This is a genomic window from Methanothermobacter sp. THM-1 (assembly GCF_009914355.1).
GTDB lineage: Archaea > Methanobacteriota > Methanobacteria > Methanobacteriales > Methanothermobacteraceae > Methanothermobacter > Methanothermobacter wolfei.
In genome coordinates this window covers 717,171-774,841 of record NZ_CP044013.1, presented here as the reverse complement: position 1 = coordinate 774,841, position 57,671 = coordinate 717,171, and the positions used below count along the sequence as shown (strand labels likewise).

General features: G+C 49.9%; 51 protein-coding genes and 1 pseudogene (2 of these 52 cut by a window edge). 17 read left to right on the top strand and 35 right to left on the bottom strand.

Translation table 11 applies throughout. From position 1 onward, the window contains the following. A protein-coding gene (locus FZP57_RS04120) for an ABC transporter ATP-binding protein (protein ID WP_074358908.1) crosses the window boundary here: on the top strand, nt 1-358 show its 3' end. It extends 695 nt beyond the left edge of the window; the window shows 358 of its 1,053 coding nt (coding positions 696-1,053); the start codon falls outside the window, past its left edge; its stop codon occupies nt 356-358. 132 nt (nt 359-490) lie between these two features. Here FZP57_RS04120 and FZP57_RS04115 read toward each other — a convergent pair whose 3' ends face one another. The 4 genes from FZP57_RS04115 to FZP57_RS04100 all read right to left on the bottom strand — a co-directional run bounded on the left by FZP57_RS04115 (nt 491) and on the right by FZP57_RS04100 (nt 3,985). Further along, on the bottom strand, nt 491-2,239 hold the full coding sequence (locus FZP57_RS04115; protein ID WP_074358907.1) for a thiamine pyrophosphate-dependent enzyme: 1,749 nt from the start codon (nt 2,237-2,239) through the stop codon (nt 491-493). A gap of 18 nt (nt 2,240-2,257) precedes the next feature. Beyond that, nucleotides 2,258-2,476, bottom strand: a complete 219-nt coding sequence (locus tag FZP57_RS04110) for a cytochrome b5 domain-containing protein (RefSeq protein WP_074358906.1) — start codon at nt 2,474-2,476, stop codon at nt 2,258-2,260. Nucleotides 2,477-2,524: 48 nt separating this feature from the next. Beyond that, complete coding sequence (dps, locus tag FZP57_RS04105; protein WP_191216529.1) at nt 2,525-3,076, bottom strand: DNA protection during starvation protein; 552 nt, start codon at nt 3,074-3,076, stop codon at nt 2,525-2,527. Nucleotides 3,077-3,205: 129 nt separating this feature from the next. Beyond that, entirely contained in the window at nt 3,206-3,985 is a 780-nt protein-coding gene (locus FZP57_RS04100; protein ID WP_115892346.1) for a ZIP family metal transporter, read from the bottom strand. Between the two features lie 87 nt (nt 3,986-4,072). Here FZP57_RS04100 and FZP57_RS04095 point away from each other — a divergent pair, with 87 nt between their 5' ends. From FZP57_RS04095 to FZP57_RS04085, 3 genes are all read left to right on the top strand, one after another. Then, nucleotides 4,073-6,877, top strand: coding sequence for an ATP-dependent DNA helicase (locus tag FZP57_RS04095; protein WP_340222460.1), 2,805 nt, complete (start codon nt 4,073-4,075; stop codon nt 6,875-6,877). Nucleotides 6,878-6,900: 23 nt separating this feature from the next. Further along, the gene (locus FZP57_RS04090; RefSeq protein ID WP_238337990.1) at nt 6,901-7,323 is read left to right on the top strand and encodes a YkvA family protein; all 423 of its coding nucleotides are present in this window, start codon (nt 6,901-6,903) and stop codon (nt 7,321-7,323) included. A 200-nt stretch (nt 7,324-7,523) separates the two neighbouring features. Next, nucleotides 7,524-7,940 carry a hypothetical protein gene (locus FZP57_RS04085; RefSeq protein ID WP_115892348.1) on the top strand — a complete coding sequence of 139 codons (417 nt, stop codon included), beginning with the start codon at nt 7,524-7,526 and terminating at the stop codon, nt 7,938-7,940. A gap of 4 nt (nt 7,941-7,944) precedes the next feature. Here the strand turns inward: FZP57_RS04085 and FZP57_RS04080 are convergent, their stop codons facing one another. From FZP57_RS04080 to FZP57_RS09720, 3 genes and pseudogenes are all read right to left on the bottom strand, one after another. Beyond that, the gene (locus FZP57_RS04080; RefSeq protein ID WP_191216528.1) at nt 7,945-8,877 is read right to left on the bottom strand and encodes a M48 family metallopeptidase; all 933 of its coding nucleotides are present in this window, start codon (nt 8,875-8,877) and stop codon (nt 7,945-7,947) included. Between the two features lie 4 nt (nt 8,878-8,881). Continuing rightward, nucleotides 8,882-9,406, bottom strand: coding sequence for a zinc ribbon domain-containing protein (locus FZP57_RS04075; protein WP_370518344.1), 525 nt, complete (start codon nt 9,404-9,406; stop codon nt 8,882-8,884). A gap of 75 nt (nt 9,407-9,481) precedes the next feature. Next, nucleotides 9,482-9,547 (bottom strand): annotated as a pseudogene (locus FZP57_RS09720) (hypothetical protein); the annotation flags it as partial. A 320-nt stretch (nt 9,548-9,867) separates the two neighbouring features. Here FZP57_RS09720 and FZP57_RS04070 point away from each other — a divergent pair. Further along, nucleotides 9,868-10,554, top strand: coding sequence for a DUF169 domain-containing protein (locus FZP57_RS04070; protein WP_191216526.1), 687 nt, complete (start codon nt 9,868-9,870; stop codon nt 10,552-10,554). Nucleotides 10,555-10,648: 94 nt separating this feature from the next. Then, nucleotides 10,649-12,349, top strand: a complete 1,701-nt coding sequence (locus FZP57_RS04065; protein WP_191216525.1) for a sensor histidine kinase — start codon at nt 10,649-10,651, stop codon at nt 12,347-12,349. A 67-nt stretch (nt 12,350-12,416) separates the two neighbouring features. On the opposite strand, the gene FZP57_RS04060 is transcribed toward FZP57_RS04065, so the two are convergent. Continuing rightward, nucleotides 12,417-12,842 carry a PepSY domain-containing protein gene (locus tag FZP57_RS04060; protein ID WP_191216524.1) on the bottom strand — a complete coding sequence of 142 codons (426 nt, stop codon included), beginning with the start codon at nt 12,840-12,842 and terminating at the stop codon, nt 12,417-12,419. Between the two features lie 531 nt (nt 12,843-13,373). On the opposite strand from FZP57_RS04060, the gene FZP57_RS04055 reads away from it, so the two are divergent. The 3 genes from FZP57_RS04055 to FZP57_RS04045 all read left to right on the top strand — a co-directional run bounded on the left by FZP57_RS04055 (nt 13,374) and on the right by FZP57_RS04045 (nt 16,531). Then, on the top strand, nt 13,374-14,240 hold the full coding sequence (locus FZP57_RS04055; protein ID WP_074358894.1) for a nuclease-related domain-containing protein: 867 nt from the start codon (nt 13,374-13,376) through the stop codon (nt 14,238-14,240). Between the two features lie 98 nt (nt 14,241-14,338). Further along, nucleotides 14,339-15,208: a DUF368 domain-containing protein gene (locus FZP57_RS04050; protein ID WP_074358893.1), complete on the top strand. Its 870-nt coding sequence runs from the start codon at nt 14,339-14,341 to the stop codon at nt 15,206-15,208. A 132-nt stretch (nt 15,209-15,340) separates the two neighbouring features. After that, nucleotides 15,341-16,531 carry a putative PEP-binding protein gene (locus tag FZP57_RS04045; RefSeq protein WP_238337989.1) on the top strand — a complete coding sequence of 397 codons (1,191 nt, stop codon included), beginning with the start codon at nt 15,341-15,343 and terminating at the stop codon, nt 16,529-16,531. A 33-nt stretch (nt 16,532-16,564) separates the two neighbouring features. On the opposite strand, the gene FZP57_RS04040 is transcribed toward FZP57_RS04045, so the two are convergent. From FZP57_RS04040 to uvrB, 15 genes are all read right to left on the bottom strand, one after another. Continuing rightward, on the bottom strand, nt 16,565-18,355 hold the full coding sequence (locus tag FZP57_RS04040; RefSeq protein WP_074358891.1) for a histidine kinase dimerization/phosphoacceptor domain -containing protein: 1,791 nt from the start codon (nt 18,353-18,355) through the stop codon (nt 16,565-16,567). Nucleotides 18,356-18,360: 5 nt separating this feature from the next. Continuing rightward, the gene (locus FZP57_RS04035) at nt 18,361-20,127 is read right to left on the bottom strand and encodes a PAS domain S-box protein (protein WP_074358890.1); all 1,767 of its coding nucleotides are present in this window, start codon (nt 20,125-20,127) and stop codon (nt 18,361-18,363) included. A 110-nt stretch (nt 20,128-20,237) separates the two neighbouring features. Continuing rightward, entirely contained in the window at nt 20,238-23,600 is a 3,363-nt protein-coding gene (locus FZP57_RS04030; RefSeq protein WP_191216522.1) for a cobaltochelatase subunit CobN, read from the bottom strand. A 181-nt stretch (nt 23,601-23,781) separates the two neighbouring features. Then, nucleotides 23,782-25,149, bottom strand: a complete 1,368-nt coding sequence (locus FZP57_RS04025; RefSeq protein ID WP_238338011.1) for an ABC transporter ATP-binding protein — start codon at nt 25,147-25,149, stop codon at nt 23,782-23,784. A gap of 12 nt (nt 25,150-25,161) precedes the next feature. Next, complete coding sequence (locus FZP57_RS04020; RefSeq protein WP_074358887.1) at nt 25,162-25,896, bottom strand: energy-coupling factor transporter transmembrane protein EcfT; 735 nt, start codon at nt 25,894-25,896, stop codon at nt 25,162-25,164. Between the two features lie 12 nt (nt 25,897-25,908). After that, nucleotides 25,909-26,460: a hypothetical protein gene (locus FZP57_RS04015; protein WP_191216521.1), complete on the bottom strand. Its 552-nt coding sequence runs from the start codon at nt 26,458-26,460 to the stop codon at nt 25,909-25,911. A 10-nt stretch (nt 26,461-26,470) separates the two neighbouring features. Then, on the bottom strand, nt 26,471-28,258 hold the full coding sequence (locus FZP57_RS04010) for a magnesium chelatase subunit D family protein (protein WP_191216520.1): 1,788 nt from the start codon (nt 28,256-28,258) through the stop codon (nt 26,471-26,473). A 197-nt stretch (nt 28,259-28,455) separates the two neighbouring features. Next, on the bottom strand, nt 28,456-29,544 hold the full coding sequence (locus FZP57_RS04005) for a glycosyltransferase family 4 protein (RefSeq protein ID WP_238337988.1): 1,089 nt from the start codon (nt 29,542-29,544) through the stop codon (nt 28,456-28,458). A 153-nt stretch (nt 29,545-29,697) separates the two neighbouring features. Further along, nucleotides 29,698-30,777, bottom strand: coding sequence for a DUF763 domain-containing protein (locus tag FZP57_RS04000; protein WP_074358885.1), 1,080 nt, complete (start codon nt 30,775-30,777; stop codon nt 29,698-29,700). Between the two features lie 103 nt (nt 30,778-30,880). Next, on the bottom strand, nt 30,881-31,714 hold the full coding sequence (locus FZP57_RS03995) for a methanogen output domain 1-containing protein (RefSeq protein WP_074358884.1): 834 nt from the start codon (nt 31,712-31,714) through the stop codon (nt 30,881-30,883). A 118-nt stretch (nt 31,715-31,832) separates the two neighbouring features. Then, a complete protein-coding gene (locus FZP57_RS03990; RefSeq protein ID WP_074358883.1) occupies nt 31,833-33,578 on the bottom strand; it encodes a histidine kinase dimerization/phosphoacceptor domain -containing protein in 1,746 nt (581 codons plus the stop codon). 25 nt (nt 33,579-33,603) lie between these two features. Continuing rightward, nucleotides 33,604-34,038, bottom strand: a complete 435-nt coding sequence (locus FZP57_RS03985; protein WP_074358882.1) for a response regulator — start codon at nt 34,036-34,038, stop codon at nt 33,604-33,606. Next, nucleotides 34,035-35,063 carry an ATP-binding protein gene (locus tag FZP57_RS03980; protein WP_191216519.1) on the bottom strand — a complete coding sequence of 343 codons (1,029 nt, stop codon included), beginning with the start codon at nt 35,061-35,063 and terminating at the stop codon, nt 34,035-34,037. The genes FZP57_RS03985 and FZP57_RS03980 overlap by 4 nt, the downstream gene beginning before the upstream one ends. 148 nt (nt 35,064-35,211) lie before the next feature. Then, entirely contained in the window at nt 35,212-38,079 is a 2,868-nt protein-coding gene (gene uvrA, locus FZP57_RS03975; RefSeq protein ID WP_074358881.1) for an excinuclease ABC subunit UvrA, read from the bottom strand. A 47-nt stretch (nt 38,080-38,126) separates the two neighbouring features. Then, nucleotides 38,127-40,070 (bottom strand): excinuclease ABC subunit UvrB, encoded by a 1,944-nt coding sequence (gene uvrB / locus FZP57_RS03970; RefSeq protein WP_074358880.1) that lies wholly within the window; start codon nt 40,068-40,070, stop codon nt 38,127-38,129. 180 nt (nt 40,071-40,250) lie between these two features. Between uvrB and uvrC the strand changes: the two genes are divergently transcribed. The 4 genes from uvrC to FZP57_RS03950 all read left to right on the top strand — a co-directional run bounded on the left by uvrC (nt 40,251) and on the right by FZP57_RS03950 (nt 44,638). Continuing rightward, a complete protein-coding gene (gene uvrC / locus FZP57_RS03965; protein WP_074358879.1) occupies nt 40,251-41,984 on the top strand; it encodes an excinuclease ABC subunit UvrC in 1,734 nt (577 codons plus the stop codon). Nucleotides 41,985-42,122: 138 nt separating this feature from the next. Continuing rightward, nucleotides 42,123-43,361 carry a methanogen output domain 1-containing protein gene (locus tag FZP57_RS03960; protein ID WP_191216517.1) on the top strand — a complete coding sequence of 413 codons (1,239 nt, stop codon included), beginning with the start codon at nt 42,123-42,125 and terminating at the stop codon, nt 43,359-43,361. 53 nt (nt 43,362-43,414) lie between these two features. Continuing rightward, a complete protein-coding gene (locus tag FZP57_RS03955; protein ID WP_238337987.1) occupies nt 43,415-44,134 on the top strand; it encodes an ATPase domain-containing protein in 720 nt (239 codons plus the stop codon). A 150-nt stretch (nt 44,135-44,284) separates the two neighbouring features. Continuing rightward, entirely contained in the window at nt 44,285-44,638 is a 354-nt protein-coding gene (locus FZP57_RS03950; protein ID WP_074358877.1) for a hypothetical protein, read from the top strand. A gap of 16 nt (nt 44,639-44,654) precedes the next feature. Here the strand turns inward: FZP57_RS03950 and FZP57_RS03945 are convergent, their stop codons facing one another. Both FZP57_RS03945 and FZP57_RS03940 read right to left on the bottom strand, forming a co-directional pair. Next, nucleotides 44,655-45,677, bottom strand: a complete 1,023-nt coding sequence (locus FZP57_RS03945; protein ID WP_074358876.1) for a M42 family metallopeptidase — start codon at nt 45,675-45,677, stop codon at nt 44,655-44,657. 14 nt (nt 45,678-45,691) lie between these two features. Continuing rightward, complete coding sequence (locus tag FZP57_RS03940; RefSeq protein WP_074358875.1) at nt 45,692-45,907, bottom strand: hypothetical protein; 216 nt, start codon at nt 45,905-45,907, stop codon at nt 45,692-45,694. Between the two features lie 228 nt (nt 45,908-46,135). On the opposite strand from FZP57_RS03940, the gene FZP57_RS03935 reads away from it, so the two are divergent. The 3 genes from FZP57_RS03935 (at nt 46,136) to FZP57_RS03925 (ending at nt 47,920) form a co-directional block, all read left to right on the top strand. Next, a complete protein-coding gene (locus FZP57_RS03935; protein ID WP_074358874.1) occupies nt 46,136-46,882 on the top strand; it encodes a 4-phosphopantoate--beta-alanine ligase in 747 nt (248 codons plus the stop codon). Nucleotides 46,883-46,957: 75 nt separating this feature from the next. Beyond that, nucleotides 46,958-47,503, top strand: a complete 546-nt coding sequence (locus tag FZP57_RS03930; protein WP_074358873.1) for an AAA family ATPase — start codon at nt 46,958-46,960, stop codon at nt 47,501-47,503. A 33-nt stretch (nt 47,504-47,536) separates the two neighbouring features. Continuing rightward, on the top strand, nt 47,537-47,920 hold the full coding sequence (locus FZP57_RS03925; protein ID WP_074358872.1) for an RNA-binding domain-containing protein: 384 nt from the start codon (nt 47,537-47,539) through the stop codon (nt 47,918-47,920). A gap of 121 nt (nt 47,921-48,041) precedes the next feature. On the opposite strand, the gene FZP57_RS03920 is transcribed toward FZP57_RS03925, so the two are convergent. The 7 genes from FZP57_RS03920 to FZP57_RS03890 form a co-directional block, all read right to left on the bottom strand. Further along, nucleotides 48,042-48,719: a TIGR00289 family protein gene (locus FZP57_RS03920; protein WP_074358871.1), complete on the bottom strand. Its 678-nt coding sequence runs from the start codon at nt 48,717-48,719 to the stop codon at nt 48,042-48,044. Between the two features lie 24 nt (nt 48,720-48,743). Beyond that, nucleotides 48,744-49,535, bottom strand: coding sequence for a hypothetical protein (locus FZP57_RS03915; protein ID WP_074358870.1), 792 nt, complete (start codon nt 49,533-49,535; stop codon nt 48,744-48,746). A gap of 112 nt (nt 49,536-49,647) precedes the next feature. Continuing rightward, entirely contained in the window at nt 49,648-50,052 is a 405-nt protein-coding gene (locus tag FZP57_RS03910; RefSeq protein ID WP_074358869.1) for a PepSY domain-containing protein, read from the bottom strand. A gap of 119 nt (nt 50,053-50,171) precedes the next feature. Further along, nucleotides 50,172-50,561, bottom strand: coding sequence for a hypothetical protein (locus FZP57_RS03905; RefSeq protein ID WP_191216516.1), 390 nt, complete (start codon nt 50,559-50,561; stop codon nt 50,172-50,174). A 10-nt stretch (nt 50,562-50,571) separates the two neighbouring features. Further along, nucleotides 50,572-51,465 carry a hypothetical protein gene (locus FZP57_RS03900; protein WP_238337986.1) on the bottom strand — a complete coding sequence of 298 codons (894 nt, stop codon included), beginning with the start codon at nt 51,463-51,465 and terminating at the stop codon, nt 50,572-50,574. 157 nt (nt 51,466-51,622) lie between these two features. Next, on the bottom strand, nt 51,623-53,692 hold the full coding sequence (locus tag FZP57_RS03895; protein WP_191216515.1) for a hypothetical protein: 2,070 nt from the start codon (nt 53,690-53,692) through the stop codon (nt 51,623-51,625). 6 nt (nt 53,693-53,698) lie between these two features. Then, nucleotides 53,699-54,580 (bottom strand): hypothetical protein, encoded by an 882-nt coding sequence (locus FZP57_RS03890; RefSeq protein WP_191216514.1) that lies wholly within the window; start codon nt 54,578-54,580, stop codon nt 53,699-53,701. A 94-nt stretch (nt 54,581-54,674) separates the two neighbouring features. Here FZP57_RS03890 and FZP57_RS03885 point away from each other — a divergent pair, with 94 nt between their 5' ends. Continuing rightward, nucleotides 54,675-55,064 (top strand): hypothetical protein, encoded by a 390-nt coding sequence (locus FZP57_RS03885; RefSeq protein ID WP_074358864.1) that lies wholly within the window; start codon nt 54,675-54,677, stop codon nt 55,062-55,064. Between the two features lie 61 nt (nt 55,065-55,125). Here the strand turns inward: FZP57_RS03885 and FZP57_RS03880 are convergent, their stop codons facing one another. The 3 genes in view from FZP57_RS03880 to FZP57_RS03870 are tightly spaced (at most 60 nt apart) and all read right to left on the bottom strand, a layout consistent with a single transcriptional unit that may run on beyond the window. Further along, the gene (locus FZP57_RS03880) at nt 55,126-56,022 is read right to left on the bottom strand and encodes a DUF2101 family protein (protein WP_238337985.1); all 897 of its coding nucleotides are present in this window, start codon (nt 56,020-56,022) and stop codon (nt 55,126-55,128) included. Nucleotides 56,023-56,031: 9 nt separating this feature from the next. Further along, entirely contained in the window at nt 56,032-56,463 is a 432-nt protein-coding gene (locus tag FZP57_RS03875; protein WP_191216513.1) for a class III signal peptide-containing protein, read from the bottom strand. Between the two features lie 60 nt (nt 56,464-56,523). Then, nucleotides 56,524-57,671 carry the 3' portion of an A24 family peptidase C-terminal domain-containing protein gene (locus tag FZP57_RS03870; RefSeq protein ID WP_191216512.1) on the bottom strand. 1 nt of this gene lie beyond the right edge of the window, so only the last 1,148 of its 1,149 coding nucleotides appear in the window; the start codon is cut by the window's right edge — 2 of its three bases fall inside, at nt 57,670-57,671; the stop codon is at nt 56,524-56,526.

Genomic DNA, 57,671 nt, shown 5'->3' with positions numbered 1-57,671 from the left:
CATAATTGAGGGGTATTCAAGGGTCCGTGAGGATCTCTCCGTGATAGAGTGTGATGGTGTAACCCTCTACTCATCAGAGCCCCGGGAGGGACGGGTCTATGCAACCATAAGGCCCGAGGATATAACCGTGTCATTCCAAAGGGTTGAGTCCAGTGCACTCAACCGGTTAAGGGGGAGGGTCACCGGTATCCGTGAGGCAGGATCCCTCTACCACATCCAGGTCATGTGCGGCGGTGAGGTCTTCACGGTTTACATGACAAGGAAGTCCTTCCATGATATGGGACTTCATAGGGGTTCAGATGTATGGATCGAGTTCAAGGCATCCGCCGTACATCTTATAGATGAAAAAGAAAGATGAGTCCCTCTGCAAGAATAATCCATCAGGACCTTCAGTGGCCAGTACTGGATGAAAATAGCATCCATAATCCGCCAGATGAATCCCCTCTTCAGGGATAACCACATCAGCCACTCAACATGCATGGCCATACTGCTAGATGAATCTCCTCGGGTCTGTCTTAATGTCCACGATAACCGGTTCATCCGCTGACAGGGCATCTGAAGTGGCATCTTCAAGTTCTGATGGATCATCAACCCCTATGCCCCTTCCTCCGCAGTTTTCTGCAAACCCTGCGAAGTCACAGTCCTGGAGCTCTGTCTGCCAGACAGGGTAACCTTCAACCCTCTGCTCCTGCATTATCATTGCAAGGTTACTGTTGTTGAGTATAAAGACCTTAACAGGGAGCTTGTATTTAACTGCAGTCAGAAACTCTGCCATCACCATTGAGAAACCACCATCACCTGTTATGCATACAACCTGCCTGTCAGGGAATTCTAACCGGGCTGCAAGGGCTGCTGGCAGCCCATAACCCATTGAACCAAGATAACCTGATAGGAGGAGCTTCTGGGTGCTCTTCATGATGAAGTTACGCCCGAACCACCAGACGTTCTCACCCACATCAAGGGATATGATGGCATCATCATCCACGGCCCTGTTAAGGACCTTAATGATGTACTGAGGCCTTAAAGGCTTAATCTCAGGGTCTGCCTCTGATTCAAGGAGCCTGAACCACTCTTCCTTAAGTCTTCCAAGCTCATCAAGGTACTCATCCCTCCTCTTCTCATAGACCAGGGGTATGAGTGCCGGGATAACCATAGAGGAGTTGCCTGTAAGTCCCGCCTCGACGGGGTGTCTTCTTGCAATCATGAGGGGATCGAAGTCAACCTGAACAGTCCTCTTTCCAGGTATCTGTGTGAGGTCAGAGTAGGATGCTCCTACAACTATGAGCAGATCAGATCTTCTAACGGCCTCAGATGCTGCAGCTGTCCCTATGCTTCCATGACATCCCATGTAGAGGGGGTGGTCATTATCCACGATTCCCTTGCCCCTGAAGGTGGCAACGATGGGTGCATCGATCTTCTCTGCAAGTTCAAGTATGCTCTCTGATGCCCCAAGGGCACCGAATCCTGCAATTATAACAGGGCGCATGGAGCCGTTAATAAGGTCAGCAGCCCTCCTGAGGTGGTATTCAGGTGGCAGTGAGACCCCCGGAGCTATACTCCCCCTGAACGGCCTTACCTCCTCCTGACATTCAAGGCTCTGAACATCCCGGGGGATATCGATATGTGACACCCCCCGCCTGATGATGGCGTGCCTTACCGCCTGCCTCACCACCTCAGGGGTGCCCTTGGGGCCTGTGAGTGTCATGTTGTAGACCGAAACTGATTCAAAGAGGGAGTGCTGGTCTATCTCCTGATTCGCCCCGGTACCTATCCTGTAAGTTTCAACCTGCCCTGTGACCGCAATAACGGGTGCCTTGTCAAGGGCCGCGTCCATGAGCCCTGTTGTAAGGTTTGATGCTCCTGGCCCTGCAACCGCCATGCAGACCGCAGGGTGGCCCGTGAGCTTCCCTATGGCTGATGCCATGAAGGCGGCTGAGGCTTCATGTCTCACCTGTATGTACCTGATGGACCTGTTCCTGCGGAGGGCGTCCACGAGGCCCAGGGTTGATGTTCCGGGTATCCCGAAGACGTATCTGACACCCCACTCAACCAGCTGGGCCACGAAGACGTCCGAAACTGTTTTATCAATCTTCTCATGGAACTCCGGATTCAGCCTCACGAAGGCCGACTTCAGGGCGTTGCATACCGGGCACCGCCAGTCCTCAGGAAGGGAGTCAAATTCACCCTCCCTTACCTCAGTGTATATATAGTTACAGACCGTGCACCTGAACTCCACCATCAAAGACACCTTCTATTCCTATCTGATTAAAGCCACAACAGGGAATCTTTCAAGGAGTTCGGGGCCGTGGGGCGCCATCTCAATGGCCTCTGTAAGGTCCTCACCTGCACGGTGGACCACCTGGTGCACCCCTCCCCTCCAGAGGAAACTCTCAGACACATCATGGACCCTTCCCCTGAAGGCGACGTAGGCGGGTCCTGATCTGCCGTTGAATCTCCGGAGCTCCCTGAGGATCATCCCAGGGAGTCTCTCCTCAATCTTTAAGTCTTCTTACCGGTCTCCTTTTTATTCAAGGAATTTCCTCACGAACGGTGATGTTTCTCCCTTTCTCATGAAGTGTCCTGATGGCCCTTCACCGAGGAACTCTGAGAACCATGATTCGTGCTGTATCTCCTCGTGGAGTATTGAGAGTGCAAGGTCATAGGTCCTGTGGTCCTTCCCGGCGGTGATGTTGCATATGTGGGTGTACTGTCTGACAGCGCACCTCTCTGCTGCCACCAGCACCTCAAGGATCTCCATTGTGTCATTGGTCTTAGCCGGCAGGTACGCCGGTGGGCATCCTGAGATGTCATGGAATTCCTTCATGTCCCCTGGAAGTTCACCGCCGAGTTCATATATCCTGGGCACAAGGGCCTCGAAGTGGTTCCTGTCCTCTATCCTTGCAGCCTCGGCGATCTCCTTGAGCCCCTCACCGTCAAGTCCAATCAGATTGGCCCTGAGTATGGTGTAATAATAGAAGGTTGTGAGCTCAGCAGCCGCGTTCTTAACAAGCAGTTCCACAAGTTCATCCACATCTATACCTGAATTTTCAACCATCTCACGGGTAACCCTGGCCATGATATCACCTGTGGAATATTATGTGAATCATATCTAATAAAATGTGAGATTCAAACACCTAATCCGAGTATTCATGAAAAAATTTTCAGTGAGAGGGGCCATTGGCTGAACTATGATGTATCATGAGGATCAGGTAAGTGCGAGGTCAAGTACCATCATGAGAACAAAGCCCATGAGGGCTGAGACCGTGGCAAGATCCGTGTTACCGCCGCTCTGGCACTCAGGTATCAGGTCCTCTATCACAACGAATATCATGGCCCCCGCTGCAAAGCCAAGGGCATAGGGCATTATCCCTGAGAAGGAGTAGACCATGAGGGCACCTCCAACCCCCCCAAGCACCTCAATGATACCGGATAACTGTCCATAGATGAAGCTCCTCCACCTGGAGAGCCCCTCACCCAGGAGGGGCAGTGATACCGCTGCTCCCTCCGGGAGGTTCTGTATACCTATACCCAGCGCCAGTGCAAGGGGAGCTGCAAGTCCACCGGTACTGGCAGCCGCACCGAAGGCAACACCGATAGCCAGCCCCTCAGGAAGGTTGTGTATCACAACTGCAAGGAGAAGGAGTCTGTTCCTCCGCCAGGTCGTTGGCAGACCTTCAGGGTCACAGCCGGGGTGAAGGTGAGGTATGATCCTGTCCATGGCTGATAGGAAGAGGCCGCCGGCAAGGAATCCGGCAGCCGGAGGAAACCAGGCATACACCCCGGTGGGTGAAAGTTCAATGGCAGGGACCAGGAGTGACCAGAAGCTCGCGGCGATCATTATACCGGCTGCAAAGCCAAGGGATGAGTCAAGGAGTTTTCTCTCACCCTGCAGCGGTAGAAAAACCAGGGCCGCCCCTGCAAGGGTCATGAGCCAGGTGAAGATGGTTGCAAGGAATGCATTGAAGACAGGGTTTCCAGGATCCATTGTGGATTCTATGTACAGACTCTTTAATAATTCCTTGTGTTCAGACCCTTTAATTCCGCTACAGGTTAATAAACAGACAAAACATTAATATTCCCATCAATCAAATCTATTCACACTGATATCACTCAGGGGTTCATCATAACGGGTTCACTCTGCAGGAAGGGCGAGGCATGTACAGAGAAGCAGAAGATGGCTGTTAAGAAGACGGAGGGGCCGCTGGTGGTTGTGGCGGGACCCGGGGCCGGGAAGACCCGTGTACTCGTTGAAAGGGTCGCCTACCTCGTCAAGAGAAGGGGTGTCAGCCCCGAGAACATACTCGTCATAACCTTCACAGAGAAGGCAGCCGGTGAACTGAAGGCGAGGCTCATAAACTGTGTGGGACTGGACGCCGAGCTCATGCAGATATCCACCATACACTCATTCTGCAGCAAGGTGCTGAGGGACCACCCGGAGGAACACGAACTTGGGGCGGGATTTGAGATCCTCGACGATGAATCCCAGCTCATTTTCCTCAGAACGGTGTTCTATAAAATAGGATTGAACCGCTACATGAAGATGGGGGAGGTGCACAGGGCCATCGAATTCTTCAACAGATGCACCGAAAACTGTATTGAACCTGAAGAGCTCATAGACGCCCTCCGGAGGAAATATCCTGACAGGGAAAAATACCAGGGCATCGCCGGGTGCTATGCCCGCTACCTTGAACTCCTCAGGGAGCAGAAGAAGATAGACTTCCCTGGCCTTGAAAAGGAGGTCTACCTCCTCCTTAACTCCAGCGAGAGGGTACTCGAATCCGTAAGGAAGAGGTACAGGTACATAATGATAGACGAGTACCAGGATACAAGCCCCATACAGGAGCTGATATTCAGGAAGATAGCAGGGAAAAACTCCAGCATCTGCGTGGTGGGGGATGAGGACCAGAGCATCTATGGCTTCAGGGGAGCCACACCAGAGAACTTCATAAGGTTCCGTGAAGAGTACGACGCAGAGGTGGTCACCCTGGAGGACAACTTCCGGTCCCGGGCAGGGATAGTCCTGACTGCAGACAGCTTCATGAGGGGCGAGAGACACTACGAGAAGACCATCAAACCGGTAAGGGACGGCGGGACCGACGTTGTTATACTGAAGAGCAGGGACGTTAACTCAGAGGCCAGGAACATAGTATCACTAATAAAGAAACTGAAAGCCACCGGCAAGATACCTGAATACGGATACGTCGCACTCCTCTTCAGGAGCGTCCGCAACCACGCAGATAAGGTCCTTGCAGAGCTCAGGAGGGAGGGCATACCCTACATAGTGCGTGGGGACGGCTCCTTCCTCAAAAGGTATGAGGTGAGGAGCATGCTCTACTTCCTCGCCTACGTGGACCCACCGGACTATGGAGGAAAATTCAGGAAGTGGGATGGCTGGTGGAACATATCCAGGTTCAGGGGCGAATTCCTGGACCTCACCGCTGAAACCCTCCGGGCCCTCGAGTCCCTTGACAGGAACTGCAGACTCTCGGACTTCACATCAAGGGGGGAACTCGAGGAAATCGGTGTACACGGGGAGGATGCAGAGAAGATCCTTGGCCTCAACAGGATACGCCATGAGGTTGGGGAGGGATCACTGACAGTTCTCAAGACATTCTACAGGATACTTGAGGTTACAGGGTACCTCAGGAGGCTCATAGAGGATGGGAGTGACAGTAGCAGAGCTAAAATATTCAACCTCGCAAAGTTAAGCTCACTGATAGATAGATACGAGGCCATAAAGCCCGGGGCAAGGATACAGGACCTTTTATGGTACCTCTACCTCCTACCCAGCCACCTCCACCACGACGAGGCAGCCCTGGAGGACCCGGCGTCGGTGAAGATCATGACGGTTCACCAGGCAAAGGGCCTCGAGTTTCCTGTTGTCTTCATCTGTTCGGTCATAAACGGCAGGTTCCCTGTTAAAAGGCGTAAGGGGAGGGACATCATACCCATACCCAGGGAACTCCTGCTATCACCCGGGGAGGTACCTGATGAGGACCGGCGCCTCTTCTACGTTGCAATGACCAGGGCCCAGGACGCCCTAATCATATCAACGGCCCCCCGTATCAACACCAGAAAGGTTGGAATATCGCCCTTCATCACAGACCTCAGGGAGAAGTGCGGCATCTACGAGTGTGACTGCACATCCGTCAGCAGATGCCTCACAAGGGAGTGGAGTGAGGAGCCCCTCAGGATCAACTTCTCGGCCCTCTTCACCTACGAGGAGTGCCCCTTCAGGTACATGCTCATATACCACTACGGCTTCGTCTACCCCGAGACCTTCATGCAGCGCTATGGGATCATACTGCACAGGTGCCTTGAGGAGCTCCACCTGGCCATGAAGAACTCGGAGGAGATAAACGGGGCCCTCATAAGGAGAATCGTTGAAAGGTGCTGGATACCCATGGGGAGAGACGATGATGTCAAAAAGAGGCGCCTTGAGAGGGACCTCCTCAACTACTACCACGACAGCCGGGACCACACAGATGAGGTCATATCGGTGGAGGAGCCCTTCTCCATACCCGATGATGACATAATAATCGAGGGAAGAACAGACCTGATAATCAGGACCCGGGATGGTGGACTGGAACTCGTTGACTTCAAGGCCCGTGAGCACGGCGGTGTTGAGAGGATGGCCCTTGAGTACCAGCTCCGGACCTATGAATACGCACTAAGGGAGAGGTACAGGTTCGACAGTCTCTCCGCCTATGCTATAAAGGACTCCATGAGGATATCCTTTGACTCCGACCCTGAATTCAGGGTTAAGGAGAGGATCGCTGAAACCGTCGCAAGGATAAGGGATGAATGCTTCGAGCCACGGAAGAACCCCTTCTGCAGCAGGTGCGTGTTCAGGACCTTCTGTGGTGTGGGGGACTGATTTCTATGGCGCAGGATGATAATATGAATATGGAATTCACAGACTTCTATGATATACTCCGCGAGAACCTCAACAGTTACCGGGGAGATTATGAGAGGATAGTTGACTACGCCCCTGACCTCTTCAGGCTACTATCAGACCTCCTGCAGAGCAGGGATATACAGAGAGAGGACCGGCTGATGATCTGCGCAGCCATGGGCTACCTTGTGGCCCCAAATGATATAATACCCGAGGAGATATTTGGCCCCCATGGCTACATAGATGACGTCTACCTCTGCTCCGTGGTCATTGATGAGCTTGCAGGCAGGATGGGCTACAGGTTCCTTGAGGAGTACTGGAGCGGCGACGAGGACCTCGAATCGGTGGTGGAGGAATGCATCTCCAGGACCTCTGAGATACTGGGTGATAAGAGGTCCAGTGTCCTTGAGTATACGGGTCTCAGATGAGCTGCACGTCCCCTCAGCTCTTTTAATCACATTCTCTCATGAACAATTTTATATATGAAGAGATACAGAGAATAATACACTAAATTAGGACGAGTTATTTTTGTAACTCAGGTTTTTATTTTATAACAGGCCCTTAAGTCCACTGGGTTATTCCTATAACTCATGTGGGGGGGATTTAAATCGTATCCAGAATTTTTAACATGAGGGCCCTGCTTTTCACATGCCTGATCCTCTTTATAATCCCTGGATCTGTATATGCATCTGATGGTCCGCCAGATGGCCCTGGACCGGTAACTGCACCCGGAACATACTACATGATAATAAGGGCGAGTGATGGTGTTAACATCGTCTATTCACTGATACTATTCACAATAAGAGCAGCTGTTCCACCTGGAGGGACCGGTGTAACCCCTGGAGGAGTATTCATAGAACAGATGAGTCTGTTAAGTGCCGGACCTGTTTCAGCAGGAGGAAGCATCGCTGAAAGCGTCACCAACATGACTGCCGTCCCTGGGGGACAGAAAAAGGTGGTTGATTACACCTGGCTCCTGGCAGGCCTCCTTGTATCGGTTCTTATTGCAGGTTTATACTCTGCAATCAGGAAAATGAATAAATGATGGTTCATCGGCACCATAACTTCGATCCGCACATTCCACAGAAGTTCTCATCACCATTGAGGGTTGTTCCACATTTGGGACATTTAAAAGCTGTTCCCGGCTCTCTGGTACGTCTCTCTATGATCTCACTGTATGTTCCTGATTCGATCCATTCAAGAATTTCTGATGCCCTCATAACGGTCCATGGATGGGTGTTATCCATTACAAGAAGCGCCTTTCCTACCTTATCAAGGCTGTCATAGTCATAATCCCTGAATTCCCTTGCCTGTTCAAGGAATGCATCCCTTTCAATCCTGTCAAAAAATTTTTTTGGAGCACCCGCCATTTTGATCAGGGCATTTATCACGGAATCTTCGTCCTGGCATGCCAGTAGCCCGGCCCGGTCAGCTGTAAACTCTGACATGCGCCACCAGTAGAGCAGAGCAAGTTGAAGCCCTGTACCTATAATTCCACCTATGCCCAGTGTTGCTGTTCCAAGGATGTCACCAATGATGGGTATAACCTCTGCCATTGTTTGGTAGAGCATATGCCCACTTTTTATATGTCCAACTTCATGACCCAGCACGTATCTGAGTTCATTGTCTGTTAGTAAGTCTATGGCGCCTGAAGTTAAGCCTATTATTGGGTTTTCCGATCCAGCTGTAAAACCGTTAATACTGTAATCCCATGAAATGTAGAGGTCGGGTATTTTTTTGACATGAAGAGTGTTGCACACGTCAACAAGAATGTCGTAAACTTCAGAAAAATTTCTTTCATTGACCTTTATGTAGCTTCCAGTATATTGCAAACGTAGGTACCTCTCCACGCCATGTTTGAGAAACTTACGTGTTAGGCTTTCAAGACCGGGTGTTCCCTCGAGGGCTTGAAGGGCCTTACGGTCAAGAGGATGCTCATATTCACTGGGATGGAGAAGTTCCAGTTTCTTTATCTCTCCCACATTATCATCTCCGGAATTTTTCAATGAACCTCAGCTTTCCTCCACACTCGCATGTCCCTGAAAAATCAGACAGATCATCCAGTGGTCTGACCCTGTAGTGAGCATTGCACCTATCACATACAAGATAAGTGCCACCGTCCTCCCTTGAGCCATTTCCACCAGGGTTCAGGAGTACGCTTCCTGCAGAATCAATAGCATTATCGACTGCACTGAAAAACTTTGACTCCAGCTCATGGAAATTCCTCTTTAAATCTTCAAAGTGGAGTTCAGTATCTCTACCACCATAATCTGTTCCCTGTTCCCTTCTTTTCGCTTCGAGGGCCTTTTTTATCTGGGCAGATGTTGGTCTATCAAATGATTCACCGCACTGGGTGCAGAATCTCTGGCCGGGAGTGAGCTTTGCACCGCAGCAGTAGCATTCATCAAAGCTCCGGGCTGTGACAGTACCTATCCTTTTTCCGCAGACCGTGCAGAAACGTGATGGAGGGGATAGCTCAGCACCACATTCAGGACATAAAACGCTATGCACATATCCGTCAGTACCCTTATCCCCAGGATCAGCAGGACCCTGTCTAATAGGGGCGCCGCAGCTGGTGCAGAACTTAAACCCGGGAGAAACCTCTTCACCACATTTCTGACAGCAAATACTATCTGTGGTTTCTCTGGACATTGAGACCTCCCCAAAAAATGTTTAACTCTAATTCATAATTTGCCTTTTAAATTATAAACCTTATCATTTCTGGTTCACTTATTAATTCAGATTCTCTTTTCTGCAGAAACCATATAACAATGAGAATATCCCTCTAATAACTAATCATGGAAATGAAAACAGTATTCATAGCTTAAACTAATGCCAGACTCTGAACCATCTGAATAGGATGTGGGGGTCCAGGTTTAAAGGCTTCACCTCAGCCAGATGCTCATAAAAATGAGGGTGTCCAGATAATAATTTATAATCCAGAATTAAATAATAAATCTGGAGGTGCTTTAATGGACTACACTCAGATAGGTGAAAGGTTCAGGGAACTTCTGAAGCTCGAGAATGAACCTGTGGCCATAAGGTGGTCAGTGAGGGAGCCACAGGACATCGAAAGGGAGGAAGGTAAATCGAGGTTCTGCAAGAAGCTTGAGAAGGCCATGAAGGGGGAGGTTTTCTATGCAACTGCAGATGAGGAGGAATGTATGGGGGGTGCAAGATACACAGGGTTAAGGGACGCGAAAGAGTTCCCGGCCAACATGAGAAGCGGGGCATTCCTCACGGTCATGGGAGTCTACCGGGACATACCTGCAGTCCAGCGCTCCTTGAGAAACAATCTTAACATTGAACCTGGCATATTCAGGGCCCTGATATTCGCACCACTCGGAAGGGCTGAATTTGAACCGGACGTCATATTCATAATCTGCAATGCCAGGCAGGCCATGGAGATACTCCACGCCAATGCCTACGATTCCGGTTCACATGGACTGGGGGCTGACTCAGGACCCATATGCAGTTCAATGGCTGCACTCCCATATCTCACAGGTAAGGTAACCTATGGCTTCGGCGACACAGGGTCAAGGAGGCACATGGAGATCAGGGACGAGGACGTCATGGTGAGCATACCAGCAGGCGACCTTCCAAGGATAGTCTCAAACCTCGAGGAGATGAGAACCAGGAGGTCCTTCAGGGAGGAGTGATGAAAACAGGGAACCCATCATTCCTGAACACAGAATCACAATTAACTTAATAGGTATGTGAATCCCACTGAAGACCATGGAGGGCGTGTGAGGAATGCTCAGGATTCTCCTCGTAAGGGACGCTGAAGTTGATGTCTCTGATCTCCCTGAGAAGCTCAGCTCCTCCGGAGTTGAGGTGACCGTCACTGACACCATTGAAGGAGCCGCCGAGGCCGACGCCGTACTGATATACACAACCCCTGATAGGGTCAGCTGGTGGGCTTCATGCGACATCAGGGTACCATTCATGTACCTCCTGGACCTTGATGAGAACGTTGTTGTAACCTGCCCCCATGGATTCCCTGAAAGGCCAGCGGGAACAGAGGAAATTAAGGCGTGTATGGACTTTATCATCAGGAGACTTGTTCTGGAGGAGGAACGCTACAGAGAACTATTTGAGAATATCAATACCTGTGTTGCAGTCTACGAGGCCGTGGATGATGGTGAGGATTTCATATTCACTGACTTCAACAGGGCCGCTGAGGAGACTGAGAGGATTAAGAGGGAGGATGTCCTTGGAAAAAGGGTGACTGAGGTGTTTCCAGGTGTGGAGGAGTTCGGACTCCTTGATGTCCTCAGGAGGGTATACAGGACAGGGAATCCTGAGCACTACCCCCTCACACAGTACCAGGACGAGAGAATAAGTGGATGGAGGGAAAACTTCGTGTACAGATTACCCTCAGGTGAGGTGGTAGCAGTTTATGAGGACCGCACAAAGGAAAAACATCTTCAAGAGGAACTCGAGGAGAAGGAAAAACTCTACAGGACCATATTCGAGAACACCGGGGCTGCGACCACCATAGTGGATGAGGACACCACCATAATCCTTGCCAACAGAGAATTTGAGAGACTGAGCGGCTACTCAGGGGATGAGATAGAGGGGAAGAAGAGCTGGACCGAGTTCGTTGTGGACGAGGACCTTGAAAGGATGACGGAGTATCATAAACTCCGAATAAGGGACCCGAGCCTCGCACCGAGGAGGTACACCTTCAGATTTCAAAACCGGCATGGTGAAGTCAGGCACATGCAGATGACCGCTGATATGATCCCAGGCACCATGAAAAGCGTGGCCCCCATGGTTGATATCACGGAGATCAAGGAGGCTGATGAGGAGCTCAGAAGATCCCTCCATGAGAAGGAGATCCTCCTAAAGGAGATCCATCACAGGGTCAAGAACAACCTCCAGATAATATCAAGCCTCCTGAACCTCCAGACCCTCAGTACAGAGGGTGTTGAGGTCCGTGACGTTCTGAGGGAAAGCCAGGGCCGTATAAAGGTCATGGCGATGATACATGAACACCTCTACCAGTCAGAGTCCCTGGCAAGGATCAACTTCCGGGCTTACATAGAGAGACTGGTGGAGGATATAGTCATCTCATACGGTGCCGGTGTGAGGACGAAGATTGAAGTAGATGATGTGGAATTCGATGTAGACACGGCAATACCCCTGGGGCTTATCATCAATGAGCTTGTGACAAACAGCGTCAAGTACGCCTTCCCTGCTGGTACCGGGACGGTTTGGGTTAAGGTCAGGTCCCTTGATGGTGAGGTTGCCGTGTCTGTGGCTGATGATGGTGTGGGCTTACCAGGGAATATTGACCCTGAGAGCACCGACACCCTGGGGCTTACGCTTGTCAGGATCCTCACCGAGCAGCTTGACGGGACCCTCACCATAAATAGAGATAATGGCACAGGGTTCAGGATAACAATCAGAAAACCTTCAGGAGAACATTTAACTGGTGAATCCATGGCATAGGGGTGCTCATGATATATCTGGAGACATAAAACCAATCAGTGGTATTAAATAGAATTTGAGTCTGAATTTAGCCATGTCCATAGAGTAGTTTTCCTGTGGTGGCATCTACATAAGCCCCGCCAATGGCCTGGCCATAGGTTTCACTGTCGGGGTCTTTATCATAGACTGTGACCAGATAGGCTGGTTTGCCCCTACAGGTTGTTAATGTGGCGCTGTAATGAAGTTTGCCATAGCCGGGGACGGTATTTTTTACTATTTTGATAGCTTGCTCTGGACTTATTAAATTCTGTTTTCTTCCGTGCTCTGGATTTGTATAATTTTGTTCTTTTTCCTTTGGTTCAGGAGCAGGTATATCTGGTGTGTTATTAGATTCTACTTTGATATTTCTGTCATTAGATTCTGTGTTAGGTTGGGTAAAGATGGATGTAGCAGCTATGACCGTAATTAAAATTAATAATATAATCACAACCCTCTTTAAAGTTTTCCTCTCCATATTAAAAGGGTACTGGGTTAGTGTTATATTAAGGTTATGACTCCCTGCAGTGGTGAAAAACTGTTTTTTCCTATAGTTTTCATTGGGGTCGCAGTCCTTTTAGGGATGGTTTCGGGGTAGTCCCAACACACCTCCCACCCGCTGACATTCGTTATATTGATGTATAGCGAAGGTGCCGTGCTGAAGATCTTATTTTTATACACCTCCCATCTGGTTTCACCATCCCCTTGTTGGCCGGTAGGGGTTAAAGATCTTATTTTTATACACCTTCTAGGGACACCCCTCTATCTTTACACTTCATCCTAAAAACATAAAGTCTAATGTCAATGATTCTCTTAAACACCAGATAAAGATATGGATTAATTATATCCTTGTTGTGGGAATGCTATGTTATACTGCTGGAGTAAATCACGTATCCATGTTCTCCCAAGCTCATAAAATTGATGGTAACCGACAATCCTTCAACAATCATAAAAATCTTTATAAATTCCTCATTAAAAAACTAAGGTAAAAGGACCCTGAAGTGACAGCATGCCCTATATCATATGCGAGAAATGCAGCCATTACTGGGAAGTTGAAGGTGAGGAAGAATTCTGGGTATTCTACATGTGTGACGAGTGCGGTTCACTCCTCATATACGTTGAAAGCCTCGCTGAATACAACCGCCTCACAAAGAAAATTCCATCAGCACTAGAGAAGACCCACACCGGAAGAATGGCGGAACACTACTGGGGGATGTGGAGGGCCGGTAAATTGATCTCCATCACAGGCCTTCTAAGCATCCCCCTCAGTTTATTTCTCACCCTGAAGGGTTTCACAGCTGCAATTGCTATTTTAGTCCTTGGAATCGCACTCATCCCGGTATCCTTCAGGTTTATGTCTGCCAGTGAGGAGAGGGGTATGGGATGGGCAAAGGGCTACGTTGGGGAACTTGTGGTTATCAACTGCCTCAGGAGACTCCCTGATGACTACGTCATCTTCAACGACGTCCATTTCCCGGGCTCTTACGGTAACATCGACCACGTTGTCCTTGGACCGACAGGTCTCTATGTGATCGAGACCAAGTACTACAATGGCAACTACATCATAAAGGGTGACCAGTGGTTTAGATATGACCTCGATATGAGGGAGGAGAAATCACCATCAGCCCAGGCAAAGAGGAACGCGGCCACCCTCAAGGAGTTCCTTGCCTCAGAGGATATACATGTATCCTGGGTTAACGCTATTGTAGCATTCCTTAACAACAGCTACAGGATCATAGAGGAGGATGAATTCTGCAGGGTCATGAAGCCGTGCATGATCCCAAGGTACATAGAGCACAATCGCCTCATGTTGGGGGACATTAAAATTAAGAGGATAAGGGAGGTCCTTGAGGACTGCTCTTCAGAGGTATGGTGAATTACCTTTTGAATTCCATTCCATGTCCGGCTTCACATGGTGAACAGCTTTATAAACTTCGGGGATAAATATCATCCCTATTAAGGAGGAGGATTCCAATGGATTACACTGATAAACTCAAGAACTTCATAGCCATATTCCTTCGCGGACTCTTCATTGGAAGTGCAGATGTCATGCCCGGAGTATCAGGGGGCACCATAGCCCTTATAACAGGTATATATGAGAGGCTTGTCCATGCAATCAGCAGAATAAAATTCACATTCCTCGGGCCTCTTCTGAGGGGTGACATTAAGGGGGCGGGGAGGTCCCTGAGGGATGAGGTTGACTTCGAACTCTTCATACCACTCCTTGCAGGGATAGGTCTTGCAATACTTACACTCTCAAAGGTCATACTCTTCTTCATAACAAATTATGTGGCTTACACCTACGCATTCTTCTCAGGACTTATAATCGCATCCGCATTCATAGTATACAGTAAGATAGATGGATTCTCTTTCAGGAACCTTGCTTCTGGAGCTGCAGGGTTAATCTTCGCCTACATCTTCGTTGGCCTCAACCCCATACAGGCAAACCACACGCTCCCTGTTATTTTCATATCAGGGTTCGTGGCTATATGTGCAATGATACTCCCCGGGATATCCGGTGCCTTCCTTCTACTTCTCCTGAACCAGTATGAGTACATGCTGGGTGTCCTGAACCGTTTCGTCATCACTGATATAGTGGTATTCCTTTTTGGAGCATGTCTCGGGATAATGAGTTTCTCAAGGGTCCTTGATTACCTTCTGAGGAATCATGAGGCCATCACCCTATCCTTTCTTGTGGGTCTCATGATTGGAACCCTGAGGCTGCCCTATAACAGGATAAGCATGGTTGATTCAGCTTCAATCATCATATCCGTCATCATAGGGGTTGCCGGCTTTTCACTGGTCATGCTACTTGAAAGGCGGTTCAATTATATCGAATACTGATCCCGTGTGCTGACATGAAAACCTTTCATTTTTTATCGTAAAAAGAAGACTATTTTATTCATCCCTCACATAATATGTACTATGCATATTCTGAGGGGTGTAGGTGCAAGTGCAAAACGGCACAGTGGCAGGGTGCGTATAATAAGGAACCTCCAGGATGCCTCTAGCCTTGAATGGGGTGAAGTGGCTGTCCTGAAGAAGATAGCCAGGGATATGCTCCCTGAAATTAAAAGGGCCGGGGCTGTTGTTGCAGATTATGGTGGACTTACAAGTCATGCTGCCATCACACTGAGGGAACTCGGCATCCCATGCGTCCTTGGGACCGAGGTTGCAACTGAAGTCCTCAGGGAGGGTATGATAGTAACCGTTGATGGGAAGACCGGTAACATCTACCGTGGAGTGATGGACTGGGTGCCGGCTGATGAGAGTGTCAGTTTACATGAAACAGCAACCAGGGTGATGGTCAATCTCAACTTCCCATGGCTTGCAGAGAAGGTCTCAGAATTCGCAGATGGTGTGGGTTCGGTCAGGATAGAGAACATGGTCATAGAAACCGGGAAACACCCTTACCTCCTTTTAAGGGAAAAAAGGTTAACAAGTGTCCTTGAGTCAGGTCTTGAGGAGATCCTCGACGCCTTCCACCCGAAACCTGTGGTCTTCAGGACCTTCGACATCCCCGGGGATGAACTCAGGAATCTTGAGGGGGACTTCGAGGTTAGTGAGAGGAACCCGTTCCTGGGTATGAGGGCCATTACAAGGGACTTGAGGGACGTTGAAGTTTTAAGGGCTGAATTTGAGGCTGTCAGGAATCTGCTTGACGCCGGTTACAGCAATCTTGAACTGAAGTTCCCCTTCCTGCGGGACCTGGATGAGTACAGGATGGCCGTCAGTGTCCTTGAGGAGGTTGGTGTGGAGGCGCACAGGGACCTCAGGGTTGGTGCGTCCGTTGAAACACCTTCAATTGCCCTGCAGGTGGATGAGCTCCTGGCTGAGGGTGTGGACTTCGTATCCCTTGGTATGAGTGATCTTACCATGTGCAGCCTTGTCGCTGACAGGAGGAGCACCAGGGTTGCCGGAATCTTTGACCTTTCACACCCCGCTGTACTGAAGCTTGTTAGGGGTGTGGTGGATGCCTGCCATGGGGCCGGGGTTGAGGTTTATGCCGCCGGTTATGCTGCAACCAGTTACATGCTGGTGGGGAGGCTCATTGAGATGGGGGTTGATGGTATCTCAACAAGCCCCGATAAGATACTTAAAATGAAATCCTTCGCTGCGAGGGTGGAGCGTTCCCTGATACTCAGGTCCCTATCAAGAAACATTTAGACCCGTGCGCTGTTTGACTGATTATCCGGTGCACTAGATGGGGAATTTTATCCGGAACCATGCCCCCTCTCTGCTTCCATATTCAAGTTCACCCTCAAGTTGCCTTACAAGGTTTGATACAAGCTGCATCCCAAGGGACCTGACCCTGTCAATGTCAAAGTCCTGGGGGAGTCCCCTGCCATCATCCGAGATTGTGAGGATTCCATGACCATCCTCCCTCCTGAGGATTATTTTTATCCTGCCGCGTTCACCCCTTAAGGCGTGTTTGATTGAATTGGAGATTATCTCGTTTGTTATGAGGCCCAGGGGTATGCATCTGTCCATCTCAGCCTTTATCTCATCAAGGTCGAGGTCAAGGTCGATGAACATCCTGTGATGTGACTGGAGGGTTATCATCTCCTCTGCCAGTGTCCTGATGTACCCTGCAAGGTTGATTTCTGAGACATTCCTTGACCTGTATATCTTCTCATGGGCCAGGGCCATTGCACGGACCCTTAACTGGCTGTCCTGCAGAACCCCCTTAACATCACTGTTATCTGTGTAACCTGCCTGCAGTGAAAGAAGACTTGCGACTATCTGGAGGTTGTTCTTGACCCTGTGGTGGATCTCCCTTAGAAGAACGTCCTTTTCATGGAGTGATTCGATGATCCTGTTTTTCAGGAGGATCCTCTGCAGTCCATCGGATATTTCATTTGACAGGACCTCGAGGAACTCTCTTTTTCTGGTAGGTTCATCTCCCCGGAGTATCAGAACGCCCCTGTACTCATCCTCGATGATTATGGGAATTTCAGCCCTCCTTTCATGGCATTTCACCACTCCTGTGGATGGTATGGTGTCCGGGGCCTTTAATGAACCCCTGCTTACCGTTATATCAGGGTCCTTCATGTGTACTGCGGCTGAGTCAAAGTCTGTGTACTCTGTTATAAGATCAATAACCTCTTCAAGGAAGTCTTCAGGTTTTTCTCTCTCCGATGATTTCAGTATGAGGTTTATGAGTTTGAGGTTGTTCCTGTGTTCCTTTATCCTGTTCCTGTAGTTTATCTGGTTCACTGCAAGGTCATAGTAGTGCAGTATGTGCCTCAGTGCCCGGAGGTCATGGTCCCTGAATTCTCCCCTGAGTGTTATCACTGCGCCTGTGTCCTCTGATGAGAGGTGTATGAGCCTTCCGGATTGACTTATTCCCTCCGGGGGTTCTTCTTCCACCCCTATTTGACCATCCCTGATAACAGTGTTTCCAAGGCTTATCATCCCTCCAGTTGCCCCTGTCAGTTCACATATGAGTTTAAGCACGTCCTCGGTGAATCTGTCCGCATCCTCCGAGGATACCGCGATGGGATGTATCTCGCTCAGGAGTTTCCTGACCCTGAGCTCCCTTTTCAGTCTCCGCTGGGACCTTTTAAGGCCTGTTATATCATTGAAGCTCAGCACCGTCCTGTCTGAACCTGGAAGATCACCCCTGTGGACTATCATGTGGAGGAGTTCTCCATTGGACCTTATCCTGAGATGTGTTCTCCCTGAGTCAGAGAGTCCTTCAAGTCTATGGATGTCGTCAGGGTGTATGATGCCTTTGAGGTTGAACCCGTCCTGTATGTTGAGGGTCTCCCTGAATGCCCTGTTTGACTTCAACACGCGCCATTTCCTGTCGAGGACCGCTGTTGGTGTTGCCCTGTTCTCGAATATCGCCCTGTAATTTTCCCTTGATCTTTCAAGCTTCTTCTCTGTCTCAATGTAGTCTGTGATGTCTCGTATTATCTCTATGGCGCCGATTACCTCGTCCTTTTCATTATATATGGGTGATGCCCTTAGATGGAAGTGTTTGCCCATTCCCTTTACATGGACCTCTGCATTGAGGAGGTCACCATCCCTGGTGAGGTGAAGGTACTGCCTGGGGGCTCTTCACCTGTGAGTATGGATTCCAGGAGGCCTGGTGTCCTGCGGGAGTAGAAGGGGAGTGCGTATTCCCTGTTACCCCTCCCGATTATCTCATCCCTTTTAATACCTGTCAGCTTCTCCATTGCACGGTTCCAGGCAATCACCCTGCCCTCAGTGTCTATGGCGAAGGTTGCATCCGGGATTGACTCGAAAAGGTCCCTGAATTTCCGGTGCTCCGCCTTTATCCGCTGATGGGCCCTGTAGGGTTCTGACATGTCCTTGATTATTGCCATGAGAACATCCCCTGATCTGTTAAGGGTGACCCTTGCAGGGAACTGTTCTCCTGTCATCTTACGGTGGGTCCAGTTGAATTCATAGGCACCCTCACGGCTGGCCCTTTCCATGAGTTCATGGGCCAGTTTATCTGATCTCCTCCCGCCCTGGTATTCCGGGGAGAGGTCCCATGGGTGTCTTCCTGTTATCTCATCCTTATCTGCCCTGAAGAGCTTCCTGGCCCTCCTGTTGCACTGGATTATCCTGTCATCCCTTATGATGAACATGGCGTCTCCTGCATTTTCAAAGAGCTCCCTGTACCTGAGGTCTGCTGCTTCGAATTTTCGCTCGGACTCCATACGCCTCAGGGTCCCAGCCAGTGTTGATGCGATCTCATCAATGACCCTGGTTTCGGTTTCATCCATGATTCCGCCTGCTACCATGATGTATGATTTCCTGAGGGGGACTTCGGTGACATAGACCCCCATTTCACCATCCCTTTTTAATCCAGTGGTGAACTTGCCAGGGGGTCTTTCCCCTTCATCCTCAAGTGTCATGAATTCATCATCAAGGATGGCTGCGTACGAATAACCCGCACTGACAAGTTCCCTGCAGATTCCCCTCATGAGCTGGGGCGGCTCTGAGGATACTGCGGCCAGGTGGTTTATTTCACTGAGGAGTTCAAGACACCTTCTGTTTCTCCTCAGTTTCTCAGCTAGTACCTTCTCTTCTGTCACATCCCGGAACATGGAGAAGCAGGTCCCTGAGTCTGGGTCGTCCAGGGGGTGTCCTTCCATTATGAGCCACAGTGTTTTCCCGTCAGCCCCTGTGAATCTAAGCTCGTGGCTCCCCCTGGAGCCTTTCCTGCATGAATCGATTAACCTTGTGAATCTCTCCCTTTCATCCGGGTGTAGGAATTCCCTGATGTTTCTTCCGATGATTTCATCGGTGCCTGCTGAGAGTATCCTGGCCATCCTCTCGTTGCAGTACTGTATGAGCCCATCATGCCTCAGGATGCAGACACCATCACTGGTTGTATTGAGTATTCTTCTGTAGCGTTCATTTGCAGATAAAAAGAGTCTCCAAATCCTGTTCCTGTCAACCGAGAGTCTTATTATGTATTCAAGTTCCCCTGAGTCAGGGGGTTTCAGGAGGAATGCGTCGGGTTCAGCCCCTGATGCCCTTTCAAAGACATCTCTATCGGCTTGTGATGTTATGAAGATCACCGGGACGTCAGCGTGGGATTTTATGATCCTCGCAGTTTCTATACCATCATCGCCTGATTCAAGGACTGTTTCCATGATTATTATGTCCGGTTTCACTGACAGGGCTGTTCTGATAGCCTCCTCACTGTTTCCTGCCTTCCATACACGGTACCCCATTGATTCAAGGAGTTTTTCAATTTCCATTGATGTGACGGTGTCATCAACAACAATGAGGGCAGATAACATACATGTATATCTACTTTTCTCATTAGTATTAACATTTTTCATTTAACTGGAATGGAAAGATGTATTAATCAACCACTTTCATGTATACTGTTAGTGGGATTCTGAGTGCTCTATTCAAGTTCATATTCCAGCTTCAGGATCATCTCCCTTATCCTCTGGATCCTCTCCTCTGAAGCGTCCCAGTATCCCCTCTCATATGTTTCAAGGAGTATCTCACCCATCCTCATGGTTGCAAAGGGGTTGTTCTCAGAGAGCCTCCTCATCATCTCAGGGTCAAGGAGGAGGGTGTCTGCCACATCATCATAGACCCAGTTCTCAACACTCCCCGTGGTCGCCGAGAAACCAAGGAGGTGCTCCACACGGTCCTTAACATTCTTTGCACCGTGATGGTCATGGGCGAGCATCCCCTCAAGCCAGGCAGGGTTCAGGAGGCGTGTCCTTGCAGCTCTACCTATAACCTCCTCGAGTCCTTCAAGGTAGATTTCATCCTCTGTTGAATCAAGAACCCTGACACTGCATGACCCCCCAAGGTTCCTTACAGATGCCGTGAGGCCCCCCATGAACTCGTAGTAATGGTCCAGGTCCGTCACCTCATACTCCACGTTATCCCTCTCCTGGGCAACAACATCAACCCTCCTGAGGTTCCTTCTGAAGTCCTCCCCGGCCTCAGAAACCCCTGAGGGCAGGTACGCATGGCACATGTCATCAATGTATTCAAGGGCAAGTTCCTCCTCCGACTCCCATGAACCGGTCCCGATCATGTCCGGGAGGCTGCTGGCGTATTCTGAGGGTGCCGGTCCAAATATCCTTGCCGGTGGTGTGTTGGAGCCGTCCTCCATGATGTGCTTCAGGACATAGTTGTCTTCAGGGTCCTCATCAAGTTTTGAAACCTCCGTGATGGCCCTGTTAATGATCTCTATCTGGTTTCCGAGGGTGTCCCTGAATATTCCGCAGATGTTGATCAGGACATCCACCCTTGGATGTCCAAGCTCCTCCAGGGGGATGACGTCCAGGTTCCTGGCCCATGGACCGTACCTGCTGTCCAATCGGACCCCGAGGAGTTCAAGGATCATTGAAACCGTGTCACCGCCGGTCTTAAGGGTTTCGAATCCCCATAGTACAAGCGCAACCGTTTCAGGGTATCTGCCGTGCTCACTGAAGTAATCCTCCAGCAGCAGCCGCGCCGCCCTCCTCCCCCTTGATTCCGCAGCGGCGGTGGGTATCTTCATGGGGTCGAAGGCGTACATCGAATACCCTGTCGGGTAGGTCTCAGGGTCCTTTACAGGGTCACCGCCTCGTGAGGGCCTTACGTATTCACCTGAAAGGGCTCTCATTATGGCCTCAGCCTCCCCTGTGAAGTTGCATCGGCTGCAGATGCTCATAACCCATTCCCTGTAATCCTCAGGGAGCTCAGTCTCTTCACCGCGTATTATCTTCCTGATTATAGACTCAGCCTCATCCTCTATAAGCCGGGCCCTGGATGTGTCCTTCACCTCAGCGTAGTCCAGTCCCATCCTCTCAGCTATTATTGAATGGATTGAGGGGTGTTCACGGTCGAATCTCAGGACGCCCATGAGGTAGCTTACCAGTTCGTCCTCTGTCCATTCACGGTTCATGACATGGAGGCCTCCGGGTATGAGGCGCCTCCTCATACGGTAGATCTCCCTTTCAATCCCGGCCACGTCAGCCGGGAGGTTGAGTTCGGATGCCCTTTCAAGTATGAGCTTCTCTGCCTCATCTGAGCCGTCACGCCACTCCTCTATGAGTTCTTCGAGTCTCAGGTAGTCCCCATAGAGCCCTGATGGCCTCATTGGTGGTGATGCATGGGAGACAGGGAGGGCGTAGGATCTCCGCCTTGCTATGGTTGACTCGGAGGTGTTACCCGCCCAGTAGTAGTAGATGTTTGGGAGTTCGCCTATCAGGATGTCGGGGTAGCATTCAGGGCCCAGACCTGTTTCCTTTCCAGGGAGAAACTCCAGGGTGCCGTGCATTCCGAAGTGGACCACAGCGTCAATGTTCCTCTGAAGGTAGGCGTAGAATGCGAGGTACTGATGGTGGGGTGGGATGTCCCTCCTATGGTAGGCTTCAGCCTCCTGAACACCCCTTGATGGCTGTAGGGCTATGTAGACCGATCCCAGTTCAAGGATGGGTATTATTATCCCCTCATCGTTCACCATGATTTCACCTGGTGGTTCGCCCCAGTGTTCCCTGACATCCTCCTGGATGCCCTCGGGGAGGGTCCTGAACCATCTCATGTACTCATCCAGAGGGAGGCGCATCCCTCCGCTTTCAATGTACACTGGACTGTTCATAATTCCCTCATCCATGAGGATCTCTTTCAGCGGCCTTTCCGGGATCCTGACCCTGTAGCCCCTATCCTTCAGTTCCTTGAGGAATATTTCAAGGCTTTTCAGAACGTCAAGGTAGCCTGCGTTTCCAAGGTTTGCCTCGCCTGGAGGGTAGTCGTAGATTATTATGCCGATTCGCTTCTCATTGTTCTCCTTCTCCCTTAGCTTCAGCCAGTTAAGGATCCTTGCAGCGAATCTGTCCATTCTTTCAGGGAGGACCTCCACCAGGCGCACCTCACCGAGGTCCTCATCCTTCATGGTCCTCATCCCTGCAGTGAAGAGGGGTTCGAAGCCGCCGTCAAGTTCTGGGAGGGTGATTCCAAGGATTATCTCCATTGGGTTCAGGCCAGGGAGTTCAGCCTCCCATTCATCAAGGTCTGTTTCATAGCCCCTGAGGCATATCAGGTAGGGTGCGTTTATCCCTGAGAGGATCTTCCTGGTCTCTGCAGGGTCACCGCCTAGTGGTCCGCCGTTTAGCTGGAAGTACTGCATGTTTATGAAGATGTCCACGTCATCCATGTATTCCTTTATTGCTCTGAGGTTGTTCTCAACGTCTGAGAAGACCGCGGTGCAGTTCACCCTTCCATGGAGCCTTGCGTAGAGTTCCTCCACAAGGGGCCTTGTATCATCAAAGTGCATCCCTGAGTAGAAGAGCATACCCACCGTTGGGAGGTCCGGGTCGAAGCCCGAAGCCCTCCTGTAGGATTCAAGATCGGTATAGAATCCCCTGAAGGGGAGGTAGAGCCCATACGAGGGTACCTCCATGGGTTCATCGTAGGGGATTTCAAGGTCCGTGTACCTGTTGAGTATGAAGAGCAGCATGTTCCTGAGGTTTTCAGGGTCGCCTCCAGCATAGTAGTCCATGATCCTGAACCAGTTCTCAAGGTCCTCCCTTATATCATCCGAGCCATGGATTCTAATGATGCTTTCAGCGTCCCTCCTCCTTACCTGCCGGTCGATTCCCTGGGGGGCCCTTTCAAGGATTTCTCTAAGATCAAGTTTGCCCATTGATGTGATGGAGAGGATATGGTTGCTGCCCCAGACAAGGCTTATAACGGTCCTGTCCATGCCCCTGAGTATCCCTGGAAGTTCCCTTCCTATCCTCTCATCACCCCTTATATCCACAAGTATAACATCGGATTCAGCAACCTCCTCCCCGAGTTCATCAAGGGGTGCGTGGGGGTCCTCATATTTTTCAAGGTATATCTTTCTTATTCTGAGTATCTCCCCATGCTCCTCCTTATCCTGGTTATGGCCTCCTTAAGGGAGGCTGTATTGTTTATCGTGGTAACTGCAAGTATTTTTTTCATACAAGATCACCCTTATCCTTGTTTACCTGGCGTCCATTCCTGAGGACCATGATGTCATCTGCCACCATTGAAAGGAATTCATGGTCATGTGTTATTATCATGACGGCCACTCCCATCTCCCTTAGCCTTTCTATCCAGGAGGCTAACCTTTTCATGTTATCAAGGTCCATCCCCGTGGTTGGTTCGTCCATGATTATAACATCGGGTTTCCTGTAGAGGAAGACCGATATTAGCGTCCTCTGCTTCTCACCCCCGCTCAGTGAATGGGGGTGCCTGTGGATGTGCCTGTGGAGGTTCATGGTTCTCAGGACATCCTCCACGTCCCCGGGATTGTAATCCTCCACCCCGAAGGTTATCTCCCTTTCAACGGTGTCCATGAAGAGCTGGTGGTCAGGGTCCTGCATAACCAGACCGACGCTTCCACGGACCTCAACTCTTCCCCTGTGGGGTTTCAGGAGCCCTGCTATTAGTCTTGCAAGGGTTGTCTTCCCTGAACCGTTGGGTCCTGTGACTCCGAGTACCGTGCCGCCGTCAAGTTCAAGGTTTATGTCCTCCAGTCTGAACCCGTCCCCGTAGCTCCTGGAGAGCCCAGATGTCCTCAGAAGCGTTCTTCCTTTTCTGTTTCTCTTATTGAGGCTGAATTTCCTTTCAGGGCTTCTGAGGCCGTACCTCTCTCTGAAGTCCCTATCCATAAGTTCATCAGCGTCTCCTTCATGGATTATCCTTCCCTCCTCCATGACTGCCACCCTGTCGAAGACCTCAGGGACCCTGAAGGTTCTGTGGTCTATGAGTATGAGGGTCCTGCCTGTGAGGTTCTCAAGGACCCTGAAGAAGTCCTCTGTTGCCTGGGGGTCGAGGTTGGCTGTTGGTTCATCCATCACAATAACCTCAGGGGACATTGAGAGCTGTGATGCTATTGCAACCCTCTGCTTTTCACCCGCCGAGAGGTTGAAGACGCTTTCATGCCTCTTATCCTCAAGGCCAACCATCCTGAGGGCCTCCTCAACCCTCTCATCAACGTCATCAAGTCCAAGGTTCTCTGGGCCTAGGGAGACCTCCTGGTCCACCTTGAGGGTGAAGAACTGTGATTCAGGGTTCTGGAAGACGTATCCCACCTCGGCTGCAAGTTCCCTGATGGGGGTGGACCTCGTGTCCTTCCCGTTCACGGTAACTCTTCCCTGGAAGTTCCCCCTGGTTATGTTTGGTATTATGCCTGTGATGGCAGCTGCAAGGGTTGACTTTCCGCTCCCGCTTCTGCCTGTTACAAAGAGTGATTCACCCGCCTTAACCTTCAAGTTAACACTGTCCAGCGCCCTCTCCCTCTGGTGGGGGTAGCTGTAGCGGACGTCCTCAACTGATACCATGAGCAAGGTGGATCACCTCACGATTTCAATTAACTTTATGGATGAGAGGAACAGTGCAAATAGGGCCATGAATGCAAGGTCCCTCCCGTTAAACTCCATGGGTGTGTTATGCCTTCTTCCAGGGTCGAATCCCCTTGACTCTGCTGCTACTGCAACCTCATCCGAGATCTTAACCGCCCTTATGATGAGGGGTACTATGAGGCCCCTGTAGAGTATTGATGGGCTGAACAGCATCCTGAAGCCTGAGAGATTAACCCTGAGTTTGAGGGAGTCACATATGGCTGCGGTTTCAAGTGCAAGGACGGGTATGTACCTGAGGGTCACGGTGAGTGTGAATATGATTTCACCGGGGATCTTCAGGGACTCCATGGCTGATGCAAGCTGTAGGGGTGATGTTGTGAAGGCGAAGAAGATGCCGGCCCCTGATATGATGAAGAACCTTGCAAAGAACTGGCTGAAACCCATTGCATAGCCGATGCCCCCGCCTGTAAAGGATGCCAGCATGACCGAGACAAGCCAGAAGAATACTATGAGTGAGAGGAAGGGGATGGATGCCCTGAGGGCCCCTGAGAGTACTATGAAAACCAGGAAGATGAGGCCCATGGTGATGAGGAGCATGAGGTCGGAAACCATCACTGATAGTGCTGTGGCCCCTACTACCGCCATGAGCTTCGCAACAGGGTTTATGTCCCTGAAGAACCCTCCTCCGCCGGCTGTGAATGGTGAGAAGAGGCTTTCGAAATCCAATTATGGATCCTCCTACTGAAGTGCTCCTGCCATCCGGAGTTCGGTTATGATACCGTAACCGACAAGGGCTCCGAGCATTGCAAGGAACGCCACGGTAACCGCTGATGCAAGGATAAGGAGGGGTGCCAGCATGAAGGTTGAGAATCCCAGGAGGAAGGGGAATGTGAGGATGACCATTGTCTCGATGAACTTGGCGGCCCCGCAGCCCATGAGGAGGGAATTCCTTGATGAGTATCCCCCGTATACAGCTGCCACCGAAGCATCACCTGCAAGTCCCCCCAGGAATGTTGCCGGGAGGAGGGGGAGGAAGGCGGGCATTATAAGGCCACATATTATCCCGTTAACGAGGCCTATGATTGTGAAGGTCCCTATCTTCCCCACCCTTGCAAGGCCTATGCTTATCACTATGCATACGAAGAATGCCGATGCAACCGATTTAAGGGCATCTACAGGGGTGAGTGCGGATACACCCAGGATGGTGATGGTCTGGACTATGTACATGAGGGCTATTATGAGTCCCGTGAATGCAAGATCCGATGTTGTGAATTTCTCGAATTTAAACATTGAAAACCTCCTATATGAGTATATCGTCAAGGTAGAGGACCTCTGATGTGAAATTCGCCGCTATATCCTCAAGGATTCCAAGGCTCCTTGCTGATGGCTCTGCATTCACGAATATCATGTTCACCCTATCAAGTTCCGGTGCGAGCATCCTGATGTCCTCCTCAAGGTTGGAGTTGATGAAGACGTTGCAGCGGCCGTCCGAGATTACGATGATGGTGGCTGCATCATCTTTATGTGAGGCAGAAACCTCAGCCGCGAGCTTCAGGGCGGGTGTCAGGGGTGTCCTTCCACCTGACGAGAGCTCCTCAAGGGCTTCTTCAACTGATTCATAGTTTGATGTTGGTTCAACCACGAGCTCCGCCTTATGGCCCCTGAATGCAATGAGGGCCACACGGTTCCTCTTCTCATAGGAGTCCCTGAGTATGAGCCATGATGCGGTCTTTGCGAATTTTATCTTCCTTTCGAGGCGCATGGATGATGATGTGTCAAGGACGATTATGTAGAGTGTCTCGGCCCTCCCAGCCCGGACCTTCTCCATGAGGTGTTCCGGGAGGACCACGGGGCTTCCATCTGCAGCCGCCCTCTTTATGGTTGCATCCATGGCTATGCTTTCAGGTTCAGGGTTCGGTCTTGCACGGACGTACTTCCCCTTTCTTGCCTCAACGGCCCTGCTGGTCTTTCCCTGGAGGGCGCCCCTGAGGTCTGTGGCTTCAAGGTTCAGTTTAAGTTTCCGGTTCCGATCAATCCCTGTGTCCTCATCCTCCAGTTCACCGTCCATGATATCCTGGATCATGTCCTGGTCGAGTTCCTGTTCCCTCTGGAACGGGAGCTGTTTGAGCCTGTGCTTCATTGCAAGGAGTGCTGCCTCCCTTACATCATCATCAGTGACCCTTTCCCTCCCCTTTAAGGCCGCCATGGTCCTGGCTGTCCTTGCTGTTATGATGTCAGCCCTGTGGGTCCTAATCCCTAGGGCAGATGATATTCTGACTATCAGTGAAAGGGCGTCTTCAGGGACTTCAACATCTGGGAGGATTCTGCGGGCCCTCATAATCTTTGTTCTGAGCGCCTCCTGTTTTTTCATGAATTTCCTGTGAAATGACTCGGGGTCTTCCTGGAATTCAACTGCACGTTTTATAACCTCTATCCTGTCATCGGGATCCATGAGGGCCTCCACATCCACACAGAGACTGAACCTGTCTATTATCTGGGGTCTAAGGTCTCCCTCCTCAGGGTTCATTGTACCTGCAAGTATGAACCTTGAGGGGTGCATTATGGATATCCCTTCACGTTCAATGATGTTCATGGCCATGGCCGCTGCATCAAGGAGTGTGTTCACAACATAATCGTCCAGGAGGTTAACCTCGTCGATGTAGAGGATGTTCCCGTTGGCCCTGGCGAGTATTCCTGGTTCAAGGGCCTTTATACCATCCCTAAGAGCCCTCTTTATGTCCAGTGAACCAACGACCATGTCCTCTGTTGCTGATACTGGAAGATCAACCACCTGCATCCTGACGGGCTTTGAAGGGAGTCTTCCTTCCCTCCTGAGCCTTTCCTGGCATTCCTGACAGAGCTCTCCTCCAGTGGGGTCGCAGCCGAATCTGCATCCTTCAACCACGGGGCGTTCAGGTAGGAGTTCCCTGAGGGATCTTACTGCGGTGGACTTTCCTGTCCCCTTATCACCCCTTATAAGTACTCCACCAATCTTCGGGTTGATTGCGTTAAGTATGAGGGCCTTCCTGAGTAGCTCCTGGCCCCTGATTGCTGTGAAGGGAAATACATGTGGATCAAAAATTATCACCTGTAATCCACTATTCCCCAGGAAGTATTTAATAATTTCTGAAATAAAAATAGTATTACTTATCTTTTGTTAATACAGGAAAAAGTAATAATCATGGTAATAATCATGGCATGTGGTAAATGTTCCCCCTAAAAGAAATCAGGGTTAATTTAGAATAAAAAGAACGGATGGACTGAAAAAATACTCCAGGGAGATTTTCATGAAACCTGCCGGTAGACCTCAAGTATCCTTTCAATCTGCTTCAGTGTACTGAATGATTTCGCCACTCGCAGTCCCCTCTCCCTCATAGACTCAACCTCTGACCTGTTTTCCGGGTCAAGTACCCTTCTTATCTTCTCCCTCAGGGCATCAGGATCCCCTGGTGGTACGCTGTAGCCGGTCTCTGACTCCCTTACAAATTCCTTAAGACCCCCTACTGCAGTTGCAATGGTTGGAGTGCCACATGCAAGGGCCTCCAGTGCAACAAGACCAAAGGGCTCCTCAAGGGATGGTAAAACAAAAACATCTGCAGCATTCATCCAGATAGCAACCTCACTATAGGATACGGGTCCAGTGAATTCCACATCAGCATCCAGAGACCCTGAAACCTCCCTTAGGGTATCCATGTACTCCCTGTCCACAGCCGCCCCCAGTATTATGCATTTAACATCAACAAACTCCGGACCCTCAAGGGCCCTCAGGAGGTATAACACTCCCTTACGTGGTATTATGTTCCCAACGAACAGGACTATTCTTTTATTACCCGAGAGGCCAAGCCTTTCCCGGCACCTTTCCCTATCCAGCGGTCTGAAAACCCCTGTGTCAACGCCCATGTTGATTATATGCACCCTCCCCCCGTCAACCCCAAATTCGTTCACAAGCTTGTCCCTGATATCCCTGCTAACAGCGATTACTGCGGCGGCCCTCCTGAGGATGAAGCCTGAAATTTTAAAGAGGATGGAGTTCCTTCTTGCAAGGTTATTGATATCACCCCCGTGGACCGTTACTATGAGGGGTCTGGCTGTGAGCCAGTGGCATATAAGGCCTATGAATCCCGTGGGGAATACATAGTGGGCGTGGATCACATCAAAGGGTTTCCGCAGGGAATACCACACCGACCGTAAAAGCAGGGATCCATACTTGTATATAAGGCGTGGCAGGCCCTTCCCGGGGTCAGTGTTTGCAACAACAAACTGTTCAAGGTCGGTATGGTCTCTGAATGCATCCACATGAACCTTAATGAAACTACCGAAGGATTTATTCTCTTTACTGGGATACATGTTTGATATCACAAGAACTCCCTTCACAGGTAACACCTCATCATAAAGATAACACAGTTCAGGATGTTTAATATAATCTCAGCTGAGGCTTTAAAGATTCCGCAGAGACCATATTCTTTTTCAATATGGGTCCTGAAAAAGACGCCGCAGCAGCTGGCAGGAAGGCAATGCCATGTCCTCTTATAATTTCAAAAATCTTCCAAGGGACTCCAGGGCCCTCAGGCGGTCTTTCCTATCGATCCCTGCATCCTCAATGGCATTTCTCAGGTAATCCCCCGTGGAGTCATAGGTCTCCCTGTCCACAGGGTAGGGGTGGCCGTCCTTTCCCCCGTGGGCGTAGCTGTACCTCGCAGGGTCCCTCCAGCTGGCCCTCTCACCATAGACCAGCTCCGCCACAAGGGCAAGGGCACGTATCTTCTTCGCCCCAAGACCCTCCACCATGACAAGTTCCTCATAGTCTGATGGCTGCAGCTCATGGGCCCTTTCAAGTACGGCCATATCCCCCTCAGAGAGTTCAACATGGTGATGGGCCGGCATGTCAAGGACGTTGAAGTCGAAGAGCGTCCTCTGACCCGTCAGGTACCTCCTGATATGTTCGGGTCCGTCGCATACAAGGTCCACGCTGACCCTCCTTGCACCCCTGCTCATGGGTGAGGTCATGTCAAGGACCTCATCAAATCTTCTATCGGATGAGATTCCTGTGTGGGGGTTCTCTGTGTACTCATCAACCCCTGAACCGAGCCAGTGGTACCTCCTGGCGTAGCCACCCCCAGAGTTGAGGCCCTGCTGGATCACCGTCCATTCACCATCCCCATCAACCATGAAGGTGTGCTGGTAGAGCTGGAAGCCGTCCTGGATGCAGCTGTTATCCACCCTTGCAGAGATTCTGCTTGCATACTGCAGCCCGGAGCTGTCAAGGCCAAAGAGTTCACCCGCCCCCTCAAGTTCATGGATGGTCCTCCTTGAGGCCCTCCCCTTACCACCTGCAACGAGTATACCATGCCTTTCAGGGTCAAGGGCTGATTTGAGGGCTCCGCATGTTGTTGTGGTTGTCCCTGATGAGTGCCAGTCAAAGCCTATTACACATGAGAAGGCCTGGAACCAGAAGGGATCTGATATCCTTGATATGAACTCTGAGGTCCCGTACTCCTCGATTATGACCTCTGCAATGGCCCCTGAGAGTTTAATCATCCTCCTCATGAGCCATGCCGGTGGGTGGCCCCCGTGGAGGGGCAGGTTGGCGATGCCTGTTCTTCTCATGGTATCCTCCGTGCCCGTCCCAGAAATCAAGGTGAGGATCCATGATATTCCAAACCATAATCGGATCCTGCTGAAAGCTCAGTCTGGACGATAACATCTCCAGTTACTTCACACCAAACCTGAAGAGGCACCTTTCTCCCCCGTTCACGATGCGGTCCATAACCTCAAAGTTTCCTGGAAGTTTGCTCCATCCGAAGCTTAACCTGAGGATTCCCTCACAGTTAAGACAGAAGCCCGGATTCTTCCTGGCATCCTCGAACCACGGGCAGTTTTCAAATTCAACGTAGACGTTTTTATCATCCTCAAGGAACCCCACCCTCACCGTGAAGTTCTCAAATATATCCGCAACCCATGCAAGGTAGGCCTCAAGGCTGTCCTCATCGGAGTATTCCTCCATGTGGGCCTTAAATCCCGGTGCGAGTTCCTCTGTGATCCTCTCCCTGAATATGGCTGATAGAAGTTTCCTGATGGCATCCTCATCTGCTTCGGCCGATGGCATTGCATTGATGATGAAGTTGTAGAAGTCTGAGATTATCTGCTTCTTCATCAGCTCCTTCTCCCTCATGGCGGCCCGGTGTCTGTATATGGCCATCTCTATATTTGCGTTGAGCTCAGAGGATTTGAAGGGTTTGACTATGTAACCATAGGGCTCGGTGACCTTGGCGCGTGTGAGCATCTCCTCATCGGCGTAGGCTGTCAGGTAGATTATGGGTATGTTGAACCTGTCCCTGATCTTCCTGGCCGCCTCTATACCGTCCATTTCACCCTTGAGGACAATGTCCATGAGGACAAGGTCCGGTTCATGGATCTTACTGGCCCTTATGGCGTCTTTGCCTGTTGAGACTGTATCAACAACCTCATGACCCATTGTCTCAAGTTTATGTTTTATTCCCATGGCAACTATTGCCTCGTCCTCAACAACAAGAATTCTGGCCATAAAAATACCTCTTGACTATCAATCAGATATTGTCTTCCTTCACTGACGATTAAGGAGGGCTGTTACCCCCATCATATTTCATGTATCTGTAAGTCCTTGCAGATTACAGCAGATGCCCTCAGAACCTCCTGTGGTATTCAACTTCGGTGAAGGTTATTATGAACTCCGCTGGCCTTTTGATTTCAAGTTCCCCGTTTATCTGCTCCACAAGGTTCTTAACTATCCGCAGCCCCAGGGTGTTCACCCTTTCCGGGTCAAGGTCCTCTGGCAGTCCCACGCCATCATCAGATATCAGCATCCTGTAGCAGTCCCCCCTTCTTTTAACCTCAACCGTGACCTCACCCTCACCGTCAGGGAAGGCGTATTTAAGGGAATTTGATACCAGTTCATTGATTATGAGGCCGCATGGGATGGCTGTCTCTATGTTGAGCCTTATATCCTCAACCTTTACCCTTGCATTCACCCTTTTTCCGGTTCCATAGGACTCCAGGAGGTCCCCGATGAGCGTCTTGATGTAGTCCCTGAGGTTTATGCTGGACACATCCCTTGACTCATAGAGTTTCTCGTGTATGAGGGATATGGCGTCTATCCTGTGCTGGCTCTCCCTGTAGAGTTCCTCAAGGCGGGGGTCGCTGGTTGTGGATGCCTGGAGCATCAGCAGCGTTGATATTATCTGGAGGTTGTTCTTGACCCTGTGGTGGATCTCCCTTAAAAGGAGTTCCTTCTCCCTCAGGGACTTTCTGAGGCGTTCCTCCACCATCTTCTTCTTTGTTATGTCCATGAGGGATATGAGGCATTTTTCACCTGGAAGGGTGACCATGGTTGCAAAGAAATTCCCCTCATCACCCCTCCTGCTCTGAAGCCTGACTTCAAAGTTTCTGGGTATTGCATCGGGTTTTAAGAGCCTGAGCTTGTGGTATGCCTCGATCCTCCCCCTGTCTGATGGATCAACAAAGTCTGTGAGTTTCATCTGCCCCTGAATCTCACCCCTGCTGTAACCTGAGAAACTCTCGAAGGCGCCGTTAACAAGTTCTATTACCATGTCACTGCCACAGATCAGTGTAAGTGTACCTGTGTTCTCAAATATGACCCTGTACTCCTCCTTCCTGGATTTGAGTTCCTTTTCAATGTGTTTCTGGTAGGTTACATCCTTACCCAGGAGGTAGATGATCTTCTCCCCGCCCATGTCCACGGCCGTCATGGACACGTCCAGCAGACGACCCCTCAATCCAACATTGAACTTCACAAGGCCGCTCTCACCATGGGTGAAAAGCTTCCTGAAGTCATCCTCCCTTACCCATTCACGGAGGTTCTTTCCTGTGATATCCTCATGGAATGATTTCAGGAACCCGGCGGCGGCCGGGTTGACGTCGAGGACGGTTCCATCGGTTGCGCAGATGAATATGGGGTTCCCTGATTTCTCAAAGAGGGCCCTGTATTTCCTTTCACTCTCCTCAAGGGCCCTCTGGGCCTCTTTGATCTTCCTCTCCTCAGCAGCCTCATCAAGGGCTCTCCTTACTGCAAGGGGGAGCTTTGAAAGGTTGCTCTTCAGCACGTAATCCGTTGCCCCGGCCTTCAGCATCTCAACAGCGAATTCTTCCCCTATCTTCCCGCTCACAAATATAAAGGGTATGTCATTTTTTTCCTTGACTATTTTAAGGGCTGACACCCCGTCAAAGCTGGGGAGGGAGTGGTCTGCCAGGACTATGTCAGGTTTGAATTCATCAAGGGCCCTTCTGAAGGAATCCTCATCATCTGCTGTGACATGGTCAAACTCAATACCGTCCCTTTTAAGTTCCCTTACGATGAGCTCTGCATCAATGGGTACGTCTTCAAGTATCAGCACCTTAACCCTGTCTGCCATTCTAAATCCTCTGAAAGATTCCCTGCTATTCAGGTGGCTGGTTTATAAGCATCCAGTAGAAGCCGAGGGTGGACACGGCACTTATAAACTCATCAAACTCCACCGGCTTGCTGACGTAACTGTTAACTCCAAGCTTATAGCTCTCAACTATGTCCTCATCCTCCTTGGAGGATGTGAGTACCACTACGGGTATCCTGCTTGCTGTCTCATCCCTCTTGATTTCCTGGAGGACTTCAAGCCCATCGACCTTGGGCATCCTGAGGTCCAGGAGGATGAGCTTCGGTATGTTCCCGGGGTCCCTGTCTGCGTACTTTCCCCTTGCAAATATGTAATCAAGGGCCTCTTCACCATCCTTAACCCAATGAAGCTTGTTTGCAAGGTTGTTCTTCTTAAGTGCCCTCATGGTAAGCTCTGCATCTGTTGGGTTGTCCTCAACCAGCAGTATGTCCGCATCAATCATTCTCTCACCGCCTTTGGAAGTGTGAAGTAGATGGTGGCTCCCCTGTCAACTTCACCCTCACCCCAGACCCTTCCTCCATGCCTCCTTATAATCCTCTGGACTATTGAAAGCCCCACGCCGGTGCCCTCGAATTCATCGGAGCTGTGGAGTCTCTGGAAGAGTCCGAAGAGTTTATTCACATACTTCATATCGAAGCCGGCCCCGTTGTCCCTGACGTAATACACGTATTCATCGTCCTCCTCATAGAAGCCAACCTCTATCCTTGCAGGGTTCCTCTCCCGGGTGAACTTGATGGCGTTGGAGAGGAGGTTGCTGAGCACCTGGGTCATGAGGGCCCGGTCCGCATAGGCCGGGGGAAGATCAGCAACCGAGAACTCTATGGCCCTGTCCTCCTGATCTGCAAGTTCCCTGTATACGGACTCTGTAAGGGCCTTCATGTCGAGCCTGTCAAGTTTCATATCCTGTCTTCCGGCCCTTGAGAGCATGAGTATGTCATCGATGAGCTGCCCCATCTTCTTGGTGTTATCCCTTATGATTCCAAGGAGCCTGACACCCTCCTCATCAAGTTTGTCCTCATAGTCCTCCACGAGTATCCTTGAAAACCCATCTATCGCCCTCAAGGGGACCCTGAGGTCATGGGATACAGAGTATGCGAAGGCTTCAAGCTCCTTATTTGCATCTTCCAGTCTCTCTGCCTGCCTTTTAAGTTCCCTGTTAAGTTCCCTCAGGGACCGGACCTTCTCAACCCTCTCAATGAGAAGGGCCACCATGACTATGAAGAGCATCAGGAGAACCAGCTTGAAGAGCTCATCGGGGAGGTTAATTCCGGCTGCACCGGCCATTGGCTGGATAAGAATAAGCGCCGTGAAGACTGCCACTAGAAGCAGGGCCATTCTCACAGACTTCAGAGAGGGTCGTCCAATGGTTATGAGGGGTAGAAACATTGCGATTCCAGGATTCCAGTTAACTGCAAGCATCATGATGGATGCTGCAATGATCATCGAGATCTCCTCAAGGTATTTCATGATTACCACATAGAATTTCTGTGCCACTTCATATAAAAAATTTCCTCAATTCTCTGCTGCTGTGAAAAATAGGGGAATGATCTCAGGATAATGGTCTGAAAGCCCTTTACTAAGTCCTGGAGGGAGAAATGGATGATCATGGAGGGAATTATTTGGCCGTGTCCTTCTCGGCCACCTCACCCCCGGAGGATCTTTCAGCGAGGACCTCCCTCAGGAAGCGGCCTGTATGTGTCCCTGAAGCTGCAACCTCCTCAGGTGTCCCCTCTGCAACCACAAGTCCTCCACGGTCACCTCCCTCTGGGCCCAGGTCTATGATGTGGTCCGCTGACTTTATAACGTCAAGGTTGTGTTCTATGACAACCACGGTGTTCCCTGCATCAACAAGGCGTCCCAGGACGTCCAGGAGCCTCCTTATATCATCGAAGTGGAGTCCTGTTGTGGGTTCATCAAGTATGTAGAGGGTTCTGCCTGTGCTCCTCCTGCCCAGCTCCTTTGCAAGTTTAACCCTCTGGGCCTCCCCTCCAGAGAGGGTTGTTGCGGGCTGGCCGAGTTTTATGTAGCCAAGGCCCACATCGTAGAGGGTCTGGAGTTTGCTCCTGAGTGATGGTATGTTCTCAAAGAATTCAAGGGCCTCCTCAACGGTCATCTCAAGGACCTCTGCAATGTTCTTCCCCCTGTACCTTATCTCGAGGGTTTCATCATTGTATCTACGCCCCCTGCATACCTCACATGGCACGTAGACGTCTGCAAGGAAGTGCATCTCTATCTTGATTATACCATCACCGCTGCAGGCCTCGCAGCGCCCACCCTTGACGTTGAAGCTGAACCTGCCCGGACGGTAACCCCTCTTCTTTGCCTCGGGTGTCTGGGCGAAGAGTTCCCTTATAGGTGTGAAGACACCGGTGTAGGTCGCCGGGTTTGATCTGGGCGTCCTCCCTATTGGTGACTGGTCTATTATCACGACCTTGTCAATGTGTTCAAGCCCCTCGATGTCCCTGTGGCTTCCTGCGTTCATGTGCTTGTGGTTCAGGAGCTCGTAGACGCCCCTGTAGAGTATCTCGTTCACCAGGGTGCTCTTACCTGACCCCGAGACCCCGGTGACGCAGGTGAAGAGGCCCACAGGGAACCTTACATCGATGTCCCTGAGGTTGTTCTCCCTCGCCCCCCTCACTGTGATGTACCTTCCTGATGGCTTCCTCCTGAACTCGGGTACCGGTATGGTTTTCCTTCCTGAGAGGTATGCGCCTGTGAGGGATTCAGGGTCCTCCATTATCTCCTCGGGCGTTCCCTGTGCAACCACGTGGCCCCCGTGTTCGCCTGCCCCTGGTCCTATGTCAACCACGTGATCGGCGGAGCGTATTGTCTCCTCATCGTGTTCCACCACTATCAGGGTGTTTCCAAGGTCCCTGAGCCTCTCGAGGGTCCTTATGAGGCGCCTGTTGTCCCTCTGATGCAGTCCTATGCTTGGCTCATCCAGTATGTAGAGTACCCCCACAAGGCCCGAGCCTATCTGGGTTGCCAGCCGTATCCTCTGGGCCTCTCCGCCTGAAAGCGTCCCTGATGACCTTGAGAGTGTGAGGTAGTCGAGGCCCACATCCACGAGGAAGTTCAGCCTTTCACGTATCTCCTTGAGGACCTCCCTTCCAATGTACTCCTCCCTCTCGGTGAGTTCAAGGGATTCGAAGAAGTCCCTGGCCTCTGAGATTGACATCTCGGTGACTTCATGTATTGATTTACCCCCGACGGTAACTGAGAGGCTCTCTGGTCTGAGCCTGCTTCCCCTGCAGACCGGACACGCATGGTTGCTCATGAACTTCCCTATATAGGTCCTCATGTAGTTAGATTTTGTCTCCATGTAGATCCTTTCCATCCTGGGTATCACGCCCTCGAATCGCCTGTTAACCCTGTAGGTCCTGTTTTTCCTCTGAAATACGAACTGTATCTTTTCATCGGTCCCGTAGAGTACTGCTCTTCTGTGTTCCTCTTTAAGGTCCCTGAAGGGTGTGTCGAGGCTGAAGCCGAAGTGATCCGCCACGGCCTCTAGCATCTGGTGGTAGTAGTTATCCCTTTTCCCTGATTTACTCCAGGGTACGATGGCGCCCTCATTTATGGACCTCTCGGGGTAGGGCACCACCAGGTCAGGGTCGATTTCAAGCTTGCTTCCAAGGCCATTGCACTCGGGGCATGCTCCGTGGGGACTGTTGAAGGAGAACATCCTGGGGCTTATCTCCTCAAAGTTTATGCCGCAGTCAGGGCATGCGAAGTGTTCACTGTAGACCTTCTCCTCGCCGGTGTCATGGTATAGTACCTTTATTGTACCCTCACCGAGCTGGAGTGCTGTTTCAACGGAATCTGCCAGTCTCTTCCTGAACTCCGTGTCCTTCCTGACTGCAAGGCGGTCCACAACCACCTCTATTGAGTGCTTCCTGTTCTTTTCAAGGTTGAAGTCCTCCCCGAGTTCATGTATCTCGCCATCCACACGTACCCTTGCAAAGCCCTGGCCCCTGAGCCTCTCAAAAACCCGCTGGTGTTCCCCCTTACGGTCCCTTATCACGGGGGCGAGTACAAGGATCCTTGCGCCCTCATCATCTTCCATTATACTGTCCACTATCTGGGTGGATGTCTGCTGCTGTATCTCCCTCCCGCATACATAGCAGTGGGGTTTACCTATCCTTGCAAAGAGCAGCCTCAGGTAGTCATAAATCTCTGTTATGGTCCCCACGGTTGAACGCGGGTTCACCCTCGTGGTTTTCTGGTCAATGGATATTGCAGGGGATAATCCTTCAATGTAGTCTATCTCAGGCTTCTTCATCTGTCCGAGGAACTGCCTTGCATAGGCTGAGAGGGACTCCACGTACCTCCTCTGGCCCTCGGCGTATATCGTGTCAAAGGCGAGTGAGGACTTCCCTGACCCGCTTATACCTGTTATAACTATGAACCTGTCCCTTGGCAGTTCAAGGTCAATGTCCTGGAGGTTGTGCTCCCTCGCACCCTTAATAACTATCTTTCCACTCATATGATACCTCAATAATCTTAATCTATCAGAGAATGACTCAATAATCGCTAACCTTGTGAACCCTTAAGGGACATTATCTGGTCCCTGAGTCTGGCTGCCCTTTCAAATTCAAGGTTCCTTGCAGCTGCACGCATCTCAGCCTCAAGGTCCTTTATAAGGACCCTGAGCTCATCAGGGGGTATCTCCCCGGCATCAATCTTTTCAGGGTCCTTCTTCTCTTTAAGGGTTCTCCTTGTGCTCCGGGGTTTTATGCCGTGTTTCCTGTTGTATTCTATCTGCAGCTTCCTTCTTCTGTTGGTGGTCTCAACGGCGGCCCGCACAGAATCCGTCAGCCTGTCAGCGTATATGATCACCTGGCCGTTAACGTTCCTTGCCGCCCTCCCTATAGTCTGTATGAGGGATGTTTCTGATCTGAGGAACCCCTCCTTATCGGCATCAAGTATGGCCACCAGTGAAACCTCTGGAAGGTCCAGGCCCTCCCTCAGGAGGTTCACACCCACCAGGCAGTCGAATTCACCCCTCCTGAGGTCATCGATGATTTCAACACGCTCAAGGGTGTCTATCTCCGAGTGGAGGTACCTCACCTTTATCCCCATCTTTGAATAGTAGTCGGTGAGGTCCTCGGCCATCCTCTTTGTAAGGGTTGTTACAAGGACCCTCTGGCCCCTGGAGATCCTCTTCTTTATCTCTGCCAGCAGATCATCTACCTGTCCCCTGACCGGCCTCAGCAGGACCTCAGGGTCAACGAGTCCTGTTGGCCTTATGATCTGCTCAACCACCCTCTGGCTCCTTGAAAGCTCATATCTTCCGGGTGTTGCTGAGACGTATATCACCTGTTTGATGCTCTCCTGGAATTCATCGAAGCGCAGGGGCCTGTTCTCCTTTGCACTGGGGAGTCTGAAGCCATACTCCACCAGGGTATTCTTCCTTGCCCTGTCACCATTGTACATGCCCCTTATCTGGGGTACCGTGACATGGGACTCGTCTATAACCGTTAGGAAATCATCGGGGAAGTAGTCAAGTAGGGTGTTGGGTTTTTCACCCCACTTCCTACCGCTGAGGTGCATGGAGTAGTTCTCTATACCCTGACAGTAACCCATCTCCCTGAGCATTTCAATGTCGAAGAGTGTCCTCTGCTCCAGTCTCTGAGCCTCAAGGAGTTTGTTCTGACTCCTGAGGACCCTTAAACGATCCTCGAGTTCCTCCTCTATGGATTTTATGGCCCTCTCAAGGCGGTCTTCCGGTATCACGAAGTGTTTGGCGGGGAATATGGTTATCCTTTCAAGTTCCTGGAGCCTTTTACCCGTCACCCTGTGGACCAGTGATATTGAGTCCACCTCGTCACCGAAGAGCTCTATCCTTATGGGTGGGGTTCCATGGACCGGGTTAACCTCTATGGTGTCCCCGCGGACCCTGAACTGGCCCCTGTTGAATTCAACGTCGTTCCGCTCGTACTGCATGTGGACCAGGTTTGAGAGTATCTCCTCCCTGTCCATCCTGGAGCCCACCTCAAGGTGTATGGTGAATTCACCGTAATCCGCGGGGGCTCCTATACCGTAGATGCAGGAGACGCTTGATACGACGATGACATCATCCCTTGACAGGAGGGCCTGGGTTGCGGAGTGCCTCATACGGTCTATCTCATCATTTATTGAGGCCTCCTTGTCAATGTAGGTGTCTGTCTGGGGTATGTAGGCCTCCGGCTGGTAGAAGTCATAGTAGCTGACGAAGTACTCGACGGCGTTTTCCGGAAAGAACTCCCTGAACTCCTCATAGAGCTGGGCTGCCAGTGTCTTGTTGTGGGAGATTACAAGGGTGGGTTTCTGGACCTCCTCAATGACATTGGCGATTGTGAATGTCTTCCCTGACCCTGTAACACCCAGAAGGGTCTGTTCCCTCATCCCGGATCTTATACCGTCAACAAGGGATCTTATGGCCTTTGGCTGATCCCCGAGGGGTCTGTAATCAGATACCAGTTTAAATTTCATCACAGATCACTGAAAATAAGGACCTTTATGGTGAAGATATATTTTAGTGTAGCATTATATATAGGTTGTGTAGTGTGAAACTGTTTACCCTGAAGCGAATAAGATACTTGTATAGGCTGTGCAGAGCGGAACCGTTTACCATAACGTATGAACTATTAATGAAATACTGGATGGGAGGATAAATTGAGGGTTAAGGACTACCGTGAACTTCCAGATAAGACCGGAGTCTACATATTCCGTGACAGCAGGGGCCAGGTCCTCTATGTTGGTAAATCCATCTCCCTGAGGAAGAGGGTTTCATCCTACTTCAGGGAGAACGATAACCCCAAAACCCGGGCCATGATGCGGCACCTTGACAGTATAGAGTACATACTCACAGGGAATGAGAAGGAAGCCCTGATACTCGAATCAAACCTTATAAAGAGGTACAGGCCCCCCTACAATGTCAGGCTCAAGGATGATAAGAGGTACCCCTTCATAAAGATCACTGACGAGGAGTACCCCAGGGTCCTCATAACAAGGACCATAGGAGGGGACTCCGCAAGGTACTTCGGCCCCTTCACTGACACCGGCGCCGTCAGGAAGACCCTGAAGTTCATAAAGTCCCTCTTCAGGGTCAGGAGCTGCAGGAGGATGGATGGTCCATGCCTCAACAGTCAGATAGACCTCTGCCACGCCCCGTGCTCGGGGGGTATAAGCAGGGAGGACTACATGGAGATCATTGACAGGGTTGAGCTCTTCTTCCAGGGCCGCTACACCGAGATCATAGATGAGCTTGAGGTCGAGATGAATGAAGCCGCCGGGAACCTTGAATTTGAGAGGGCCGCCATCATACGTGACCAGATTGAATCAATACGTGATGTTATGGAGAGACAGTACGCTGCATTCACCGACTCTCTTGACCAGGACATCATAGCCTCAGAGGGTTCAGGGGATACATCTGCCGTTGTGGTGCTGCAGATACGTGACGGGAAGATAATAGGGAAGGATGACTTCATAATGAAGGGGTCCGCCACGGACACCGAGGTCATGGAGGCCTTCATAAAGCAGTACTATGGCATCCCCAGGTACATCCCGGGGGAGATAATCGTGAACCACCCTGTCAGGGACGCCGTGATAGAGGAGTGGCTCTCTGAACTCAGGGACGCCCCTGTCAGGATCCACTCACCGGCTGGGGGTGCAGGGAGAAGGCTCCTTAACATAGCACGGAGGAATGCTTCGGTGATCCTCAAACAGAAGAGTAAAAGGAGGGACGTGCTCCTTGAACTCAGGGATGAGCTGAAACTTCCAGGGATACCCGGAAGAATTGAGGGCCTTGACATATCAAACATAGGAGGAGAGTCGGCTGCCGGTTCGGTGGCCGTCTTCATTGATGGTAAACCTGCACCCTCACAGTACAGGAGGTACCGTATCAGGACGGATGGACCCGATGACTATGCCATGATAAGGGAACTTGTTGAAAGACGATACTCAAACCCTGAACTGGATAAACCTGACCTTATACTCATTGACGGCGGGAAGGGCCAGCTCAGATCAGCCCTTGAGGGTCTGAGGTCGGTGGGGGTTGATGTGCCCGTAATAAGCATAGCAAAGAAGAGGGAGGAGATCTACGTCCCCGGCCTTTCCAGTCCCGTGGAGGTATCAGAAGGCCCCCTCCAGGTCTTAAGGCATCTCCGTGATGAGGCCCACAGGTTCGCTGTCAGCTACCACAGGAAGATGCGTGAGAAGAGTTCCCTGGAATCAGAGCTTGACAGCATAAGGGGTGTTGGTCCCATGAGAAAGAGAGCCCTTATGGAGCACTTCGGGAGCCTGGATGAACTTGGAAGGGCAAGTGTTGAGGAGATCATGGCCGTCAGGAACATGAACAGGGATGTTGCAGAGAGGATCCACAGCCACTTCAGGGCCAGGAAACCCTGAATAAACCCATCCTTAATGTTAATGACGCTTCAACACCACCACGGTGCCCTAAGACCCTTCAATAAGTATTTATAGTCATAGGAACATGTCACTAACGATAGCCGGAATTATTATTAAAGGATGTGCCGGGAGGATTTCATGTCACCCACGAGTTTGCTTGTTGTTGAGGATGAAAATATAGTTGCCATGGACATCAAACACAGGGCCGAGGGCCTGGGGTACCGTGTTGTTGGCATGGCCGCCTCCGGCGAGGAGGCTATTGAATTGGCCCGTAAGGAGAAACCGGACCTTGTCCTCATGGACATCGTCCTCAAGGGTGAAATGGACGGTATACAGGCCGCGGATGTCATAAAGGAGGAGCTCAACATACCAGTTGTTTATCTTACAGCCTACTCCGATGAGAAGACCCTCAACCGTGCGAAGCTCACAGGACCCTTCGGTTACATAATAAAGCCCTTTGAGGACCGTGAACTTCACAGCGCCATCGAGGTGGCCCTCTACAAGCACAAGATGGACAGCAAACTCCAGGAGAGTAAGGAAAGATACAGGGCACTCATCGAGAGGTCCCCTGACTATATAATGCTCCTTGACTCCGAATCAAGGATAATACTCGTAAACAGGGCATTTGAGAAACTCACGGGTCTCAGGAGGGACACGCTGAAGGGTAAAAGGGTTTCAATCCTCCAGAAGAAGGGTTTCATTTCAGAGAAAACCCTGGCATCCCTATCTGAACTTAAGGGTTCAGAGAAAACATTTGAGGCTGAATTCTTTGATTTTAAAGGTGAAAGGCGCTTCATTGAGGTCCATGCGGCGTCCATTGAGACGGCGACCGAGAGGGGTCTAATCCAGGTAATAGGCCATGACATCACAGACAGAATCGAGGCCGAGAAAAAGAGGGAGGAACTCATCAGGGAAAGGTCAAAGGCTGAACTCTATGGCTTCGTTGTCTCGGCCGTTCCTGTCTTCGCATCATCCATCCCTCCCCAGCTGCGTAATGCCATCATAAAGAATTTTGCTGATCGTTTTGAGAAGAACATTAAACCCAACTTCCAGAGGACCATGGATAAACTCGGTCTCTCAGGTGGTGCCGATACAAACAGGGTCTTTATGGCCTACATAGAATGGCTTTCATCCTTCCTTGGGAACCTGGGAATCGAGACTGAGCTTCGAAGAGAGAAGGCGAGGTACATACTTGAATTTAAAACCTTCCCATGGATAGACGAGGCAAGGAAGAACCCAATATTCTCCCTGATATTCAGGGCCATGCTGATGAGGAGCTTCACATGGACCGGTATAAGGGGAAGCGTCATACAGACATCAACACTCAGGAGCAGGGATGAGAACATGACATTCGAATTCCACCTCACTGAAAAATAATTCCCTGAAATGGGGGAAGCAACCGAAGAATATTACTGATAGGGGGTTTTTGATTGAGTGATGAAGGGATACAGAGGATAGGGACGGGTGTAGAGGGCCTTGATGAGATAATAGGCGGATACCCTGTGGGGAGGAGCATTCTTATCACGGGTGATGCCGGTTCAGGGAAGACCATCATGGCGCTTCAGTTCGCGATCCAGAGCGCCAGGGCAGGGCTCAGGACCCTTTACATAACAACAGAGGAGGATGAAACCGACCTCAGGATCCAGTGCAGCTCCCTGGGCTGGGACATCGGTGACCTCCTGGAACCAGGCACCCTGCGTATACTGAGCCTGACGGCAGTGAAGGCCAGGCTCACCGAGGCAGAGATGCACATCGGCGCAGAACCCATAAAGGGAAACCTCAAGAAGATAATCAGTGAGATCCCCGATGATATTGAAGTCCTGGTCATTGACAGTATCGGGAGTCAGACAGAGAAGCTGACAACATACGAGTTCAGGGACCAGTTCGACCTTCTTATCTATGAGCTCAAAAAAAGGAACATAACCACCCTGATCATACTTGACAGCGCAACCTCAAGGGAATTCAATGAGATAGCGCTCTTTGCCGTCTACGGCGCCATAAGGCTTATAAAGAGGGAGAACCCCTACACCGGTAGAAGAGAGAGGGTCATGGACATCATCAAGATGCGCAGTACAAGGACCCCCGTGGAGTTCATACCCTACATGATATCGGATGATGGGCTCCGTGTGATTGAAGTCCCTGAGGAATAGGCCCTGAAATTCTCCCATGGAAAACTTTTTTTAAATCTCATGGAAAGTTTCTGCCTTTAACATCGTGTCCCTGCACACCAGCATCAGTAATAATTATATATGATAATATATTATTAATTATTATCTGTAATTTCACCAGGGGGTGATTGGTTGAAGAAGATTCTGATAAGGATCTTTGAAATCAGTAGACAGTACGAATTCTTTGAAGAGGCTATAGTTCCTGAGAAAAGTAAAGGACAGTACGAATTCCCTGAAATGACCATGGTCTTTGAGAAAACCGCCGATGATATGCTGAGAAGAAGACCTGCCATCCCTGAAGAAGGGAACGGGGGTCCTCAATATATAGTGGAGGTGTATGACCAGTGGGATGACAGTCCATCAATATTCTATCTGGACTCCCGGAAAAGAATAATTGAACTGGATGCCGCTCATCGGGGTGTGAAAACACCCTGCGAGGAACTGAGCTCCGGGAAAAGAATAATGGAACCGGACTTAAACCAGTGAAAAAATAGGTGAGTTTTTAGAGTCTTTCAATGGCTTTAACGAGGAGGTCAACCGTCATCTCAATGTCCTTCATGCTCGCCATGCTCACTGTTGTATGGATGTACCTTGTTGGGACAGAAACCACACCGGCTGGTACACCATCCCTTGTGAGGTGTATTGCGGTTGCATCGGTTGTACCCCCCTCACTCACCTCAATCTGCACTGGAATATCCTCTTCCTCCGCGGTTTCAATGAGCCACTCCCTTACACGTGGATGGGTGATGATACCCCTCCCACTGGCATCGGTCAGTATAATGGCAGGTCCCTTACCAAGCTTAGCAGGTGCCTCATCCTCCTTCATACCCGGGTGATCCCCTGCAATGGTGACATCAAGGGCAACGGCCATGTCAGGGTTTATCCTGAAGGCAGATGTCCTGGCACCCTTAAGGCCAACCTCCTCCTGGACCGTGCCAACACCGTACACGGTGGCCTCTGAGTTAACCCTCCTGAGGACCTCAATCATGACCAGACAGCCTATACGGTTATCAAGGGCCTTACCCGTAAACCTGGAGTTTGGGAGTTCAGCGTAGGGGGCCTGGAAGGTTATCGGGTCACCCACAGAGACAAGTTCCTCTGCCTCCTCCCTTGAGGATGCACCGATATCAATGAACATGTTATCATGGGTTGTTACCTTCTTCCTCTCAGCAGCCTTCATCCTGTGAGGCGGCTTTGACCCTATCACGCCTGCAACCCTGCCCTGCTTTCCATGTATCCAGACAGCCTGGTTGAGGATCATCTGGTCGCTGATACCACCTATCTTTGAAAACCTGATGAATCCCTTCTTGTCTATGTGCCTCACCATGAGTCCGATCTCATCCATGTGGGCTGCCAGCATGATAACCGGACCTGAACCCCTCTTAACGGCGATTATGTTACCGAGACTGTCCTCCTCTATTTCATCAACATGATCTGCAAGTTCAGATGCAATAATATCCCTTACCTCATCCTCAAAGCCAGAGACTCCACTGGCAAGTGAAAGTCGCTTCATGAGTTTCTTCATATAACCACCATGAATCATTTTTTAAGTGACTTAATAAGTACCAGAAGTCCTATAATCACCAGAAGGGCCTGGGGCCAGAACCTTGAATACTGGGGCGGTATTATACCCGCAGCAAAGGCAAACCAGAGTATTCCTATGATGATCAGTATGATTCCAAGGTAGACTCCCCAGAGACTCCTGTCTGATGGCGGTCTGCGTGGTTTACGGTTAATTTCAACTTCATCTTCCATATCTATCCCTCCTAATTAGTATCTTGGATTTTATATAAAAGTTTAGGCACCTGTGAATGACACCTCATGAAAACCCGGCAGCCATGTGAACATGATAAAGGACATGAGCTGTCATTCTCCGCCCTTTCCAGAACACCGCGAGGCCACAGTGTGGCCCTGATACAGCATTGCACATCAAGTAATCCGTCCTGATAAACTTATTATACTGGTAGAGTGCAATAGATTAACATGATTTCAGAGGACCATCCACGCTACCATTCACTGAGGCTCAGGGAGATGATAGTGGATGCCTGGCAGAGGGGCATCCTTGCAGATTCAGGGATGATAGCACACGGGAGAGGCGAAGCCTTCGATTACCTCCTGGGAGAGGAGACCACTAAACCAGCAGAAAGGGCTATAAGGGCGGCTGCAGCTGCACTGCTCCTCGCCAGGAAGCCTGTATTATCGGTTAACGGTAACACAGCAGCACTTGTCCCCGGTGAAATGGTTAAACTGGCACGCGAATTAAAGGGTAAAATTGAGATCAACCTCTTCCACCGGACCCCCAGGCGGGTGAAGCTGATAGAGGAGGTCCTGAGGGATAAGGGGGCTGATGAGGTCCTTGGAGTGGATAAACTCACCCATATTGACGGGATCATGAGCCCGAGGGCCACGGCAAGCCCTGATGGTATCTACAGTGCAGACGTTGTCCTCGTACCCCTTGAGGACGGTGACCGTACAGAGATCCTGAGGAAATCAGGTAAAACTGTTATAACAGTCGACCTCAACCCCCTCTCAAGGACATCAAGGATGGCGAGTATAAGCATAACAGATAACATAGTAAGGGCTGTGCCTGCCATCACAGCCTCTGTCAGGGAACTCAGGGGGAGTGAAAGGGAGGAACTTGAGAGGATCCTTGAGGAATTTGATAACAGGGAGAACTTGAGAGAAACCATTAAATTACTTGACATCAGAAGATACAATCCAGAACTTTAACCTAGAAGAGTAGGAAATACTTGACACCAGAAAATACAATCCAGAACTTTAACCTAGAAAGATAAGAGTGGGACAATGATGGTTATTGGAGTTTCAGGGATGCCCGGTGCAGGGAAGGGCGTTGTATCAAGGATAGCTGAGTCCATGGGATTCGTGGTTATACGGATGGGGGATGTTATACGGGATGAAGCACGGAGGAGGGGTGAAGACCCTGGTGTAACCGCGGTCAGGCTAAGGAAGGAACATGGAAAGTACGTTGTCGCTGAAAAATGTGTTGAGATCATAAAGAACTCTGATGCAGACATGTTCCTCATAGAGGGGATCAGGAGCCCCTACGAGGTTGAGATATTTAAGAGGAACTTCCCCGGCTTCAGGGTGATATCCATATTCTCAAGCCGGAAGACAAGGTTCAGAAGACTTAAGAGGCGTAGAAGAGAGGATGACTCATCAGAATACACTAAATTTGTTGAAAGGGATGAAAGGGAACTTGGATTCGGCATAGGGGATGTTATAGCATCCTCAGATTACATGATAGTCAATGAGGGCCCGATATGGAAAATAAAAAAACAGGCCGAATCCATAATTAAAAAGCTCGTGAGAAAACATGGGAAAGGTGAATAAAACCTAATATCCCTTTAACATGGAGGAAGGTTAATGGAATGTAAGGTAACCATCAGAGCCCCTGTTAAACCCACAGAGAATCCTGATAAGGTTTCAGAGGCCATAACCAACGTCTTCCCTGGAATTGAACCTGAAATTCAGGAAGAAATGATCACAGGACAGGGGGGCCTTGAAGACCTCATGGAACTCAGGGAAGCCCTTGAGAAGAGAAGGATACGCTCAACAGCAAGGACCGTGCTCCTCAACAATATGAGGGGCAACTCAACCATGATGTACATTAACAAGCAGGCAGCACTTATAGGAAGGGTTAATGTCCTTGAAGAACCCGTCTCTGCCCTCGGAGATATCATGGTGAAGGTAAGATGTGATGATATAACAGGATTTATAGACTGGCTGACCCCCAGAATAGCTGATTAAGGTTCATCCTGAACCTCAAAGAGTGAATTATACAGAGGAACGGCCCTCTCCGTAACCTGCAACCTAAAAATAACCCATCTAGAGGAAAAGGTCTCTTTGAAACTACACACAACCTAAAAAATCATTTATCCACAAGAACAGCTTTTTTTATATCAATAAAACCGTTATCAAAGAACCATTTCTTCTCATATTCAACTATTTCAAGCCTCTTACTGAATATGGGCCCGTCAAGGACCAGGGATTCTGCTTCACCCCCCTCAAAGGCGGGGTTTATACCGTACCTTTCACTGAGATCTGCAAGTTCAGCTATCATCCCCCTGTCAATTATCCTCCCAAGCCATGACTCATCAAGCCCCTCAGCTGCAACGGCGGTCACCATAACCTTAAATCCAAGGTCAACAATCTCCTCCATATACTCCAGGGGATCCCTCTGCCATAGGGGTGCGACTGACCTCAGACCAAGCCTGCTGCAGATGGAGTCTATCCTTGACTTCTGGTATTCAGAATAGAGGGCTCCTGAGTAGACTGCCTCAACACCCTGCCCTTTGAGCTCCTCAAGTATCCCTGCAAGGTCCTCAACCTCTTCCTCCTCAACACCCTCAGTTTCTGCTTCAATCAGCGGTATCCCCACGGCCTCTGAGAGGAGCCTTGTGAGTCTGATGTTGGGCACATGGTACATGTGGGACTCACTGTTCTCCGATACCATCGATAAAAGGAATAGGACCTCGGACTCCCTTAGGGCATGGTAGAGTGCCATTGTACTGTCCTTGCCACCTGAATATAGAACCACGGACTTCATGATCTTTTACTCCATCCAGGAATCTCATGCCTCCCTGCCCCTTATCTTCCCGATGAATGCTATGATGGAATCTATGAAGACACCTGCAATACCTGTTAACATGCCAAGGAATCCGCAGAACAGTATTATGTTGGACTTATCAGGTAATGCTGCCTTAAAAGCAGCAGCCTTCTCCTCTGCAGGTCCTTTAATCCCTGTTACCACAACATCCCTTGCCTGGAGGTAGGAAACGATTGAATCCACCTTATCTGGCCTTACAGTCACCACAAGGTGCACTGCACTGTAACATGTATTTATACCTCCGGTGTACATGAGCCACTCTGAAAGGGTATCGAGGGTCCTGACAGGGTTATGGCCCTTTTTAACCTGGAGTATTATTGTCCCGTTGGTGTGAACCTGCCAGGAGGTTATATTGGGGTCTATCAATGAAATCTTATCCTCTATTATACGTTTACGGCTCTCTGAGAATCTGTCAGTTTTCAGGAAGATCCCTTCAGAGTAGACGGCCTCAACACCATCCTGGGCAGAGAGTTCATCCATAAACCTTAGTATATCCTTACCTGCTGATACGTCGGCGGTGATGGTTTCATTCACATCGGAGGTTGACATGTAAATGTTCCTTACGATGAAGGGGAGTTCATCATAGACCGGTGATATGAGAAAGATCCCTCCAATAACCCCCGCAATGAATCCTATGAATATCACAAAGAAAATGTTTTTCTTCCCGATTACAGGTGTCATGAGCCCTGCAGAGAATATGAACCCAAGGAGAAGAATGAAAAGAGCTAGCATCACGATTACAGTCAGCGTATCCATGTTATCCACCAGGAATCCTTGTGAGATCAGTTATCATTAGTATATCCATGCTCCACTTAAATATGTTGTGATTCTGGTAAATTATGGTTTTTCTGACCATGAAGACAAGTATTTAACTGAACTCCCTGCTTCCAAGGATCTCCCCATCTTCTAACCTTACATAGACCTCCCTCACGGTTTTCCCACCCCTCTGGAGTGGAACAACCCATACAGGTATCTGTGTGCCGTTGATATTTATTGAACCCATTGTGGGGTCGCCTGCGGTGTACCCTGATTCAGCCGCTATCTGCCTCGCCTCCTCGGCTGTGATATTCCCTGTATTATTTTCTGTACTGCCGGTACTGTTATATTCAGGGAAGGGCATCGGGACAGGCTCTGGCTGCTGATCTCCCGAGTTATTTGAAAGGGATACCCTCTCTCCGCCGCCCATTGAAAGGTAAGAGTAGGCTGTTATGGATAATCCTATAATCACTATGAGGCCAAGTGCTTTATACTCCCATCTTAGGTCATCCAGCAATCTATAATCCTCCTAAATCAGTTCATGGTTTTGCTAAACGTACTCAATAGCCATATGGTATGCGGGAAGATATCATGATTATACGGTACCATTCCTTCCATCAACATACAGAAATTACTTCATATCCGAGTTATAATCACCGTACCATTCCTGTTCATCACGGTATATTTTCCGGGTGTCATGTTGGTTGTGGTGACATTGACCTTGGGGATGATGTCCAGGTTCACTGTATATGTCCCGTAAAAGACCCTGACCTCACCGTTCCTCACTTCAACCGTACAGTTAAGATGGGATGGTATTGTTATATTTGCAGCGAATCCCGGTCCATTGGTGTAGGCTGCATTGACAGCTCCTGCCACGCGTTCGCCGACCATCCTTGCCTCTCCAAGTTCCCCAGTCTGCGTCCTTGAGAGTTCATTGTTAACCATTGCCACCATCCCCGCCATTATCAGTATGGCTATGAGGGTTGCGAAGATGAAGTCTATGCTTAAAATACCCTTATCATCCATTAAACCACCATTAAGTGTAATTATTTGCTGCAAGTCCAAGAAGATCCTTATATGTCTGGGAGAGGCAGAACAGGGCGCCCAGGGGGTCGCTCATGTCACTGCCCCTCACCCTTATGGCTGTACCTGGAATTCCCCTGAAATAGTCCCTATCAACCTTTGAGATGTACTGGTTACCGTTATGGTCCTCAAGGAGCGGATCCCCGAGGATGAAGGTGCTCATACGGGTATATTCCGGGTCAGCTGATGTTGAACGGTTCTCAAGTCTATCAAAGAATGAAAGTCCGTAGGGGTCAATGAAGTAGTAGGAGCGTGGTGTTATATTGCTGGGGTTATCTGTTCCGTTTAAACAGTACCACAGGTTCTGAAGGTGGCTGTCACTATCAACGCTCTCATTCATACGGTAATCTCGATATGAGCCGTTAGTTGCATAGTATGGGTACTTGTATATGACGTTACTCTGACGAAACTTTGTGTTTATCCAGATGTAGGGGTCCTCTATACCCTCAATGCTCACATAGGCTGATGTTGGTGGTAACCTGAACTCATATACCTGCTCCTTCTGAACTATCCTTATCGGTATACCCCCACGTATATTCACCTTGAAGCCGAAGGGGTCATCCTGTGTTATGTTAACATCTGCCATTGTGAATGTGGCGCTTGTATAATTTGTTATGGGGATGTCGTTTATGTATATCTGACGCCCTGTCTGCCTTTCAAGTTCAAGGGACGTGTTTATAACGTTATAGTTTATTGCATCAACTATGTTACCTGTTATATTTGCCTTGCTTGTTCCATGGGGGAAGAACTCTGCGTTATCAATAACATTCCTTGATGCATTGTATGCAGCATTACGCCCAGCGTCTGCTGCAGCCTTTTCAATGGTTGAGTATATGGAGGCTGCCACGGTGACGGTAACGTCCCCCCTGTTGCAAGGCCGGCCAGCATGTTGGCCTCATTGACTATGTTGCCATAGGATATTGCGATTATAATGACCGGTATGAAGAGGAGCACTGCAAGTGGTGTGAATGCATATCCATCCTCATCGTGGATTATTCTCATAATCAACTCCTCCATAGTGTCAGTCTGACGGGTAACGAGTTGGGGATATCCCCTGTGTAGAGTGCCTCCGTCTTTATGAGGCGTTCATCTATGGTGTAACCTGACTGTCTGAGCATGTCGATAAGCTCCTGTTTAGCCAGGGCCTGGGCCGTGTAGGCGTCATTTGAGTACTGGGTGGCCCACATGTTTGCAAGGAACTTGGGGTAGATGACGGCGACACGTGTACCGGAGTAGATCTCTGCATTGGAGTCGCCTGACTCCCAGCCCTGCCCTGAGTTTACTGTCACGCGGATATTATATGTGCCGGGTCTTGTACTGTAGTTGCCAGGACTGCCTGTTGCGAATATCCTGCTTCCAGCAGCATCAATTGCCCCGATATCCAGTGAGAAGGGGACAGGGCCGCTGTAGAGCTGGGTCCAGGCACTTGTTGAGTTTTTAACCTCGACCTTCACTGATTTTGTATCAAGACCTGCGCCCACAAAGAGCAGGACTTTCTTGGCGTCTGGGCCAATGGTGAATTGTCTTACAGGTGCTGATACATTGGTTGAGTTCTGGTAGCTGTTGAAGGGGTAGTTGTTCCACTGGATTGGGAGAGACGTGTAGGAGACTGTGGTGTAGGAGTCAACGAGTCCAACAAGGTCATAGTCCTGCCCGGGAACGTTATCCCATATCGTAACCCGGACCTTATTTGTCTGACCTGCCCGCAGGTAGTCCCTCACATAAATTATGCCCGGGACGTTACCGTATCCATCACTGACTGTACTGTAGGTTACCCTTCCATAGTTGAAGGAACAGAAGGCCACGTTCCATGCTGTACCATTCCAGACCTCCACCAGGGCATTGTCCACACCACCATAGGGGTTCACGATGGTGTAGGCGTCCAGTATCCTTGAACCGGCAGGTATGGGTATATCCTGGGTAACGCTGACTGCGCATCCATCAGCCCCTCTTCCATTAACATTATCGATTACAAATGGAAGTCCATCAGAGTATATATGGTTCTGCCTCACCATGCTGCTCCAGGCTATCACCCTCCTCGTATTGAGGTTCGTGACAGTACCCGTGTTGAGGTCATATATACGGCCATAACCCATGGTCCTGTTCAGGTCGAGCCTTGTCTGGCTGGGCACGGCCAGTCCAGCAGCATCATTGAACTGGTAGGTTCTGGTGATGATACCCTTGGGCACCTTTATGGTGGTGGTGTAGTTTGCTATGATTGAAAACCATGGAAGGTCATAGTCAGAGTAACCAGTTGTGGTCATGTTGGTGAACCGTACATAGAAGTTGTTGGCGCCCCCTGTGAGGGAGGTGATGTTGCCCTGGTAGTTGTACATTCGCTCCCTTGTTGTGCCAGGTCTCAGGTTGAGGAATGTGAAGCTGTCATTCCCTACAATGTGGGGTACGTTGTTTATTACAACGTTCGCGCCGTAGGATGGCCTGTTCACTCTGTTGCATGATCCCATCAGGAATTTTCCCCAGTGGATATTTGTTGATGGGACAGAGAAGCTGATGTTCCTGGGGCTTGTCTGGTAGCCCCAGTAGGGTCTTGAATAAAGTCGGTTCCAGAAGTTGGTTAACCAGTTGTGGAAGTTCCAGACCGTCGTGGTTGAGTTTATCTCTTGGTCCTCAAGGGTCACCTCCTCCTGCTTGTACCATGCACGTCCGAGCCAGCCCTCCTCAGGCCCCGAGATTACAATGGCCCTTGATGCTGTGTCCCTTGCGACAAGTATTCCGCTATCATTCCTTATGGCAGGGTAGGTGCCTATCTGGAATTCATACCCGACCCCTGGTGGGAGGATGGAGTTAAGATCCTGTTTTATGAGGTTCTCTGCACCTGCAGTATTGTTTCTTGAGTACATTGCGGCTGCAGAGTAGAGTGTCCCGTCCTCCCTCATGATGTCAAGGGCATCCGCCGCCATGGTCTCGAGGTGCTGGTGATCAGAGCCCATGTATGATGGGAGTGCAAAGTAGGTTGCAATTGAAGCTGTCAGGATGAATACCACTATAAGTGCAAGTACAGCATCTGTTGTGAATATTAATCCACCCTCATCGCTGCTAAGATCACGGATCATGATAAATCACCTTATCCACAGGTAAAGTATGAATTTAGCCGGTCTGAGTCTAACATTATCCAGAGTTATCTGCCCCGGAGGTGTGCCCTTTGGAGCTGCAAGTATGTAAACATCCATGGAGGCGCCGGGGTTACTCTGGGTCCTCACGCTGAGTATGTTATCCCTGAAGATGGTGTCATTGTAGAGGTAGGTTTCATTTATCTGCCGCTTTATCTCGGTTACATGCTGATTTATATCGTTTGGTGGCACCACACGGTTGTTGTTAACATCAACAAAGGCAGAATTATATCCCCTGTTAATCACGAGGATCCAGTAGTCATAGATTCGTAGGTAAGCCTCATTGGTCGGGAAATTGGTGGTGTAGGTTCTTGGCTGTCCCGCGTCCCTTATAAGGCCCTCTATTGAACCCACACGCTCCACCTTACTTGTGAGGACATAGCGTTCAACCCTCACGATGTCACTTGCGCTTGTGTTCAGCGTGCCGAGGGTCCTGATTGTAAGTCCCTCTGCTGTTGTTATGTTGATGTAATAGCCGTACCTGGGCCCTATAAGTTCACCCATATTCGTGGTATTTATACCCGCCACCTTTGAGGGTGAGAGGTAGTTCTTCTGTGGAAGACCTTTAACTGGGTCATGCCTTGCAAGGCCGACTGTCTGCGGGTTCCCTCTCTTTTCCCAGTCGAATGGTACCCCTGAAGTCTCAACAAGGGCGTCTGCAACATCTGAGGCGTGGCGATCCAGTGAGCTCTGGTATATGGTGCTCTGGGTGAGGTACATTATGTTGTCCATATCCGCAGCCAGCATACCGAGGAGGATCGTCAGTGGTATGAGTGCAAGTAGAATGTCAAGTGAAAATGCAAATCCCCGTCTATCAGACAGCATATCCATATAATTTATCCCCTTCCCCTTATCTGTGTTCATTTATGAGATGAAACATTATATATATCTGTTGATCTATAATATTTTCTGGAGATGATCTGTTATGGATTTAAGGGGCCAGGTATCTGCAGAGTTCCTGCTTATCGCTTCATTCATACTCATAATAGTACTTGTTTTCTCCTCAATAGCAGGTCCCCAGTCACAGGAAAACAGTATTGCTGCCTCTGCAAAGGAGGGGGCTTCAAGTGCTGTTGCGGAGATCACTTACTCCAACGTGTCCATGAAGCCTGTGAAGGTTATGGGTGTGAGGATCACAGGGGACAGGAATAAGACGGTGACCATAAACCTTGACAGTCCTCTGCCCCAGAATTACAGGGCCACGGTCATTAACCGGACGGTTGAATACATCCTCAACCTTGGAGGATGTGTGAGGGTTAATGACACGACGGTTAAACTTGGAGATAAAACTTACACAGTAACCCTCAGCCCATAAAAAACTAAAAACCTATTCCTGAAACAGTACCTCTAACCCTCAGCATATAAAAAATAGAAGCTTATTCTTCAACACCTATGATCCTTACGGGCCTGTTACCCCTCATACTCATGATCGAGCCATCAACCGCAAGCTTCACGGTATCATGGACCCTGACATCGAAGCCATTGTTCTCAACTATGTAGACATCGGGCTTCACATTGCTCCTTATATCATAGTCAACCCTGACATAGGATGTGTTCTCACCTGCATCAATAACCTCACCGAAGGTGTAATCACGCACATACCTTATTCTGAATATGAGGAACACCGCTGCAGCTGCAAGCACAGCGAATATGAATATCGTGAGGGAGGGGAAGAACAGGAAGGGAAACGCCATTGTCAGGAATGGGTTTCCTGATACTATGATGATAACAAGGCCAACAGCCATGTACATGAAGAAGAAGTCCCTGTAGGCCTCAAAGTCAGCCGGGTACATGACCCTTATCTGCCTGTAGAGGATGTATACAACAAGGGCAACAAGTATGAGTGCCACCGGCACGAATATGATGATGGATATGAAGTTGAAGACGTATACGATGGATGCTATGATGAAGAGTGAAGCCGCAATCTGAAGTTTAAGGACAGCGTTCTCCTTTTCAGAGGGGTCAAAGCCCTGGGACTTTATGATTATGGGCGCATCATCCCTGGGGATATCGATGTTATGGTTACGGGCCTCTTCAAGGATCTCCTGGATCTCCTCATCCTGCCCGGTATTTATCTCCCTGGCAAGGCCCCTTGTCCTCTCATGGACCCTCTCCATGATACCATTCATATCAACCCCTGATACGCCCTCCCTTATGATGGAGGGCAGCTGCCTTATCACTCCCGGGAGTTCGATTATCCAGAATATGACCGTTCCTATAATATTGAAAAGTGTTATCACTGCCTTACCCAGCCTTGAAAAAAAACCCATCATGATCTCTCCCTATTTCCTTGTAATGTTGATTACAGATACCGTGCTTGAGTTAAGAGGCCAGTAAACCACAGCCGTGTACCATCCCCTGGTGAGCTGGGTTGCACTGGCTGTTATATTGTACTGTGTGCTGGCTGTTATATTTGACCTCGTTCCGTTGGTGTAGGTTACCGTGAATATTACACTGCTGTTACCTGCAAGCAGTGTGCCGTCTACCGGTATGTAGAAACTCACGGTCCTCTTGGCACCTGGTCCATTGGAGTAGACTATATCCGCGGCATCGGCAAGGGTCTGGACGGCTATCTTTGCATCAGAGGCCCTTGAAACATCCGTACTCGCCTCTATGGAGCTGCCTATGAGGGGTATCGTCACGCCTCCAAGTACAAGTATGACGACAAGTATCAGCAGGAGGTATTCAAGGGAAACCTGTCCCCCATTATCCATCAAGATCACCTGTACATATCTCTAATAGATTCTATGTTCAGCACAACATATAAGATTTGGCTAGAATATCACATCAAGGACCCTTGAGAGTAGCATTGCAAGGTCCCCCACCAGGAGTGAGATCATGAGTCCGATGAATATTGCAGGGGCAAATGGCATACCCCTCCTTACACGGAACTCATCCCTTATCTTACCCTCAGATACCAGCCCCCTGAGGGTCTCAATCTCCTCCTCCCGGAGACCCGCAGCCATTGCAGATACCACAGGTTCACCACGGTATGTAAGAGAGGATACATCACCTGTCCTTGCGGCTGTCCTGAACCTGTCAAGGAAGGATGCGTCATCAAAGTAGTAGTCATCCCCCCTCCTGTAGAGTGAGTGTGCGAGTATCATGCCCTCACGGAGTTCACTCACCTTCACCGTGTCCTGGAGGGCCTCCCTTGCAACAGATGTCAGGAGCTTCCTGATGAGCTGGATGATGGTGATGGACACCCAGAGTATAACAACACCGCTCACCGTAAGCTCAAAGTTCCTGTAGAGGGAGTACACGAGGACAGCTGAGACAACAATGGCCTTTAAGCGTGGCGGAAGCTTTGATATGGCCATTGTGAGGAGGTAGATCACCAAGAGTGTCAGTATTATGATCTGGAATGGCAGGAAATCTATTACAATGAATGAGAGTGTTACTGCAGATGTTATGACCAGGGACAGTAGCATGTTGGCCCGGTACTGCTTCAGCGGCTCCATGAATTCATCCATCAGTTCCCTGCGGGATGTGTAGATTATGAAGAACACGAATATGAGTAGGAAGGGTAGGAGGGAGAGTATGCTGTTTATGATAACCGTGAGAGGAAAAGGGTAGAGGGCTGTTACAGGGAAGTTTATTCCCATGAACTTGTAGTCTATGATGTGTGGCTGGAAGGGGAGGAGAGCTGTTACCGCCGTGAAGAGCTTGACATCACCACCGGCCCATGCCCCCATCCTCCAGAGGATGTAGCCCAGTGCAAATATTCCTGCAGTGAAGATTGCCGTGTAAATGAATAACCATGGATCCTCAAGTAGATAGGCCTTCAAAGCATTTATACCAAGACCCGCCCCTATAACAGGAAAGGTGATCCTGTTGGGGATAATACCCTTCTTCAGGTCACTGTAGGATGCGTAAAGACAGACCAGAACTGCTATTAAAACCGTTAAGATATCTATAATCA

Excerpts from the sequence above, each read along its gene's own strand:
- FZP57_RS04115 (WP_074358907.1), bottom strand. The coding sequence starts at position 2,239 with ATGGTGGAGTTCAGGTGCACGGTCTGTAACTATATATACACTGAGGTA.
- FZP57_RS04110 (WP_074358906.1), bottom strand. The coding sequence starts at position 2,476 with ATGATCCTCAGGGAGCTCCGGAGATTCAACGGCAGATCAGGACCCGCC.
- dps (WP_191216529.1), bottom strand. The coding sequence starts at position 3,076 with ATGGCCAGGGTTACCCGTGAGATGGTTGAAAATTCAGGTATAGATGTG.
- FZP57_RS04100 (WP_115892346.1), bottom strand. The coding sequence starts at position 3,985 with ATGGATCCTGGAAACCCTGTCTTCAATGCATTCCTTGCAACCATCTTC.
- FZP57_RS04090 (WP_238337990.1), top strand. The coding sequence starts at position 6,901 with ATGAATATGGAATTCACAGACTTCTATGATATACTCCGCGAGAACCTC.
- FZP57_RS04085 (WP_115892348.1), top strand. The coding sequence starts at position 7,524 with ATGAGGGCCCTGCTTTTCACATGCCTGATCCTCTTTATAATCCCTGGA.
- FZP57_RS04070 (WP_191216526.1), top strand. The coding sequence starts at position 9,868 with ATGGACTACACTCAGATAGGTGAAAGGTTCAGGGAACTTCTGAAGCTC.
- FZP57_RS04065 (WP_191216525.1), top strand. The coding sequence starts at position 10,649 with ATGCTCAGGATTCTCCTCGTAAGGGACGCTGAAGTTGATGTCTCTGAT.
- FZP57_RS04060 (WP_191216524.1), bottom strand. The coding sequence starts at position 12,842 with ATGGAGAGGAAAACTTTAAAGAGGGTTGTGATTATATTATTAATTTTA.
- FZP57_RS04055 (WP_074358894.1), top strand. The coding sequence starts at position 13,374 with ATGCCCTATATCATATGCGAGAAATGCAGCCATTACTGGGAAGTTGAA.
- FZP57_RS04050 (WP_074358893.1), top strand. The coding sequence starts at position 14,339 with ATGGATTACACTGATAAACTCAAGAACTTCATAGCCATATTCCTTCGC.
- FZP57_RS04040 (WP_074358891.1), bottom strand. The coding sequence starts at position 18,355 with ATGGGCAAACACTTCCATCTAAGGGCATCACCCATATATAATGAAAAG.
- FZP57_RS04035 (WP_074358890.1), bottom strand. The coding sequence starts at position 20,127 with ATGTTATCTGCCCTCATTGTTGTTGATGACACCGTCACATCAATGGAA.
- FZP57_RS04025 (WP_238338011.1), bottom strand. The coding sequence starts at position 25,149 with ATGGTATCAGTTGAGGACGTCCGCTACAGCTACCCCCACCAGAGGGAG.
- FZP57_RS04015 (WP_191216521.1), bottom strand. The coding sequence starts at position 26,460 with ATGTTTAAATTCGAGAAATTCACAACATCGGATCTTGCATTCACGGGA.
- FZP57_RS04000 (WP_074358885.1), bottom strand. The coding sequence starts at position 30,777 with ATGAGAAGAACAGGCATCGCCAACCTGCCCCTCCACGGGGGCCACCCA.
- FZP57_RS03995 (WP_074358884.1), bottom strand. The coding sequence starts at position 31,714 with ATGGCCAGAATTCTTGTTGTTGAGGACGAGGCAATAGTTGCCATGGGA.
- FZP57_RS03990 (WP_074358883.1), bottom strand. The coding sequence starts at position 33,578 with ATGGCAGACAGGGTTAAGGTGCTGATACTTGAAGACGTACCCATTGAT.
- FZP57_RS03985 (WP_074358882.1), bottom strand. The coding sequence starts at position 34,038 with ATGATTGATGCGGACATACTGCTGGTTGAGGACAACCCAACAGATGCA.
- FZP57_RS03980 (WP_191216519.1), bottom strand. The coding sequence starts at position 35,063 with ATGAAATACCTTGAGGAGATCTCGATGATCATTGCAGCATCCATCATG.
- uvrA (WP_074358881.1), bottom strand. The coding sequence starts at position 38,079 with ATGAGTGGAAAGATAGTTATTAAGGGTGCGAGGGAGCACAACCTCCAG.
- FZP57_RS03960 (WP_191216517.1), top strand. The coding sequence starts at position 42,123 with ATGTCACCCACGAGTTTGCTTGTTGTTGAGGATGAAAATATAGTTGCC.
- FZP57_RS03945 (WP_074358876.1), bottom strand. The coding sequence starts at position 45,677 with ATGAAGAAACTCATGAAGCGACTTTCACTTGCCAGTGGAGTCTCTGGC.
- FZP57_RS03940 (WP_074358875.1), bottom strand. The coding sequence starts at position 45,907 with ATGGAAGATGAAGTTGAAATTAACCGTAAACCACGCAGACCGCCATCA.
- FZP57_RS03935 (WP_074358874.1), top strand. The coding sequence starts at position 46,136 with ATGATTTCAGAGGACCATCCACGCTACCATTCACTGAGGCTCAGGGAG.
- FZP57_RS03930 (WP_074358873.1), top strand. The coding sequence starts at position 46,958 with ATGATGGTTATTGGAGTTTCAGGGATGCCCGGTGCAGGGAAGGGCGTT.
- FZP57_RS03925 (WP_074358872.1), top strand. The coding sequence starts at position 47,537 with ATGGAATGTAAGGTAACCATCAGAGCCCCTGTTAAACCCACAGAGAAT.
- FZP57_RS03920 (WP_074358871.1), bottom strand. The coding sequence starts at position 48,719 with ATGAAGTCCGTGGTTCTATATTCAGGTGGCAAGGACAGTACAATGGCA.
- FZP57_RS03915 (WP_074358870.1), bottom strand. The coding sequence starts at position 49,535 with ATGGATACGCTGACTGTAATCGTGATGCTAGCTCTTTTCATTCTTCTC.
- FZP57_RS03905 (WP_191216516.1), bottom strand. The coding sequence starts at position 50,561 with ATGGATGATAAGGGTATTTTAAGCATAGACTTCATCTTCGCAACCCTC.
- FZP57_RS03895 (WP_191216515.1), bottom strand. The coding sequence starts at position 53,692 with ATGATCCGTGATCTTAGCAGCGATGAGGGTGGATTAATATTCACAACA.
- FZP57_RS03890 (WP_191216514.1), bottom strand. The coding sequence starts at position 54,580 with ATGGATATGCTGTCTGATAGACGGGGATTTGCATTTTCACTTGACATT.
- FZP57_RS03885 (WP_074358864.1), top strand. The coding sequence starts at position 54,675 with ATGGATTTAAGGGGCCAGGTATCTGCAGAGTTCCTGCTTATCGCTTCA.
- FZP57_RS03880 (WP_238337985.1), bottom strand. The coding sequence starts at position 56,022 with ATGATGGGTTTTTTTTCAAGGCTGGGTAAGGCAGTGATAACACTTTTC.
- FZP57_RS03875 (WP_191216513.1), bottom strand. The coding sequence starts at position 56,463 with ATGGATAATGGGGGACAGGTTTCCCTTGAATACCTCCTGCTGATACTT.